Raw genomic sequence first — 54517 nt, 5'->3', positions numbered from 1 at the left:
CAGAAAGCCCGACAGCGCCTGGCCCACGCCCGAGATCACGAAGAACACCGACACCAGCAACCCCAGCTCCGAGTAGTTGAAGCCGAACTCCGCGATCAGGAACGGAAACAGCGGCGGCAGCAGCATGTGAAAGAAATGCGAGGAGCCGTGGGCCAGGCCGATGAGGCCGATGGTGCGGGCGTCCTGGCGCAGCGTGCCGGCGGGCGCTGCGGGGTGGGGGGATGCGGTGGAGGTCATGGCAGCGATCTTAGGCAGCGGCGCGGCGGCAGGTTGACGATAGACTGCCAACTTCTGTCGCGATCATGCCAAGCACTGCCCATTCCACTCCTGCGCCGGCCCCCAGCGCCGCACCGCGCCCGCGCCGCGCGGTTTCGTACGTCAGCTCGCTCACGCCCGACCTGTTCGTGCCCGCCGGCACGCGCCCGGTGCGCGCCAAGGCCCGCTGGCTGCCCGCCGACACGCAGGTGCTGCCCCACCGCCACCCGTGGGCGCAGGTGGCGATCTCGACCACGGGGGTGATCCGCCTCACCGCCGCGCAGGGCACCTACATCGTGCCGCCCTCGCGCGCGCTGTGGATTCCGCCCGGCGTGGAGCATGCCGTGACCATGGTGCAGGACGCCGACCTGCGCACGCTGTACTTCCACCAGCCGCGCGGGCGCTGCGGGCCGGGCGTGCCCATCGGCGCGGCGCGCGCGGACGACGCGGCCTGGCGCCAGTGCCGCGTGCTGGAGGTGTCGCCCCTGCTGCGCGCCCTGGTGTGCGAGATGCCCTCCGAGCCCGACGACAGCGCCACGCCCCCGACGCCCGAGCTGCTGCGGCGCGAGCGCCACCTGAGCGCCCTGATCTGCGAGGAGCTGCGCCGCGCCGCCGCCCTGCGACTGGGCGTGGACCTGCCGCGCGACAAGCGCCTGCTGCACCTGTGCGAGGCCGTGCTGGCCGACCCCACGCGCCACGAGGCCCTGGAGGACTGGGCGCGCGACACCGGGGCCAGCCCGCGCACCGTGGCGCGGCTGTTCCGCGCCGAGCTGGGCAGCACCTTCACGCAGTGGCGCCAGCAGGTGATCCTGGCCAAGGCGGTGGCGCTGGCTGCCGAGCGCCTGCCCGTGGGGCAGATCGCGGCCGAACTGGGCTACAGCGCCAGTGCCTTCAGCGCCATGGTGCGGCGCGCCGTGGGCATGCCCCCGGCCCGCTTTCTCGGCCTGCAGTCGCCCGCGGGCCTGGGCCCGGGGTAGCGCCCCGCGCGCGATCGATCAGCCCACGGGGCCGCGCGAGCGCTGCCCCTCGGCCAGCAGCCACTCGCGGAACGCGGCGAACGCCGGCAGCTTGAGCCGCCCCGGGTGGTAGCACAGGTAGTGGCCCTGGTCGATGGCCACGGGCTCGCCGCAGGGGCTCACCAGCGCGCCCTCAGCCAGTTCCTCCTGCACCAGCACCCGGGGGACCAGGCCGATGCCCAAGCCCGCGAGCGCGGCCTGGATGAGCGGCGCGTACTGCGCAAAGCGCGGCCCCGCTGCCGTGTGCGCCGCGGCCACCCCGTGCTGCGCGGCCCACTGGCGCCAGGCGGTGGGCGCATTTTCGTGGTGCAGCAAGGTGTGCCCCAGCAGGTCCTCGGGCCGGGCGATGCGGTGGTGCGCGTCCACCAGCGTGCGCGCCGCCACCAGCACGAATTCGCGCCCCGCGATGTATTCGGACACCACGCCGGGCCAGCCGTCCGGCCCGTAGCGGATGGCCGCGTCCACGCCGGGCGGCATGCCGTCGGTGGGCTCCAGGTGGCGGCTGAAGCTCAGGGTGACCTGGCGGCTTTGCTGGCGAAAGGCCGGCAGCCGGGGGATCAGCCACTTGGTGAGGAAGGTGGGCACGCTGGCCAGCGTGAGCAGCCCCGCCCCCGCATCGCCCGCCCGGGCCTCGAAGGTGGCCGCCTCGATGGCGCGCAGCCCGCCCGCCACCTTCTGCCAGTACACGTGGCCCTGGGGCGTGAGCTGCACGCCGCGCCCGCTTTTCTGCAGCAGCGGCCGGCCGATGAAGGCCTCCAGCCCAGCCACCTGCTTGCTGACCGCGCTCACCGTGACGCACAGCGCCTGCGCGGCCAGCGTGAGGCTTTCATACCGCGCCACGGCATCGAAGGCCAGCAGCTCCTGGATGGTGGGGCAGGTGCGCTTCATGCGGCCCCCTGGGCAACGCCCCGGCCGGCAATGCAGCCGGCTCGCATGACACGGATGTGAAAAACACTTTCCTTTTGCTCAAGCAACGTCATCCAGGTTTCACCCATCGATGGCACCGCTCTTCCTAGAATTTTGATGAACCTTCCACGCTGCCATTGGCAATGTGGCGTTTCAGGAAAGTATGCCGGGTCGCCCGGTGCCTGCAAAGCCCCTAGCCCGTCCCCTCCACCGGAGTCACCCCTTGGTCCGCGCCGCCGCCCTGCTCTACGCCGCCTACCTGCTGCTGCCCATCGCCCTGCTGCTGCTGGGCAGCGTGGGCGAGCGCTGGACGAACACGCTGCTGCCCACGGGCCTGACCGGCCGCTGGTACGCCGAACTGTGGGCCGACCCCGCGTTCCGCAAAGCCTTCGGCACCAGCCTGCTGGTGGCGCTGTCGGCCTGCGCCATCAACACGGTGCTGGCGCTGCCGCTGGCCCACGCGCTGTACCACGGCGCCCGCCGGGGCCGCGCCGGCATGGCGCGGCTGGTGAGCGCGCTGCCCATCGCCGTGCCGCCGGTCACGCTGGCGTTCGGCTACGTCATCGTGTTCAACACCGACGCCCTGCCCTGGCTGGGCTCGCTGCCGCTGCTGATCGCCGCGCACGCCGTCGCCACCCTGCCCTACCTCACCCAGACGCTGCTGGCCGACCTGCGCCACCAGGACCTGGCCCGGCTGGAGGCCGCCGCCGCCACGCTGGGTGCCTCGGGCTGGCGCCAGTTCACCACCGTGGTGCTGCCCAGCCTGCGCCAGAGCCTGCTCAGCGGCCTGGTGATGGTGGCGGCGCTGTCGGTGGGCGAGTTCAACCTGTCCAACCTGCTGGCGGGCTTCCAGAGCCGCACGTACCCGGTGTTGCTGCTGCAGGCCTTCTACGGCGCCACCGGCTTCGCCTGCGCGGCCACGGTGGTGCTGCTGGTGCTGGCGGGTTCGGCGGCGCTCTTTTCCTCGTCCCTCGTGAAACACCGCCCATGAGCCTCGTTCTCCAAGACGTCCACTACCGCTACCCGGACAGCCCGCACGGGCTGCACGGCGTGTCCCTGGAGGTCGCCACCGGCGAGCTGGTGGCGGTCATCGGCCCGAGCGGATCGGGCAAGTCCACGCTGCTGCAGCTCGTCGCAGGCCTGCAGGGCGCGGGCCATGGCGGGCGCATCCTGCTGGCCGGCGAAGACCTCGCCCACACGCCGGTGCACCGCCGCGGCATCGGCATGGTGTTCCAGAACTACGCGCTGTTCCCGCACTTGCCGGTGATCGACAACGTGGCCTACGGCCTGCACATGCGCGGCGTGCCGGCCCCCGAACGCCGGCGCCGCGCGCTGGCGCTGCTGGAGACGGTGGGCCTGGCCGACCGCGCCGCGCACCCGGTGGCGCGGCTGTCGGGCGGCCAGCAGCAGCGCGTGGCCCTGGCCCGCGCGCTGGCCATCGACCCGCGCGCGCTGCTGCTGGACGAGCCGCTGTCCGCCCTGGACGCCAGCGTGCGCGGCCACCTGCGCGACGAGATCCGCCAGCTGCAGCGGCGCTTCGGCGCGACCACGCTGCTGGTCACGCACGACCAGGAAGAGGCCCTGGCCATGGCCGACCGCGTGGCCCTGCTGCAGGACGGGCGCCTGCTGCAGTTCGCCACGCCGCGCCAGCTCTACGAGGCGCCCGCCAGCCGCGCGGTGGCGCGGTTCGTGGGCCTGTCCACCGTCTGGCCCGCCACCGTGGCGGGGCCGGACCGCATCGACCTGGGCTTTGCGACGCTCTGCACACCCACCGGCCCGCGCACCCCGGGGCAGGCCGTGCACGCCCTGGTGCGCCCCGAGCACGTGCGGCCCGACCCGGCCCTGCGCGCCGCCAACCGCCTGGAAGGGCGGACCGGCGCGCTGCGCTACCTGGGCAGCACCACGCGCTACGACTTCGCGGTGCCCGGCGCGCCCACGCCGCTGCTGGCCGAGTCGCCGCAGCCGGCCCAGGCCGCCGTCGCCATCGCGCCCGAGCACATCCGCCTGCTGGACGACTGACCGCACGGCGCTGCCCGCCCCCATCCGATTACCCCCATTCCCACCGACCCTTTCGGAGATTTCCCCATGCAACGCAGACAACTCATCCAGGCCGCCGGCGCCATGCCGCTGGCCGCCCTCGCGCCCGCCGCCTTCTCGTTCGACGGCCCCGAGCTGTACGCCGGCGAGAAGGCGCTCTACCAGGCCGCGCAGAAGGAAGGCCTGTGCGTGTCGTTCGACACCGGCCCCGAATGGGCGAACTGGAAGGCGCTGTTTCGCGAGTTCAAGAAGCGCTACCCCGAGATCGAGCTGACCTACAACGACATCGGCTCGGCCGCCACCGTGCTGGCGCTGGAGAAGACCCGCCGCCGCCCCCAGGCCGACACCGCCTACTACTTCGCGGCCTCGGCCGTGGACGCCGCCGCCAAGGACGTGGTGGCCCCGTTCAAGCCGGTGAACTTCGAGCACCTGCCACCGGTGTTCCGCGAGGCCGAAGGCCGCTGGTTCACCATCCACACGCTCAACATCGCCTTCCTGGTGAACCGCCAGCTCGTGAAGACCGTGCCCACCGGCTGGGCCGACCTGCTGCGGCCCGAGTACCGCAACGCCGTGGTGTACCTGGACCCGCGCACCGCCGGCGTGGGCCAGGTGGTGGCGTTCGCCGCCGCCTACGCCATGGGCGGCAGCGTGGACGACGTCAAGCCCGGCACCGACTACCTGGGCCGCCTGCATGCGGCCGGCAACGTGCTGCGCGTGGAGGGCACCACGCCGTACGCCAAGTTCCTCAAAGGCGAGATCCCCATCTGGATCGGCTACGAGAACGACGGCCTCAAGGCGAAGCACGTGGACGGCATGGGCGATGCGCTGGAGGTGGTGATCCCCCGCGAGGCCAGCGTGGCCGCGCCCTATGCCATCAGCCTCGTCAAGAACGGACCCAACCCCAACGCCGGCAAGCTGTGGCTGAACTTCACCATGAGCCAGGCCGGCCAGGCGCTGTTCGCCCAGGGCTTCGTGCGCCCCGCCGTGCCGGGCGTGCCGCTGGCCGCCGACATCGCCGCGAAGATGCCCGCCGCGCCGCAGATCCGCCCACTGGACGTGGTGAAGGCCTCCGCGCGCAAGGCCGAGGTGGACCGCCTCTGGGCCGAGGCCACCGTGGGCCGCTGAACGCCATGCGGCGATTCGGTGCCTGGCCCGCCTGGGCCTTCATGGCGCTCTTTCTGGCCGTGCCGCTGGCGGCGCTGCTGCCCGAGGCCCTGGCCGGCCACGGCGCGGCCTTCGGGCGGCTGCTGCACCACCCGCTGTTCGCGGGCGCGCTGCGCAACACGCTGCTGCTGGGGCTGGGCAGCGGCGCGGTGTCGGCCGTGGTGGGCAGCTGCCTGGCTCTCGAACTGGCACGCCAGCCCGAGGGCCGGCGCCGCTGGCTCATGGCGATGCTGGGGCTGCCGCTGGCCTTCTCGGGGCTGGTGATCGCCTACGGCTTCATCCTGGCGTTCGGCCGCGCGGGCCTGGTCACGCAGCTGGCCGCCCGGCTGGGCGCCGACCCCGCCGTGGTGGGCGGCTGGATCTACAGCGTGGGCGGCCTGGGCCTGGCCTATGCCTACTACCTCGTGCCGCGCGTGGCCCTGTCGCTGTACCCCGTGTTCGCGCACCTGGACCTGCGGCCCCTGGCCGCCGCGCGCACGCTGGGCGCCACGCCGCTGCGCGCGTTCTGGGACACCGTGGTGCCCGAGGTGGCGCCCTCCGTGCTCGCCAGCGCCTGCACCGTGGCCGCGCTGGCCATGGGCACCTACGGCACGGCGCTGGCGCTGGTGGGCACGCAGCTGAACATCCTGCCGCTGATGCTGCTCGCGCAGGTCAGCGACGGGGGCAACGACTTTTCCATGGCGGCGGCGCTCTCGCTGGTGCTCATGGTCGTGTGTGTGATCGTGATGGGAGTTGGAGATGTGGCCACCCGCCAACGGGAGCGCGATGCTTCCCGAAACCACCGTTGAGGCGCTGGCGCGGCTGGCCGCCCGCCAGCGCGGCCCGCGCCGCCATGCCCAGCCGGTGGGCGTCATCGGCCCCGGCGACGGCGGCGTGCGCGAATGCCAGGCCGCCTACGCCGTGGGGCGCCACCTGGCCGCCGCCGGCATGGCCATCGTCTGCGGCGGGCGCGGCGGCGTGATGGCCGCGGCCTCGCGCGGCGCGCACGACGCGGGCGGCATCACCATCGGCCTGCTGCCCGAGGACGACGACCGCCACGCCAACGAATGGCTCAGCGTGGCCGTGCCCACCGGCATGGGCGAGATGCGCAACGCCCTCATCGCGCGCAGCAGCCGCTGCCTGGTGGCCGTGGGCGGCGGCATGGGCACGCTGTCGGAGATGGCGCTGGGCCTCAAGTGGGGCAAGCCGGTGTACGTGCTGCACGGCGACATCGCCCTGCCCGGCGCCGTGCCGGTGGCGGACCTGGGCGAACTGCTGGGCGCGGTGGCCGCCTGCCTGCTGGACTGAAGGCGCCCGGGCGGGGGGAGAAGGGGGCGTTCGCAGCCTTTTCGAACCTTTCAGGCCGCACGCCGGGAGATTGATTGCCCTGTTAGCTATAAAAATAGTAGCAAATGCCCCGGCCGGCGAATCCGGAACCGTTTGTGTATCGTGCAGGCATGACGACCGCCACCTCCCCCCACGACGACGCCCCGGCCGCCTCCGGCATCCACAGCTACGAGCCGCGCCAGGGCCACGGCCTGCCGCACGACCCCTTCAACGCCATCGTGGGGCCGCGCCCCATCGGCTGGATCGCCTCGCGCAGCGCGGCCGGCGTGCTCAACCTGGCGCCCTACAGCTTCTTCAACGCCTTCAACTACACGCCGCCCATCATCGGATTCGCCAGCATCGGCGCCAAGGACACGCTCGCCAACATCCAGGCCACGGGCGAGTTCGTCTGGAACCTGGCCACCCGCCCGCTGGCCGAGGCCATGAACCGGACCTGCGCCGCCGTGCCGCCCGAGGTGGACGAGTTCACGCTCGGCGGCCTCACCCCCGCGGCCTCGCGGATCGTGTCCGTGCCCCGCGTCGCCGAAAGCCCGGTGGCCATGGAATGCCGCCGCACGCAGATCGTGCAGCTCGAGGGCGCGGACGGCGAGAAGGTGCCCACCTGGCTGGTGCTGGGCGAGGTGGTGGCGGTGCACATCGACCGCGCGCTACTCAAGGACGGGGTGTACGACACGGCCCATGCCGGGCACATCCTGCGCGCGGGCGGCCCGGCGGACTATTTCACGGTGGGGCCGGAGCAGTTGTTCAAGATGCACCGGCCGCGCTGAGCGGGCCTGGGCGGGGCCGGCCAGCGGCTATGCTCCACCAACCCTTTTCCATTCCACTGCAGAGAACCGACACCATGAACCCCACCCGACTGATCGCCATCGTTTTGATCGTGGCCGGCGCCCTGGGCCTGGCCTACGGCGGCTTCAGCTACACGAAGGACACCACCGTGGTGAAGGTCGGTCCGCTGGAAATCTCGGCCAAGGAGAAGGAGACCGTCAACATCCCGCTGTGGGTGGGCATCGGCGCCATCGCCGTCGGCGGCCTGCTGCTGGTGCTGGGCGCGAAGAAGTGATGCGCAGGCACGGCCCGCAGCCGGCCCCTGCGCGGTGCGGGGTGGCTGCGATGGAACGGGACGGCCCGGCATGAGGGCCGCCGCGCTGCGCCGCTTCGCCGTGCGCTGCTGGTTCGGCCTGCTGTGCATCGTCCTCGGCCTCGCGCCGGTGCTGCTGCTCTTGCTGTCGTGGCCGCTGCTGCGCCTGCTCGGCTGCGAAGGCAACGAGGGCTCGGGCATGCAATGCGCCGCGGCCCCCGGGCTGTCGGACGCGGCGTATTCGGTGCTCATGATCGGTGCGTGGGGGTCGATGTTCACGCTGCCCTCCGCGCTGATGCTGTACCTGGCCGGGGTGGGGGTGCGCTGGCTGGCGCGCCCGCCAGTGCAGCGGTAAGGCCGGCGCAATACACCGCCGAAGACGTTCGCCTCCCGGGCATTCGTGGCCGGGAGCGGTCAGCGCGTGAAGTCGGCCACCACCTTGCCGATGCGGGGGCCGGTGCGACTGCGTTCGATGGCCGCCGGGATGCCATTGAAATCCACGACGTCGCTGAGCCTGGAGATCAGCGAGCCTTGGGCAATTTCCTGCGCGAACTGCGCCAGGAGCACCGCGTCCGCCTGGTTCACGAACCACAGTCCGCGACGGCCGGCAGGGGTGCGTGCGGCGATGTCGGGCGCGGCTGCGCTGACGATGGCGCCGCCTTCGGCCAGCACGGCCCACGAGCGATCGAGCGCCTCGCCGCCAGCGTAGTCCAGCACCAGGCCGATGCCCTGCGCCACTGACTCGAAACGCTCGCTTCGGTGGTCGATGACGTGGTCCGCGCCCAGGCTTCGGACATGGTCAAGGTGCGCTGCGGAGGCCGTGGCGAAGACCTCGGCGCCGGCCCGCTTGGCGTACTGCACGGCATAGCCGCCCAGCCCTCCCGCAGCGCCGTGGATCAGGATGCGCTGGCCTGCCGCGATGGGCCCCGCCTGGTGCAGGCTCTGCCAGGCCGCGACGGCCGCCACAGGAATGCCGGCGGCCTGCACATCGTCCAGCCCCGCGGGCGTGTGCACCAGGTTCGCCTCGGCCACCGGCACGAATTCCGTGTACGCGCCGAGCCGGCCCAGCGGGCCCATGACGCGGTCGCCGACCCGAAAGCGCGAGGCCCCCGGCCCGACAGCCTCGACGGTGCCGGCCAACTCGATGCCGAGCACCGCAGGCAGGGGAATCGGGAAAGCCTTCTGGACCAGGCCTTCGCGGACTTTCCAGTCGATGCCGTTCACGCCGGCCGCGCGAACCCGGACCAGCACCTGGCCGTCGCCAGCGGAGGGTTTCGGGATCTCGCCGATCTCGGCGGCCGACGCGCCGCCGTAGGCGCGGATCAGGACCGCGCGTTGGGTCGTTGTCATGGGAGGTTCTCCTGTCCAGGTGTCGATGGCGGGGCGCGCCGTTTCAGGCGGCTGCGCCGGCCAGGCCCGGGTAGTCCGTGTAGCCCTTGGCACCACCGCCGTAGTAGGTGTTGTGGTCCGGCGCATTCATCGGGGCGTTGGTTTTCAGGCGCTCGACGAAGTCGGGGTTGGCCAGCACCATCTGTCCGTAGGCTTCCAGATCGGCCAGGCCCGACGCCAGGTCGGTGCCGATCTGCTCGCGTGCACGCCCCGGGCGGTTCACGATGAGCGTGCCGCGCCAGAGCTTGCGAATGTCCGCCACCAGGGCTTCGTCGCCCACGTGCATCACATGCGCATAAGCCAGGCCCAGCCGGGAGAGTTCGGCGCTCAGGTAGCGGTACAGGGCCGGCCCTTCGACCCCCTCATCGATGCCCCCCAACTGGACGCCGGGCGACAAGCGAATGGCGGTACGGTCCGCACCGATTTCCTCGGCGATCGCGGTGGCCACTTCGATCGCGAAACGGGCGCGGTTCTCGATCGATCCGCCGTACTGGTCGGTGCGGATGTTGGCGCTCGGGGCGAAGAACTGCTGGACCAGATAGCCATTCGCGCCGTGGATTTCGACGCCGTCGGCACCCGCCTCGATCGCCCGGCGAGCGGCCAGACGAAAGTCCGCCACGGTCTGTTGGATCTCCTCGGTGGTCAGCGCGCGCGGCTCGGGGATGGGCTGCATGCCCGTCATCGTGAACATCGGCGCGCCGGGCGCGATCGCAGAGGGGGCCACGGCCTGCCGGTGGTGGGGCGTGTTATCGGGGTGCGACATGCGGCCCACGTGCATGAGCTGGATGAACAGGCGCGCGCCCTTGGCGTGCACGGCGCCAGTGATGGCCTGCCAGCCGGCCACATGGGCATCGGTGTAGATGCCGGGGGTGGTGAGATAGCCCTGGCCGTCGTCGGAAGGCTGCGTGCCTTCGGAGACGATCAGCCCGACATCGGCGCGCTGCGCGTAGTAGGTGGCCGCGAGGGCCGTGGGCGTGCCGTCGGGCGCGGCGCGGGAACGGGTCATCGGCGCCATCACGAGGCGGTTCGAGAGGGTGTAGCGGCCGACAGTGGCAGGGCTGAAAAGGGCGGTCATGGGTTTCTCCGGTTGCGAAGCTGCATCTTCGATTAACCTACCCGTGAGATAAAGATGGTTTGATGGGAATGATTGATCCAAAAATGACGCAATGGCCCTCGAATACCTGAACGACATGGCGCTTTTCGTGGAGGTGGTGAAAGCCAAGAGCTTTCGCGCGGCCGGCGATGCGACGGGGGTGCCCAACTCGACCTTGTCGCGCCGGATCGGCGCGCTGGAGAAATCGATCGGCCTGCGCCTGCTGCACCGCACGACCCGCAGGATCGAGCTGACCGAGGCGGGGCAGATCTACTACGAGCGCTGCCGGCGCATCGTCGAGGAAGCGCGGATCGCGCACGAGCAGCTGGGCGACCTGCTGGCCCAGCCCAGCGGGGTGCTGCGTGCCTCGCTGCCGGTGGACTTTGCGACCATCTACGTGGCGCCGCTGATCGCGGAGTTCGCCCGCCGCTATCCGGGCATCGCCTTCGATCTGGACCTCAGCCCGCGCCGGGTGGACCTGGTGGCCGAGCCCTTCGATGTGGCCATCCGCATGGGCGAGCAGCCGGACTCGACGCTGGTCGCGCGCCAGCTGGCCCGCCTGACCACCCACCTGTACGCATCGCCCCGCTATCTGCAGGCAGCGGGCGAGCCCACAGATCCTGACGCGCTGTCACAGCATGAGTGCATCGGCTCTCCGAAGCTCGGCCCGTGGGTGCTGAACGCCGACGAGGGAGGGGCCACCGTGGAAGTCGCTATCGGCCAGCGCTTCAAGGTCAACAGCGTGGGGATGTGCCGCAGCCTGGCCGTGCTGGACCAGGGCATCGCGCTGCTGGCGGAAGGCGTCGTCGCGGACCACGTGGCCGAGGGGCGCCTGCGCCGCATCCTGCCGGGCTGGTACGGAACGCCCGTCCCGGTCTACGCCTTGACCGAAACGCGGCTCCTGCCGGCGAAAACGCTGCGTTTCATCGAGTTCCTGCAGGAGCGGCTGGCCACCGGTCCGTGAAGCCGGCCGCAAGGTGCACGGCCCGGTCGCCCCGGCCGCCGCACCCGCGCCGTTCAGCCCCCGGACGGCCCCTGGTGGAACACCAGGTCCTGCACCGGCTGGCCGCCCACCAGGTGGCTTTCGATGATGCGGTCCATGTTGGCGGGCGTGACGTCGTAGTACCAGGTGCCGTCGGGCTGCACGCACATCACCGGCCCGCCCTTGCAGGCGGCGAAGCAGCTCACGCGGCTGCGCTTGACGCGCAGCTCGCCATCGTTCAGGCCCGCGGCCTTGAACTTGTCGCCCAGGCTGTCGAACAGGGCCTGCGCCTGGCCGTCTTCGGCGCAGCGCGGGCCGGTGCAGATGAGGATGTGGCGGCGGTAGGCACCGATCTTCGGCCGGATGGCCACGCGCACCCCTTCGGGCGCTGCGGTCGTGGCGGTGGCGGTGGTGGGGTCTTGCTGGCTCATGCCTCTTCCTCGGTGGTGGCGACGGCCTCGGCCGCCAGGGGCTGGGCCAGGGTGTCGCGAATGTAATCGGCCGGCAGGCGATGGCGCCGGGCCAGGGCCTCGATGCTCTCGCCGGCCGCGTGGTCGAGCTGCAGATTCTCCAGCCAGCCGTTGAGGCCGGTGGAGAGCGACCGGCCCGGCCGCTCTCCGGCCCGCGTGGCGCCGCCGCCCTCCACGTCGTACTTGTTGGCATAGCCACGCGGGGTGACCATGAGGCCGTGCTGCACGATGGTGTTGCTGTTGCCGATCAGCACGGTGCTGAGCATGCCGATGTCGGCATCGCACATGGTGGCCAGCGTGGCGAACTCGATGCGCTCGCGGCGGCGGTAAGCGCTCTTGACGATGGCCACCGGCGTGTCCGGACTGCGGTGGCGCAGAAAGAGGCGCTGCGCCTCCTCGATCTGCCGCGTGCGCCGGCCGCTCTTGGGGTTGTAGAGCGCGACCACGAAGTCGGCCAGTGCGGCGGCGTCGAGCCGGCGCGCGATGGTGGGCCAGGGCGTGAGCAGATCGGACAGCGAGATGGCGCAGAAGTCGTGCGTGAGCGGCGCGCCCACGCGGGCGGCGCAGCTGTTGATGGCCGAGGCGCCGGGCACGATCTCGACCTCGATGCCGCCGGGCTCGACCACGCCGTTCTCGTCGAAGGCGGGCGGCGTCCAGCCGGCCTGGAACAGCACCTCGAACGTGGGGCCGGCCATGCCGTACACGCCCGCATCGCCCGAGGAGATGAGCGCCACCTTCTTGCCCTCGCGGGCGCGGGCCAGCGATTCGATGGCGCGGTCCAGCTCCTCGGTCATGGACTTGCGGATGATCTCCTTGCCCTCGATGAGATCGGCCACCAGCTTGATGTAGGTGACGTAGCCGATGATGGTGTCGGCCTCGGCGATGGCGGCGCGCGCACGCGCCGTCATGTGGTCTGTGCTGCCGGGGCCGATGCCCACGAGCATGATCTTTCCTGCGGACATGGTCTCGGGGCCCCTCACGCAGCGGCCGCCGGGGCGGGAGATGCGACGCGCTGCAGCGTGCGCTCGTCGATGCAGGCGGCCAGCCAGCGGCGGCCGCGCAGGCGGGCGGCGCCCAGCGTGATGCCGATGGTGAGCAGCGGCTCCACCGCCACGAGGCTCAGGTACGACGCGGCGAACAGCGCCCAGTCGGCCACGGGCGCCGCATCGCTGCTGATGGACAGCCAGAAGCCCACCATGAGCGTCACGCCGGCGTAGTACATGGCGTCGAGCTTGAGCACGTTGGCCACGCTGATGCGCTGCATGCGCTTTCCGAGGCCGTGGTGCACGGCCACCAGCGGCACGGCCAGGCTCAGGAAGTTGATGGCCAGGTGCGCCAGGTCCTGCGGTTCGAACACGAGGGCCTGGGCCAGCAGCCCCAGCCCGAAGCCGAACAGCGTGGGAATGAAGCCGAACAGCAGGTAGATGGGCATGGCGCCCACGAAGTGCAGCTCCGACGGCCCCACGGGCATGTGCCAGACCTGCATGAGCACGCTGAAGAAGAAGGCCGCCAGCACCGTGCGCAGCCAGGCGGTGGGGCTTTTGAGCAGGGGCAGCGCGTGCGCGCCCAGCAGCGCCGTGGCGGCGACGGAGGCAAAAGCGATCTTGTCCTGCGAAAGGATGCCGATTTCGATGTGCATGGTGTGAACCTTTTGGGGTGAAGAAGGGGAAAAATCGGAACGAAGGGATCAGCCGGCCGCGTGCGCCATGCGCGCGATCGACACGGTGGCGTTGCGGCCGTCTTCGCCGCGCAGCCGGTGCTTTTCCACCAGCAGGGCGGATGCATCGTGCGCGGCGCCGGCCGCCAGCAGCGCCGCGGCCTCGCTGACCGACGGGGTGCCCATGTAGCGCAGCACCGTGGCCGAAGGATTGGGCACGGGCACCGCCGCCAGTTGCGCGGCGGTGTACCACTGCAGCGGCCAGCCGTGGCGCGCCGCCAATGCGAGAAAGGCGGCCTCGTCGGCCTTGGCGGCGATGCTGGCGGCGGCAGCCACGTGGCGCAGGTCGGCGGGCACCTGCGCCAGGGCTTGCAGCAGGCAGGCCTGAACGGTGGCCTCGGGCGTGCCGCGGTCGCAGCCCAGGCCGATGGCCAGCCGCAGCCCACCGGTGCCGGGTGCCGCCGTCATGCCGCAGCGCCCTCCAGCGGCGGGCGGTAGACCACCAGGCGCTCTTGCAGGGCCTGCCACTGCTCGGGCGGCACCGGCGCATGGGTGACCCACAGCACGGCCCGGTAGTGCGCCAGGTCGACATCGTCCAGGCGGTCGAAGCAGGCGATGTTGGCGGGCAGCGGCGTGGGGCGGTTCCACCAGTCGCGGCGGCCGGCCTCCTGCACCACGGCGATGGGCTCGCCGTTGACGACGTGGGCCGACACGCGCGTGATGTTGATCTTGGGCGCCTCCACGCGCCAGCCCAGGTGGCGCCCGAGGATGTCCACGGGAATGGTCTTGCCCACGTCCGACGCGGTGGTGAGCACGGGCGTGGCGCCGATCAGCGCGGCGATGCGCTCGCTCCAGTCGTTGGCGCCGCCCACATGGCCCGACAGCACGGGGATCACGAACTGGCCCGCGTCGTCCACCACCGTCACGCCGGGGTCCTCGTCCTTGGATTTCAGCACCGGCGCGATGAGCCGCACCACGGCGCCGAGCGAGACGAAGAACACCAGCTGGTCGTAGGCGGCGAAGAGCGGCGCGATCTCGTCGCGCAGCGCGCCTTCGTAGGCCCGCACGGTGTTGGGCAGGCCCTCGAACGCGCTGGCGAACTTGGCCGCGGTGCACACATGGGCCTGCGGCACGTCGCGGGCCAGCTGCGCGGCCTGCGCGGCGCCGTGGCGGGTGATGGCGACGAGGCACACGCGCACGGCCTCCAGCGGCTGCGCGGGCGCGGAGAGCACCACGGCGGGGGTGGCGGTGGGGGAATTCATTCGTCTGCCTCCATTTCGGCAAGTGGAAGGCCCAGGGCGCCGGTGAGCGGCGCAGTGGGCGAAGTTTTCTTGAGGCAGCCCTTGATGCGCTCGCCGCGGATGCGGTGCGGGTTCTTGACCACCATGAGCGAGAGGTAGCTGACCTTGGTGCCGCGCAGGGCCGGCAGGTCTGGGCCGTTCACGCAGCGCTCGTCGGGCGCACCCACGCGCTCGATGAACTGCGTGTGCGGCAGCAGCCCGCGCCGCACGAGCCAGTCGATGAGCTCGTCCATGAGCGGCTTGACCTTCATGAGCACCAGGGTGTCGAAGTCGGGCAGCAGGCGGTCCACCGCGCCCACGCCGTAGGCGGCGGGGACGATGGCGACGGTGTCGTCCTGCTCGGCCAGCGGCATGCCGCGCGCGGCACAGGCGGCGGTGAAGGCATTCACGCCCGCGATCACAGGCACCTCGATGCGCGCATCCAGCGCCCGCACGGTGCGCGCCAGGTGGCCGAAGGTGGCATAGGTGCTGGCATCGCCCTCCACCAGGAACAGCACGTCCTGCCCGGCCTGCAGCCAGGGCAGCACGGCGGCGGCGGCGCGCGCCCAGGCGCGGGCGAGCTTGTCGCCGTCGTGCGTCATGGGGAACAGCAGCGTCTGGTGCGTGGCGGGCGGCGTCAATCCTGCGCGCTGCACGATGTCGAAGGCGTAGCTGGGCGTCTTGGTGCTGCGGGCCGGGTAGGTCCACACGGCATCGCTGCGCTGCAGCTGCGCCCAGGCCGCGCGGGTGATGAGGCCGGGGTCGCCGGGGCCGAGCGACACGCCGATGAGGCGGCCCAGGGCGGCGCTGGACGGGGTCGTATCGGTCATGCGCCCTCCTCCACCACCGCCGCTGCCGGGGCCTCCGTGCCCACGGCCTGCGCGCAGACGATCCACACCGGGTTCTCGGCGGCCATGCGGTGCATGTGCAGGATGGGCTTGCTGCGCGCGGCCTGCAGCTGCAGCACGTCCCACGCGGCACCCGCGGCCTGCAGGGCCTGCGTGGAAGCGGCCAGGTTCTCCAGCGTGACGAAGTTCATCACCAGCCAGCCGCCCGGGCGCAGGCGTTCCAGGCACAGCGCGATCAGCTCGGCCAGCTCGCCGCCCGAGCCGCCGATGAAGACGGCGTCCGGGTCGGGCCACGCATCCAGCCCCTCGGGCGCCTTGCCGTGCACCAGCGTGTGGTTGGACACGCCGAAGGCCTGCACGTTCTGCCGCGCGATGGCCGCATCGGCCTCGTTCTTCTCGATGGCCCACACATGGCCCTGGGGGCACAGGCGCGCGGCCTCCAGCCCCACCGAGCCGCTGCCCGCGCCGATGTCCCACACCCGGCTGTCGGCGCGCAGCTGCAGGCGCGCCAGCGACACGGCACGCACCTCCTGCTTGGTGATGAGGCCCTTGTCCGGTTGGCGCTGGTGGTAGGCCGCATCGGGCAGGCCGAAGCGCACCGGCGCGGGCCGATGGCGCGTGCGCACCAGCAGCACCACGTTGGGGTCGGCGAAGGCCTGCTGCGCCGCGTCGGCCGGCGCCAGGTCGGCGCACACGCGCTCGTCGGCCGTGCACAGGCGCTCGGCCACGCTGAGCTGGAAGTCGTCCTGCAGGCCCTCGGCCACCAGCAGGCGGGCGATGCGCGCAGGCGTGTTGTCGGGGCTGGTGAGCACCGCCAGCCGGTCGTGCGCGCGCACGGCCTGCGCCAGCGCATACAGGCCGTGCGACGGCGCCGCGCCCTGCTGCCACTCGCCCGCATCCCTGGCATGCACCGAGACGATGCGCGCGTCCTGCCAGGCCAGCCCCAGGCGGGCGCAGGCCAGCTGCAGCGTGGAGACGTTGGGAATCACCTCGATGGCCTCGATGCACAGGCGCGAGGCCAGGTAGCTGGCGATGCCGTGGCACAGCGGGTCGCCCGTGGCCAGCACCACGCTGGCCTGCTGCGCCTCGCGCGCGGCGGCGATCCAGCCGGGCACGGCGGAGAGCTGCCCCGTGAGGTCGCGCCGCGTGGCGCCGGGAGCGATGTCGTCCTCGAACAGCGCGAGCGCGCGCGTGCCGCCCACCACCAGGTCGGCGCGGCGCAGCAGGGCCAGTGCGGTGGCGCCCAGGCTGGCCGCGCCGTCGTCGAGCACGCCGATGATGCGGCAGGGTTGGGGGTCGGGCATGGCGGTCGGGGCAGTGGTCAAGGCGGTCACGGTGTCGGGGGCATTCATGCAGAGCAGGCCTCGGCCATCTTGCGGCCGTCGAAGTCGCAGACGAGCACCTGGAGCTGGAAGCGGCCCCCGTAGCGGTCGGGGGCCATGAGGGTGTCCACCACCGCGCGGGCCAGCGCGGCGTGAAAGGGTGCGGCCAGGCCCAGCGCTTCCATGCGCTCGGCGGCGAAGCGCGCGGTCTCGGCGGCGGCGATCTCGGCGCACACGTCGGCCGGCGCGCCGATGCCGGCGGCCAGTTCGGCCAGCAGTTGCGTGTCGACCTCGGCGCGGTTGGCGTGGGTGATGGTCTCGCCCTGGGCGATCTTGGTGAGCTTGCCCACCATGCCGCCGATGACGACCTCGCGCAGCCCCTGGGCCACGGCCTCGTCGAGCGCGTAGCGCAGGAAGTCGCCCATCTGCACGAAGCAGGCGGCGGGCAGCTGCGTGCGCTCCTTCATGGCGAACTGCTCGGTGCGCCCGCCGGTGGTGAGCACCGCCACGCCATGGCCCAGCGTGGCCGCCACCTGCACGCCCTGCACCACGCTCGCGCGGTAGGCCGAGGTGGAGTAGGGCTTGACGATGCCGGTGGTGCCGAGGATGGAGATGCCGCCCAGGATGCCCAGGCGCGCGTTGAGCGTCTTCTTGGCCATGTCCACGCCCTGCGGCACGGAGATGGTGACCTCCAGCCCCGCATGGGCGAGCAGCGCCTCGCCCACGGCGCGCACGTTCTCTTCGATGTTTTGGCGCGGCACCGGGTTGATGGCCGGGCCGCCCACCGCCAGGCCCAGGCCGGCCATGGTGACGGTGCCCACGCCGAAGCCGCCCGCCAGCCGCACCGCGCCGGCATCGCCGGGCAGCACGCGCACGTCGGCGGTCAGGTGGGCCTTGTCGGTGCAGTCGGGGTCGTCGCCCGCGTCCTTGATGACCATGGCGTGCGCGGCCTGGCCGTCGCAGCGGCCGTCGTTCACGGTGAAGCGCACCACATCGCCGTTGGGCAGCAGGCAGTCCACCGCCTCGGGCACGCTGCCGTGCACCAGGCCCAACACGGCGGCGCGCGCGGCGGCGGCCGAGCACGCCCCGGTGGTGAAGCCGGTGCGCGTGCCACGGCGCACGGTCTTTTCCATCATGGCGACGGCGCTCCCGGCGTCGCGGCCTTCTGGCGGGCCTCGGCCAGCGCCAGCAGCGCGTGCAGCGCGGCCACCACCAGCGTGGAGCCGCCCTTGCGGCCGCGGATGACGATCCACGGCACGGCGTCCACGCCGGCCATCAGGTCCTTGGACTCGGCGGCGGAGACGAAGCCCACCGGCATGCCCACCACGAGCGCGGGGCGCACGCCCTCCTCGCGGATCAGCCGCACCAGTTCGATGAGCGCCGTGGGCGCGTTGCCGATGCCGACGACGGCCCCCTGCAGCAGCCCGAGCCGGTGCGCCTTGCGCATGGCCTGCACCGCGCGCGTGGTGTCCTCGGCCTGGGCCTGGGCGATCACGTCGGCGTCGCTGATGAACTGGTGCGTGCGCATGCCGAAGTGCGCCAGGCGCGGCTGCGACAGGCCCGAGCAGATCATCTCCACGTCGGCCACCACGGGCGCGCCGCCGCGCAGCAAGGCGGCGATGCCGGCCTCCACCGCCTTCGGGTGGAAGTCGGTCAGGCCGTTGAACTCGAAGTCGGCGTTGGCGTGGATCATGCGGCGCACGATGGGCCACTGCGCCGCGGTGTAGGGGTGCGGGCCGGCCTCGGCGTCGATGATGGCGAAGCTGTCGTGCTCGATGGCCTGGCCGGCGCGCGTGAGCTGCTCGGTGACGGTGTTGACGGTGCTCATGCCGTGGCGGTCTCGTGCGGGTGCGGGTGCGGGTGCGGGTGCGGGTGCGGGTGCGGGTGCGCCGCGCCATGGGCATGGTCGGCCCCGTGCGGGGCGTGCACGTGCCGGTGCACCGGCGCCCCGGCCGCGGCGAGGGCCACCGCGGCCTCGGGGGTCGGCGCGGGCGCCGCCGCCGGTGCGTGCGTGTGTTCGTGGCTGTGGCCGTGCCCCAGGTCGTGCGCGATCTCGCGGTACTTGCAGCCGTCGCAGGGCAGCAGGCTGCCCGGGGCGCCCTCCAGCAGGTCGGCCACGCGGCCCTCCAGCAACTCGAAGATCTCGCGCTCCAGGCCGAAGTGCAGCGACTGCGCAAAGCGCACCTGCGGGTACTGCGCGCGCAGGTGCGCCACCTGCCGGCCGATGCGCTGCATCAGCGTGCCGGTGTACAGGTAGTACGGCAGCACCACGATCTGCTTCATGCCCAGCAGCACCTGGCGCTGCACCACGCGCTCCAGGCGCGGCCAGGTGATGCCGGTGAAGGCGATCTCGACCAGTTCATGGTGGCCGTCTTCCTGCAGCCAGCGCGCCATCTTGGCGACGTCGCCGTTGGCCTGCCGGTCGGACGATCCCCGGCCCAGCAGCACCACGCCGGTGGTGGTGGGGTCGGGCATGTCCAGCGCGTTCATGCACTGGCGCAGCTGGCGCTGCAGGATGGCCAGGATGGGCTCGCACGCCGTGAGGTGCGGGCCATAGAGAAACGCCACGCCGGGGCAGTGCGCGCGCGCATGCTCGATGGCCTCGGGGATCTCCATCTTCACGTGGCCCGCCGCGTTGAGGATGAGCGGCAGCACCAGCACGCGCTGGCTGCCCTGCGCGGCCTGCAGCAGGCCGTCGTGCAGGCCGGGCGGCGCGAACTCGATGAAGCACACCTCGATGCGCCAGGCCGGCTGGCGCGCGCGCCACTGCGCCACGAAGGCGTGGATCTCGTCGTTGCCCTCGGGCTCGCGCGAGCCATGGCCGATCAGCAGGATGGTGGTGTTCATGGGGCACGCTCCAAGGGGGTTTGGGTGAGGCGGGCGGGCTCGCTCGCCCGGCGGAAGCGGTGCGTGAAGGTGGGGTCGTACAGCTTGGACTTGGCCAGCTCCGTCCACTGTCGGGCGCCCAGCGTGGGGCTGGCGATCACCATGGCCTGGCTCACCACCTGGGCCTCGCGGCAGCGGTCGCGGATGTCGGCGAGCGTGCCGCGCACGATCAGCTCCTCGCCCGGCCAGCTCGCCTTGTGCACCACGAGCAGGGGCGCGTCGTCGGCCCAGCCGGCCTCGCGCAGCCCGGCCTGCACCTTGTGCAACAGCGTGATCGACAGAAAGATGCACAGCGTGCAGTGGTGGCGGCCCAACTCGGCCAGCGACTCGCCCGGCGGCATGGGCGTGCGGCCCTCCACACGGGTGAAGATCACGCTCTGCGTGACCTCGGGCAGGGTGAAGCTCTCCACCGCCGCCGCGGCCGAGGCCATGGCCGAGGACACCCCCGGCACCACGCGCAGCGGCACGCCCGCGGCGTCCAGCGGCTGCACCACCTCGATCAGCGCGCCGTACAGGGCCGGATCGCCCGTCTGCAGGCGGATCACGGTGTCGTGCTTTTGCGCCTGCAGGATGAGCCACGCCGCCATCTGCGGCAGCGTCATGTCCTTGCTGTCGGCGATGGTGCAGCCGGGCGGGGCCCAGCGCGTGGCCGCTTCGTTGACGAGCGAGCCCGCGAACAGGATGGCGCCGGCGCGCTCGATCAGCGCGCGGCCCTTGACGGTGATGAGCTCGGGATCGCCCGGCCCGGCGCCGACGAACCAGACGGTGCCCGGCGTCATGGCCGCGGGGCTGGCGCACGCGCCAGCACAGAGAAGATTTGCATGGGGACCACAGGAATGCATTCGCCCGGACCCCTGCCTCCCCGCAGGTTCCGTGAAATGGGCCGCGCGCTCCAAGGCCTGTGCCTTGGGGCGCGCGGCCCCCTGTCGGCCGGTCTCCGGGCTGGCGAAAACCCGTGGGCCCTTCCCAGATGCCGAGGCATCCAGTGGGCACGATTCCACGGGGTGAAGGCGAGGCCTTCTTTCGCTTACCGTTGCGGGGGCAGCCCAGGTTGGGGCGCGGTCCGTGCCGGACGCGCCCTCCCTGGTTCCCGTTTAACTGCGCGGTCGCAATGACCGCGCGAGCACCAACGGGCGGGAGTATAGATCGATTGCAAGCCTTTCAGGCCTCACGCCCTAGTGAAACATGCCTTGGTAGCTATTTTTTTAATAGCAAACATGGCAGGCCAGGCCAAGGATTCCAAGGAGCTGTGACCGCAGGTAACGCCTTGCACGCGGCACCCTGGGCCGGCACCGCCACCCCAGAACGATTCAGAAGGCTTCAGGCGCTGCGGCGGCCCGGGGCCCGCGCTTTCTCCAAGAATGGAACCGCCCCCCGCCCGGGGGGCGCGACACACCGATCCATCGAACAAGAGAGGGAGATTTCCATGCGACGACCCCCTTCCGCCCGACGCGCCCTGCTGGCGCTGGCGGCCCCTGCCCTGCTGTGCCTGGGCGCCCCGAACATGGCCGCGGCCGCCACGGCACCGGCCTGCGCGAGCGGCACCACCGTCACCATCGCCGGCGCGCCCGCGGCGCCCACGCTGTGCGGGCTGCAGACGCCCGTCACCCCCGCGGGCGCATCGGCCCCGGTGCCGGTGAACGCCTACCTGGGCATCCAGTACGCGACGGCCGCGCGGTTCCAGCCCCCGGCGGCGACGGTCCCGGCCGGCAGCAACGTGGCGCAGACGGCCGCCGGCCCGTTCTGCCCGCAGGCCGCGCGGCCGAACCTTCCCACCAGCGCGCAGAGCGAGAACTGCCTGTACCTGAACGTCTTCACGCCGCAGTCGGCCATCGGCGCGCCGGCCCAGCGGCCGGTGCTGTTCTTCATCCACGGCGGCGCGTTCGTGGAGGGCAGCGGCTACCTGCCGCTGTACGACAGCGCCAAGGGCGCCACGGTGGGCAACCTGTACGACGGCTCGTACCTCGCGGCGGCGGGCGACATGGTGGTCGTCACCATCAACTACCGCCTGGGAGCGCTGGGCTTCCTGGCCCTCGACAACGCAGTGGAAAACCCCACCGTCGGGGGACCGCTGCAGGGCAATTTCGGCATCCTGGACCAGCAGGCAGCGCTGGACTGGGTGCAGAAGTACATCGGCGCCTTCGGGGGCGATGCCACCCGGGTGACGGTCGCGGGCGAGAGCGCCGGGGCCATGTCGGCGGGGCTGCACCTGTTCTCGGCACCGGACAGCGCCACGCGCTTTCAGGCAGCCATCATGGAGAGCAACCCGGTGGGCTCGGTGTACCGCACGCCCGCGCAGGCGCAAGGCATAGGAAGCCTGTTCCGCGATGCCCTGTGCACCCAGGTGGGCGGGTGCCTCGCGGGCAAGCCCATCCTGCTGAAGGCCACGCCGGCGCAGATCGTCGCGGCCCAGGCGGGCCAGCTGTTTGGCACCCGGGGCAAGGCCGGCAACCCCAAGGCCCTCGCCGCCGCCGAACGCGAGGCCGCCACGCGCCCGCTGGTGGGGCTTCTGGCCCAGGCGTCGCCCCAGGTCAACGATGGCCTGCCGTGGTCGCCCACCGTGGACGGCAAGGTCATCGTGGGCCAGCCCCTGGCCGGCTACAACGCGGTGTCCGCCACGGCCTCGATGCCGCCCAAGCCCTTCGTCTTCGGCGTGAACCGCGACGAGGGCGCCGTCTTCGCCAACCTGGCCTTCCTGAAGCTGGGGCTGGTTCTCGATCCCCTGTTCTTCAATGGCAAGCTGGTGTCGATGGTCTGGCCGGACGACGCCAAGACCATTCTGGGCTACAGCACCACGGTGCAGGGCCAGCCGGTCTTCCCGTACCGCGCGCCCACCCGGCCCGCGCCGAGCTACATGAACGGCACGGCGGCGACGCTGTCCGGCGTGATCAACGACTTCGCGTTCCGCTGCGGCAACCTGGCCATGGCGAACCGGGCGGCCGCCCGCAACGCGCAGGCGAGCCCCGCGCTGCCGGCCTTCGGCTACCTGTTCGCCCAGCCGCCGCTGATCGACCTCTACAGCGCCGGCAAGCCGCCCACGGAAGTCGCGGCCTGCGCACCGGGCCAGGACGGCAACGTCTGCCACGGCAACGAACTGCCCTATGTGTTCAACACCCTGGGAACGGCCTACGCGGTGTACACCCGGGGCAGCCAGCCGCCGCCGCCCGCCGACCAGGCCCTGGCCCAGACCATGGCCGCCGCCTGGGCGAGCTTCGTGAACAGCCCCGCCAGCCCGGTGCCATGGACGCCGGTGGCCGCCAGCGGCGCGCAGCTGCCGACGGCCTGGACGCCCTATGCCGGCCTGTCCTCCTCGCTTTCGCAATGGAGCACCGCGGGCAGCCCCAGCAGCCTCCCGGCATCGTCCATCGATTCGGCGGCCCACTGCACCGCGCTGTGGAACACGGTGGCGCCCATCGGGGGGCAGTGACCGGGGTGGCATGGCGGCGCCGGAGCCCGGCGCCGCGCAAAAGGGGACGGGCAGGCGCGGGCCTGCGGTCCCCTTCGCGCTTTTGGCTTCAGCGCGAGAGCGCGTCGGCCGTGGCGGCGTCCACGCGGCCCGTGATCGGCAGGCCCTTCGATTTTTGGAAGTTGCGCAGCGCGGTGGCCGTGCGGGCGCCGGCAGCGCCATCGGGCGTGCCCACGTTGTAGCCCAGGGCGTTCAGGCGCTCCTGCGCCTCGCGCACCGACATGGCAGGGGCGCCGGCCGGGGCCCCTGCGGGCGCGGGAACTCCGGCACGGGTCTGCGACGGTGCGGCACCGCCGTCCACGCCCAGGCGGCCACCGCCGCCCAGGCCCTGGCCCTGCACGCTTTGCGCCTTGTAGTTGCGCAGCGCCACGACCATCTGGTTGTACGCGTCCATGAACGCGGCGGTGAGCACCTTGCCCTGCGCCGTGTTCTGGTAGCCGCCCAGCGAGCCGCCGGCCGAGCCGCCGAACAGGCTGCCGAAGCCGGCGAAATCGCTCTTGGAGGCGCTGCCTTCAGAGGCCGAGATCTGCACGCCCGAGCGGTTGTCCACCAGGGTCAGCATGGCGCTGGCCTCGCGCGTCTTGAGCCCGCCGCCCAGGGCGCCGATGGCCCGGCCGCTGCCGCCGCCGATGAGCCCGCCCAGCACGCCGCCGATGCCGCCGGCATCGCTGTTGGAGAACACGATTTCGGGCGACAGGCCGTAGTCGGAGGCGACCATCTGGCCCTTGCCGAAGTTGCTGCCGCCGCGCATTTCGCCGGACTGCATGAGCGCGCGCTCGCGGTCCATGGCCGTCATGCCCGAAGCGCTGCGCTCCACCACGATGAAGCAGTTCGATTGCTGGATCAGCAGGCGCAGCAGGTTGGCCGTGGGCGGCAGGCGGTATTCGTTGCGCAGGATGGTGTACCAGCCGGCCTGCTGGTTTTCCACCAGCGACACGGTGCCCAGGGGCGAGGCGCACTTTTGCAGGTCGCTGCTTTCGTTGGCCGTGGCACCGCCCGCGGCCGCGCCGGTGGCAACCGTCTTGGACTCGGCGCTGCCCATCTTCATGTTGGTGGTTTCGCAGCCCGTCAGCAGGACGGCGGCACAGGCGGCGGCCAGCAGTGGCAAGGTCTTCTTGGACATTGGAGGGTACCTCTCAGGGAAAAGGGTGGAGACGCCACCTTGCGGCGAAAGGGCGCGAGCAAGGGCGTCGGCCGGAACGCCCGGCCTGCCAGGGGCAGCGACGGATCATAGCGCCGCGGCCGGGCGGCCGGCCACCGGCGCGGCGCCCATGCGGTAGATCCACACCGCATGCCCGCCGTCCGGCGGCAGCCGGGCATGCGGCGTGGCCCCCGGCACCTCGAACGCCAGGCTGACGAGCCAGGTGCCCGGCGCCATTTCCGCCTGCGCCTTGGCCAAGGCGCGGGCCATGCTCTCGGGGCGCTGGAACAAATACACCATCGTGCAGCCGCTCCAATCGGCGCGCCACAGGTCGCCCCGACGCACCTCGGCCCACGGGCAACGCAGCGCGCACAGCAGTCGCAGCGGCCGGCTCCACTCCACGCCCGCCAGCCGCGCCTGCGGGTAGGCGCGGCGCAGGGCGAGCAGGCCGTCGCCCAGGCCGCAGCCGGCGTCCAGCACCCGCGCGCCCGCCGGCAGCGCCACCGCGCGGGCCAGGCCGAGCAGCGCATCGTGTGGCGTGGGAAACAGGGGCGCATCGCGCCAGGCGTTGAGCGGATACACCAGCAGCAGCAGCGCGAGCGGCACCAGCCAGGCCCAGGCCGGCACGCTGGCCGCGCCGGACAGCGCCAGCGACAGCGGAAACCCCGCCGCGATCAGCCCGCGGCGCCACCACCCCGTGCCCAGCACGCTGGCCGCGGTGCCCACGGCGCAGGCCGCGATCAGCGCCGCCACCGGCGCCACCCGGCCCTGCAGGCCCAGGTACGCCAGCCATGCGGCGGCCCAGGCCAGGAGGGCGGGCAGGGGCCAGGGCAGTCGGTGCATGGAGGGTGGGAATCCGGTGGGGAGGGAGCAGCGCCGAGTTTAGTGAGCCGCGCGCGGGGCATTCAACCGCAGGCCCCCATTCCGGTGGCATCCACACGCGACCGGAAACGATAACCAATGGATATCAATCCATCATTTCATTTCAATTTACGGCCCGCAGGCCGCGCCATAGGATGCCCCTCAATGCCCGGTCCATGGGCATGCATACAACAGGAGACAAACCATGTGGTGCCGCATCCCCCTGCCCGGCCTGGCCCTGGCCGCCGCCGTCCTCATCCCCCTGAGCGCCAGCGCCCAGGAATGGCCGACCCGGCCCGTCCGCATCCTGGTGGGCTCGGCCCCCGGCGGCGGCACCGACGCCATGGCCCGCGCCGTGGCCGACCGGCTGGGCCCGTTGCTCAAGCAGCCCACGGTGGTGGAAAACCGCCCGGGAGCCTCCAACACGCTGGCGGCCGATGCCACCGCCAAGTCCACCGATGGCCACACGATGGTGATGGGCGTGGTCACCGCGCACGCCATCGCCCCGCACCTCTTGAAGCTGGCCTACGACAACAACCGCGACCTGGTGCCGGTGGCCTTCGTGGGCGCGGTGCCCAACGTGCTGGTGGTGACCAACGCCCTGCCAGCGCAATCCGTGAAGGAACTGGTGGCCCTGGCGAAGAAAGCGCCCGGCACCATCAACTTCGCCAGCAGCGGCGCGGGCAGCACGCAGCACATCGCGGCCGAGATGTTCAAGGACGCGGCCGGCATCGACCTGATGCACGTGCCGTACAAGGGCAGCGGCACCGCGCTGGTCGATCTGGTGGGTGGCCAGGTGCAGATGAGCTTCGACACCATGCCCTCGGTGCTGGGCCAGATCAAGTCCGCCAAGATGCGCGCCCTGGCCGTGACCACGCCGCAGCGCAACCCGCAGCTGCCGCAGGTGCCCACCATGGCCGAGGCCGGCCTGCCGCAGGTGGACATCAGCGCCTGGTACGGCATCTACATGCCTGCCGCCACGCCCAAGGCGGTGCAGCAGAAGGTGCACGACGCGGTGAACGAGGTGCTGGCCATGCCCGAGACCCAGACCCGCCTGGGCGCCGTCGGGGCCGAACTCAAGCCGATCTCGCAGGCCGAGTTCATCGCCTTCCAGAACGCCGAGTTCAAGCGCTACGGCGACCTCATCCGCAAGAACCACATCCGCATCGACTAGCAGGACAAGCCGCCCATGAACACGCAAGACCGCCCCGTGGTGGCCCTCACGCTCGGTGACCCCGCCGGCATCGGCCCCGAACTCATCGCCCGCCTGCTCGCCAGGCCCGAAACCGCGCAGCGGGCCAACACCGTGCTGGTGGGCGACCCCTGGCTGTGGGAGGACGGCCAGCGCATCGCCGGCGTGCAGGTGGCGACCGATGCCGTGGGTGCGCTGGCCGATGTGCGGGGCCGCGCCGGCACCACCCGGCCCGCCTTCCTGGCCCTGGACACGGTGGCCCCGGCCGACGTGCAGCGCAGCCGCGCCGGGGGGGCCGGGGGCCGCTCGGTGCTGCAGGTGCTGGACCGCTGCATGGACGCGGCGCTGGCCGGCGACATCGACGCCATCTGCTTTGCGCCGCTGAACAAGCAGGCCATGAAGATCGGCGGCATGCAGCACGAGGACGAGCTGCACCACTTCGCCCGGTATCTGGGCGTGACCGGTTACTTCTGCGAGTTCAACACGCTGGGCGACCTGTGGACCTCGCGCATCTCCTCGCACGTGCCGCTCAAGGACGTGGCGAGCTACCTGAGCGTGGAGCGCATCCAGCAGGCGGCAGAGCTGATCTACCGCTCGCTGCTGGCCAGCGGCGTCGCGGCACCGAAGGTGGCCATTGCCGCCTTCAACCCGCACGGCGGCGATGGCGGCGTGTGCGGGCGCGAGGAGATCGACACCATCGCGCCCGCCGTGCAGGCGCTGCAGGCGCGCGACTGGCCCACGCCAGCGCCCTTCCATGGCCCGTTCCCGGCCGACACCATCTTCCTGAAGGCGCAGGCGGGCGAGTACCAGGCCATCGTGACCATGTACCACGACCAGGGCCAGATCGCGATCAAGCTGCTGGGCTTCTCGCGCGGGGTCACGGTGCAGGGCGGCCTGCCGATCCCGATCACCACGCCCGCGCACGGCACGGCCTACGACATCGCCGGCCAGGGCCGGGCCAGCGTGGAGGCGACCTGGCAGGCCTTCCAGATCGCCTGCCGCATGGGCAGCACGCAGCGCGCCAAGGCGCTGGCCGCGGCCTGAATCCCACTCCCTCCGTTCAGAGACTCCACCATGAAAATCCAATCCGTCCGCGCCCGCGTGTTCCAGTGGAAGGGCCAGACCGTGCCGCCGCAGGGCCACTTCTGCTCCAACGCCATGGACCTGCTGTATTCGCCATCCGAGAGCATGAGCACCTTCCGTTTCCATGCGTGGACGGTGGTCGAGATCGAGACCGACGACGGGATCGTGGGCCTCGGCAACGTGGCGCTGGCGCCGAAGATCGCCAAGGCCATCATCGACGAATATCTTGCGCCCCTGGTCATCGGGCACGACCCGTGGGACTACGAGTACCTGTGGCAGCGCATGTACCGCAGCACGCACGCCTGGGGCCGCAAGGGCGTGGCCATGGCGGCGATCTCGGCGGTGGACCTGGCGATCTGGGACATCCTGGGCAAGAGCGTGGACAAGCCCGTGTTCAAGCTGCTGGGCGGCCGCACCAAGGAGAAGATCCCCTGCTACTACAGCAAGCTCTACCGCACCGACCTGAAGGCGATGCAGGACGAGGCGCAAACCTTCCTCGACCAGGGCTTCAAGGCCTTCAAGATGCGTTTCGGCTACGGCCCCGCGCACCTGCAGCACGGCGTGCAAGAGAACCTGAAATCGGTCGAAGCCATCCGCGAAGTCATCGGCTACGACACCGACCTGATGCTCGAGTGCTACATGGGCTGGAACCTCGAATACGCCAAGCGCATGCTGCCCAAGCTCGCGAAGTTCGAGCCGCGCTGGCTGGAAGAACCCGTGATCGCAGACGACATCGACGGCTATGCCGAACTGAACGCGATGAACATCATCCCCATCTCGGGCGGCGAGCACGAGTTCGGCCTGTACGGCTTCAAGCAGCTGCTCGACAAAAAAGCCGTGAGCGTCGTGCAGTACGACACCAACCGGGTGGGCGGCATCACCGCCGCGCACAAGATCAACGCGCTGTGCGAAGCGCATTCCGTGCCGGTGATTCCGCACGCGGGCCAGATGCACAACTACCACCTGACCATGAGCACGCTGGCCTCGCCCATGGCGGAGTACTTTCCCATCTTCGACGTGGAGGTGGGCAACGAGCTGTTCTGGTACCTCTTCGACGGCGAGCCCATCGCGGAGAACGGCTTCCTGCAGCTCCAGGACGACGTGCCGGGCCTGGGCCTTTCGCTCAAGACCGAATACCTCGACCAGTTCGACATCATCGAGTAAGGCGGCGTCCCATGGCCAGTCTCTCCCACCCCCGCTACCGCGGTATCTTCCCCGTCGCGCCCACCCCGTTCCACGAAGACGGCACGCTGGACCTGGCCAGCCAGAGGCGCTGCCTGGACTTCATGATCGACTCGGGCGTGGACGGCCTGTGCATCCTGGCCAATTTCTCCGAGCAGTTCCTGCTGTCGGACGACGAACGCGAGGTGCTGACGCGCACCGCGCTGGAGCACGTCGCCGGCCGCGTGCCGGTGATCGTCACCACCACGCACACCAGCACCGCCGTCTGCGCCGCCCGCAGCCGTCGCGCGCAGGACATGGGTGCGGCGATGGTCATGGTCATGCCGCCCTACCACGGCGCCACCTTCCGCTTCGGCGAGGCGCCGGTGCGCGCCTTCTACCAGGGCGTGTCGGACGCCATCGGCATTCCCATCATGGTCCAGGACGCACCGGCGGCCGGCACGCCGCTGTCGCCCGCCTTCCTGGCCGACATGGCGACGACGATCGAGCAGGTGTGCTACTTCAAGATGGAGACGGCCGGCGCCGCCACGAAGCTGCGCGAGCTGATCGCCCTGGGCGGCGAGGCCATCGAAGGCCCGTGGGACGGCGAGGAAGCCATCACCCTGCTGGCCGACCTGGAGGCCGGCGCCACCGGCGCCATGACCGGCGCGGGCTTTGCCGACGGCATCCGCCCCATCCTGGAGGCGCATCGGCAGGGCGATGCGGACGCGGCCTTCGCCCACTACCAGCGCTGGCTGCCGCTCATCAACCACGAGAACCGCCAGGCGGGCTTCCTGGCCGCCAAGGCGCTCATGAAGGAAGGCGGCGTGATCGCCTGCGAGGCGCCGCGCGCGCCCTGGCCGCCGATGCACCCCGAGGTGCGCCGCCAGCTCATCGGCATCGCGCGGCGGCTCGATCCGCTGGTGCTGCGCTGGGGGCGCTGAAGCGCGCAAGAAAAGCGGCGATGCGCCCGCCGCGCGACCGCCAGGGCGCTGTTCGATCCACACCAAGGGAGACCACCACCATGCAACGTCGGGAGCTTCTGAAGACCGCCGGCCTTTCGCTGGCCGCATCCACCCTGGGGCCGGCCACGGTCCTCGCCCAGGCCCCGGCGGGGCGCGCGCCGCGCGAGGTGCTGCTGCTGATCGAGAAATCGAGCCACTGCATCAGCCACTACGACATCGCCAGCGGCGAGCGGCTGCACACCATCGCCCTGCCCCCGTTCCCGCACGAATTCGTGGTGGACGCCGCGCAGCGCTACGCCTACGTGGGCCATTACGGCGTGGAGACCTCGGGCCACCCGGGCCCGGGCGGCACCAGCGTGCTGCAGATCGACCTGGCCACGCGCACGCTGGCGCGCACCATCGACCTGGCGCCGTTCAACCGCCTGCACGGCATCCAGATGGACCAGTCGGGCCGCCTCTACGTGCTGAGCGAGGACCGCGCGCAGCTGGCCGTGCTGGACCGGCCCGAGACCGACACCGCCGTGCGGCGCGCGGTGCCGGTGGGCGGCATCAAGAGCCACCTGTTCGCGCTCACCCGGGACGGCCAGACGGCCTACGCGATGAACCTGCTCACGCACTCGGTGACGCAGTTCAAGCCGCACGACGCCGCGTTCGCGCCCGTGGCCTGCGTGCCCGGCGACAAGCCCGAGGGCAATGCGCTCAGCGCCGACGAGCGCACGCTGTACGTCACCTGCCGCTGGAGCAACACGCTGTGCGCCATCGACACGGCCACCATGAAGGTCGTGCGCAGCGCGCCCGCGCGCAACGACCCCACGCGCATCTACCGCTGCCGCGACGGCCGGCTGCTGGTGTCCCACTATGGCGACCGCAGCCTGTCCATCGTGGACCCGGCGACGCTCGCCGAGCAGGCCCACATTCCCATGGACGCGCGCCCCATCGCGATCAGCCTGCATCCCACCCGGCCCTGGGCCTTCGTGAGCCAGGACAACAACCGGGTCGGGGTCTTCCACCTGGAATCGCGCCGGTTCGAGCGCTTCATCGCCACGCAGCGCGAACCGGACGTGTCGTACACGCTGCAGGGCTGAGCGCGGCGGGGGGGTGGCGGGCGCGGGCTGCGGCATCTTCGCCACACCCGAGCGGGCAGGTGTAACGCCGGGACGCCGGTGCCGGCGGCGTGGATGGCGGCTTCTACAATGTCCTGTTGCCATTGCGCACAGAGCGTTACACATGCGCCGCGCCTCCCCATCACGCCATCCCAACAAAGGTTCCTTTTGCGCCCGCCCCTCGATTCGTCCCTGCCCACCCCGGGCCCGTCCTCGGAACCGCCCCTGGTGGTGGACCTGGACGGCACGCTCATCCTGACGGACATGCTGCACGAATCGTCGCTGCAGCTGCTGCGGGACGGGCCGTGGCGCGTGCTGGCCCTGCCCGTGTGGCTGGCGCGGGGCAAGGCGGCGCTCAAGCAGGCGATCGGCCAGCGGGTGCAGATGGACGTGGCCACGCTGCCCTACAACGTGCCGTTCGTGCAGTGGCTGCGCAACCAGCACGCGGCCGGGCGGCGCACCGTGCTGTGCACGGCCTCCGACCGCTCGGTGGCGCAGGCCATCGCCGCCCACCTGGGGTGCTTCGACCAGGTGATGGCCAGCGATGGCGCCACCAACCTCGCCGGGCGGGCCAAGGCCGCCGCGCTGGTGCAGGCCTTTGGCGAGCGCGGCTTCGACTACGCCGGCAACTCGCAGGCGGACGTGCCGGTGTGGCAGGCCGCGCGCTCGGCCATCGTGGTCAATGCCTCGGGCGCCGTCACCCGGCGGGCCGAGGCGCACGGCAACGTGGCCGAACGCTTTCCCCGCGAGCCCGCGGGCCTCAAGCCCTGGCGCAAGGCCCTGCGGCTGCACCAGTGGCTCAAGAACCTGCTGCTGTTCGTGCCGCTGGTGGCCGCCCACCGCGTGGCCGACGGCGAGGCCTGGGGCCTGCTGCTGGTGGCCTTCCTGGCCTTCAGCCTGTGCGCCTCGTCGGTCTACGTGGCCAACGACCTGCTCGATCTGGAGAGCGACCGCCGGCACCCGCGCAAGCGCCTGCGGCCCTTCGCCTCGGGCGCGCTGGCCGCCTGGCAGGGCGTGGCCCTGGTGCCGGTGCTCACGGCGGCGAGCTTCGCGCTGGCCTGGCAGGTGGGCCAGGGGTTCTTCGGCTGGCTGCTGGGGTACTTCGCCATCACCTGGGCGTATTCGCTGGCGCTCAAGCGCTGGGTGCTGGTCGATTGCATCGCGCTGGCCGTGCTCTACACGCTGCGCATCGTTGCGGGCGCCTACGCCATCACGCAGCCGCTGTCGTTCTGGCTGCTGGCGTTCTCGGGCTTTCTCTTCCTGTCGCTGGCCTTCGTCAAGCGCTATGCCGAGCTGATGGTGCAGCAGGCCGCAGGCAAGACGCAGGCGCACGGGCGCGGCTACCTCACCTCGGACGCACCCATCGTGCAGAACCTGGGCATCGCCGCCGGCTACACGGCCGTGGTGGTGCTGGCGCTGTACCTCAACAGCGAATCGGTGCTGCTGATGTACCGCGCGCCGGAGATGATCTGGGCCGCCGTGCCCGTGATGGTGTTCTGGGTGAGCTGGATGTGGCTGCGCGCGGTGCGCGGGCAGATGCACGACGACCCGCTGGTCTTCGCCTTCAAGGACCGCGCCAGCCTGGCCGCGGGCGCGCTGTTCAGCCTGGCGATGGTCGCCGCCGCCCTGGGACTGCCGTGGTAGCCGTGCGCTCCTGGGGCCGCCTGAGCGCCGACGACCACGATCTGCGCATCCTGGCCGAACGGCCGCTGGCGCACCTGCCGCGCGAGCCCGGCCAGCACGGGCTGGCGTTCGGCATGGGCCGCAGCTACGGCGACGTGTGCCTGAACCCCGGCGGCGCGCTGTGGTCGCTGCGCGGGCTGGACCGCTTCATCGCCTGGGACGAAGCCACCGGCGACCTGACCTGCGAGGCAGGCATGCTGCTGCGCGACATCCAGCGCACCTTCGTGCCGCGCGGCTGGATGCTGCCCGTGACCCCGGGCACCCAATTGGCCACCGTGGGCGGTGCCATCGCCAACGACGTGCACGGCAAGAACCACCATGTGCAGGGCTCCTTCGGCGACCATGTGCAGGAACTGCGGCTGCTGCGCACCGACGGGCTGTCGATCCGCTGCGGCCCCCAGCTGCACCCCGACTGGTTCGCCGCCACGGTGGGCGGCCTGGGCCTGACCGGCGTGGTCACTCAGGCCACGCTGCGGCTGCGGCGGGTGCCCGGCGCGTGGCTGGACACCGAGACCCTGCCCTACGGCTCGCTGGGCGAGTTCTTCGCCCTGGCCGATGCCTCCGAGGCGGGCTGGGAACACACCGTCTCGTGGATCGACTGCCTCTCGGGCGCCCGGGCCGGCGGCACGCGAGGCATCTTCCTGCGCGCCAATGCCGCCGCGCCCGAATCCCAGCACGGCCCCGCCCCGAAGGACCGCCAGCGCACCGTGCCGTTCGCGCCGCCCGTCTCGCTCGTCAACCGCCTGAGCCTGCGCCCTTTCAACGCGGCGTACTACCACCTGAACCGTCGCCGCGCCGGCCGCGCGCTGCAGCACTACGAACCGTTCTCCTACCCGCTGGACAACCTGCAGGAATGGAACCGCATCTACGGCCGCCGGGGCTTCTACCAGTACCAGTGCGTGGTGCCCCGCCCGCACGGCCCCGATGCCGTGGGCGCCCTGCTGCGCGAGATCACCGCGTCGGGCCAGGGCAGCTTTCTGGGCGTGCTCAAGACCTTCGGCGACCGCGAATCGGTGGGCCTGCTGAGCTTTCCGCAGCCGGGCGTCACGCTGGCGCTCGACTTTCCCAACCTCGGCGAGCGCACGCTGCGGCTGTTCGAGCGGCTCGATGCCGTCGTGGCCGAGGCCGGCGGGCGCCTGTACCCCGCCAAGGACGCGCGCATGCCGCGCGCCCTGTTCGAGGCCGGCTACCCGAAGCTCGCCCAATTCCTTCCGTACCGCGACCCGAACATCCGGTCCGCGATGTCGCGGCGCCTGATGGGCGACTGACCTGCGGCTTTTTCCCCAAGACCACACAAGAACGAACGAAATCACCGCCAACATGCAAAACAACCACAACGACCGCGGCGCACCGCAGACCCTCGTGATCGTCGGCGCCACGTCGCTGATCGCGCAGCACTGCGCGCGCCAATGGCTGCAGGCCGGCGGCATCGGCCGCGTGGTGCTCGTGGGACGCGACGCGGTCCGGCTGCAGGGCGTGGCCGACGATCTGCAGGTGCGCCAGCCCCAGGCCCGCATCGACGTGATGGCCGGCGACGTGACGCAGGCGGCCTCCATCGCCGCGCTGGTGCAGCACCTGGTGGCGCAGGGTGTGCCGGACACCGTGCTCATCGCCCATGGCAGCCTGCCCGACCAGGCCCGGTGCCAGGGCGATCTGGCCAGCGCCGAGCAGGCCATGGCCGTCAACGGCCTGTCGCCCGCGCTGTGCGCGGAGGCGTTCGCCGGCGCGATGCAGGTGGCGGGGCGGGGCACGATCGGCATCATCGGTTCGGTGGCCGGCGACCGCGGCCGCAAATCCAACTACGTATACGGCGCCGCCAAGGGCCTGGTGGAGCGCTACGCCGAAGGCCTGCAGCACCGCCTGGCGGGCTCGGGCGTGAAGGTGGTGCTCATCAAGCCGGGCCCCACCGACACGCCGATGACGGCGCACCTCAAGGCGCGCGGCGCCAAGCTCGCCAGCGTGGAGCAGGTGGCCCAGGCGGTGGTGCGCGGCATGGCCCGCGGCACGCCCGTGGTCTATGCCCCGGCGAAATGGGCGCTCATCATGGCCGTGATCCGCAACCTGCCGCGCGCGGTCTTCCACAAGATGGACATCTGACCCATGCCATGGACCCCTGAACGCCGCCGCCTCTGGGCGGCGGTGGCCCTTGCGGGCTATGCCACGCTCTTTGCCCTGGTGACGGCCGTGGCGGCCTGGCGCACCTTCACGTCCGTGCCGATCTGGGACATGTGGGGCGCACTGGAGTTCTATGCCGACGTGCGCGATGGCGCCGGCTGGCAGGCCTGGTGGCGGCTCTTCAACGAGCACCGCATCGTGCTGTCCAAGGCCTTGTTCTGGATGGAATACCGCTGGTTCGGCGGCACCCAGGCCTTCCTGATCGCGGTCAACTACCTGCTGGTGGCGGGCAGCATCGCCACCTTCTGGGCCTTCCTGAAGGCGCGCCTGGGGCCGATGACCCGCACGGCGTCGGTGGCGGCGCTGGCGCTGCTGTCCGTCTGGCTGCTGTCGTGGGTGCAGCAGGAAAACCTCACCTGGGCGTTCCAGAGCCAGTTCTTCCTGGCCCAGTGGCTGCCGCTGGCCGGACTGTACTGCCTGTACCGCGCCACGCAGGCGCCGCAGGACGTGGGCTGGTTCGCCGGCGGCTGCGCCCTGGGCGTGCTCAGCATCGGCAGCATGGCCAACGGCATCATGGCACTGCCCATGATGGCGCTCTACGCCGCCGTGGCGCGCATGGGCTGGCGCCGCGTGGCACTGCTGGCACTGCTGGGCGCCGCGGGCATCGGCGTGTACATGGCGGACTTCGCCGCGCCGACGCCCCGCCCCGGCTTGCTGGCCATGCTGCAGAGCCGGCCGCTGGGCCTGCTGCAGTACACACTGCAATACCTGGGCAGCCCGTTCCAGCACCTGGCGCGCAAGATGGAGCCGATGTGGATCAGCCAGGCCTTCGGCGTGCTGTTCACCGTGCTGGCGCTGGCCCGCCTGGTGCCCGCGCTGCGCGCCCCGCGCACGCACGCGCTGGAGCTGTCGCTGCTCACCTTCGTGGCGTTCGTGGCGGGCATCGCCTTCGCCACCGCCAGCGGACGGCTGCAGTTCAGCATGGAGGGCTCGCTGGCCAGCCGCTACACCACGCCCACGATGATGGCCTGGGCCGCCCTGGGCGTGCTGTACGCCCCGCGCGTGCTGGCCCTGCGCGGCCTCGCGCGCGCCGGTGCCGCCGTGCTGCTGGTGGCGGTGCTGGCGCAGATGCTGTCGGTGCAGGTGCGCGACACCAAACGCAGCGATGTCGCGCACCTGCGCATGACCGGCGCGCTGGCGCTGGCGATGGGCGTGCACGACGAACGGCGCATCGGCATGCTGATCTGGGACCGGGCCCTGGGCGAGCGCATCGTCGCCAAGGCCCGCCAGCAGGGCCACTCGATCTTCGGCCAGCCGCCGCTCGCCGACGCCGCCGCGGCCCTGGGCTCGCACGCGGACGTGCCGCCCGCCCGCTGCACGGCCTTCGTGGACTGGGTGCAGCGCGTGCCCGGCGACCCGCGCTTCGTCTCGGTGAGTGGCGCGCTGCTGCCCTCCGAAGGCGATGCGCCGCCGCCCTCGATGCGCCTTGTCGCGCCCGATGGCACCGTGGTGGGCCTGGGCGTGCCCCACCGCTGGCGCAAGCTGAGCGCGCCGGGTGGCCCCCATGCGCCCGCACGCTACCTGACCTTCACCGCCTACCTGCAGGCCGCGCCCGAGGCGCTGCCCACCGCCGTGACCCTGACCGCGCCCGACACCGACTGCTCGGTGGCCCTGCAGATACCGGCGCCGCAATGAGCGCCCCGAACCCGCCGAGAAAAACCAACACCATGAAGAACGCCAAAATCATCCTGCCGGGAGGCGCCGGCCTCGTGGGCCAGAACCTCGTGGCCCACCTGAAGCTGCACGGCTATCACAACCTCGTCGTGCTGGACAAGCACGCGAGCAACCTCGCCATCCTGCGCCAGGTGCACCCCGACATCGTGGCCGAGGACGCCGACCTGGCCGAGCCCGGCGCGTGGGAGCGCCACTTCGAAGGCGCGGACGTGGTGGTCATGCTGCAGGCGCAGATCGGCGCGCCGCAGGCCGACCCGTTCGTGCGCAACAACCTCACCTCCACCGGCCGCATCCTCGATCTGATCCAGCGCCACCGCATCCCGCAGACCGTGCACATCAGCTCCTCGGTGGTCGAGTCGGTCGCCCAGGACCACTACACCGAGACCAAGCGCGCGCAGGAAAAAATGGTGCTGGACAGCGGCATTCCCTGCGTGGTGCTGCGGCCCACGCTGATGTTCGGCTGGTTCGACCGCAAGCACCTGGGCTGGCTGTCGCGCTTCATGCGCAAGGTGCCGGTGTTCCCCATTCCGGGCAGCGGCCGCTACATGCGCCAGCCGCTGTACGCGGCGGACTTCTGCCGCATCATCGTGCGCTGCATCGAGGAGCGCCGCGTGGGCGGCGTGTTCAACATCACGGGGCTGGAGAAGGTGGACTACATCGACATCATTCGCCAGATCAAGGCCGCCACGGGCGCGGGCGCCTGGATCGTGAAGATCCCCTACGGCCTTTTCTACCTGCTGCTCAAGGTGTGGGCGCTGTTCGACAAGGACCCGCCGTTCACCGCCGACCAGCTCAAGGCGCTGGTGGCCCATGACGAGTTCGAGGTGATCGACTGGCCCGGCATCTTCGGCGTGCGCGCCACGCCCTTCGCCGAGGCCATCCACGAAACCTTCAACCACCCGCAATACAGCCGCGTGGTGCTGGAGTTCTGATGAGTGCGCACCCCCCCTCTCCTTCCGCATCCACGGCCGCCGCGCCGGGCCAGCGCATCGCCGTGCTGGGCGCCGGCCCCATGGGCCTGGCGGTGGCCTACCAGCTCGCGCGCGACGGCCACCGGCCCGTGGTCTTCGAGGCCGACGACCGCGTGGGCGGCATGACCGCGATGTTCGACTTCGACGGCCTGCCCATCGAGCGCTACTACCACTTCCACTGCACCTCCGACCACGCCTTCCTGCAGATGCTCGACGAGCTGGGGCTCTCGGACAAGATGCGCTGGCGCGCCACGCGCATGGGCTACTGGTTCCAAAAGCGCCTGCAGCCCTGGGGCAACCCGGTGGCGCTGCTGCGCTTTCAGGGTCTGGGGCTGGTCGCCAAGTTCCGCTACGGCCTGCACGCGTTCCTGTCCACGAAGCGCACCGACTGGAAGCCGCTCGACGGCGAAGAGGCCACGGGCTGGATCCGCCGCTGGGTGGGCAAGGAGGCCTACGAGGTACTGTGGCGGCGCCTGTTCGACTACAAGTTCTACGACCATGCCGGCAACCTGTCCGCCGCGTGGATCTGGAGCCGCATCCGCCGCATCGGCCGCTCGCGCTACAGCCTGATGCGCGAAAAGCTCGGCCACCTCGATGGCGGCTCGGCCACGCTGCTGGACGGCATGGTGGCCGACATCCAGCGCCACGGCGGCGAGATCCGCCTGTCCACCCCCGTCACCCGCGTGCGCATGGACGGCATCCGCGTGCAGGGCGTGGAAACCGCGCACGGCTTCGAGGCCTTCGACAAGGTGGTGAGCACCATCCCCCTGCCCTACGTACCGCGCACCATGCCCGACCTGCCGCCCGCGCTGCTGGCGCAGTACGGCGCACTGCAGAACATCGCCGTGGTCTGCGTGATCGCCAAGCTGCGCCAGCCGCTGACCGAGAACTTCTGGCTCAACGTGAACGATCCGGACATGGACATTCCCGGCCTGGTCGAATACAGCAACCTGCGCCCGCTGGCGGAGTCGGTGGTGTACGTGCCGTTCTACATGCCCGGCGAGCACCCCAAGTTCGCCGAGCCCGACGCGGCCTTCCTCGACAAGGTGCGCCGCTACCTGAAGGCCATCAACCCGAAGCTGCAGGACAGCGACTTCCTGGCCCTGCGCGCCAGCCGCTACCGCTACGCCCAGCCCATCTGCCCGCCCAACTACCTGGACAGCCTGCCGCCCGTGCAGCTGCCCGTGCGCGGCCTGTGGGTGGCCGACACGTCCTACTACTACCCTGAGGACCGCGGCATCTCCGAGAGCATCGGCTTCGGGCGCCAGATGGCCGCGCAGGCCGCTGCGGCACCGGTCTAGGCCCCGCATGCTCGCGCAGTTCCGCTCCCGGCAGTTCGTGGCCTTCCTGGTGACGGGCGGCTTGGCCGCGCTCGCCAACTTCATCGCGCGCATCGTGCTCAACCAGTGGATGCCGTTTTCCGACGCCGTGGTGCTGGCCTACGGCGTGGGCATGGTCACGGCCTTCCTGCTGGCGCGCGCCTTCGTGTTCCAGGGTAGCCAGCAGTCGGTGCGCAAGTCCGCCGCGTTCTTCGTGCTGGTCAACCTCGTGGCGGTGGCGCAGACCTGGGCCGTGAGCCTGCTGCTGGCGCGCCAGGTGCTGCCGGCGCTGGGCGTGACCGCCTTCGTGCCCGAGATCGCCCATGCCGTGGGCGTGGCCGTGCCGGTGTTCACGAGCTACCTGGGCCACAAGCGCTGGTCCTTCGCCGACCGCGCATGAAGCCCGGCCACGCCGTCGCTGCGGCCGGGGCCTGCACGGCGGCCTACGTGGCCGCCCTGGTGTGGGCCGACGCGCGCAACCAGGTCTTCGCGCAGTTGCCGCAGGTGCTCGCGTGGATGCCCTCGATGGCGGCGATCGCCTTCGCTTCGTACCTGCTGCGCTACCTGCGCTGGCGCTGGCTGCTGGCCCGCGCGGGGCACGCCGTGCCCTGGGGTGCGGGCTTTCTGGCCTACCTCTCGGGCTTCGCCTTCACCGCCACCCCCGGCAAGGTGGGCGAGCTGGTGCGCGTGCGCTACTTCGCGCGCGCCGGCGTGCCGGCGGCGCGCACCGTCTCGGCTTTCGTGTACGAGCGCGCGTTCGACCTGCTGTGCGTGGTGCTGCTGGCGGCGCTGGCCATCCCCGCCCTGCCGCTGTTCGCGGTGCTGGTGGCGTTCGTGGCGGGCACGATCGGCGCCGTCGTGCTGGTGGCGGCACGGCCCGCATGGCTGCTGCGCGGTGCCGCCCGGCTGCGCCGCCGCGGCTGGCCGCGACTGTCGCGTGCGGTGCGGGCCCTGGCGCTGGGATTGGCCGGCTGCAGGGCGTGGCTGCACCCGCTGGATTGGGGGCTTTCGCTGGGCCTGGGCCTGGCCGCATGGGGCCTGGTGGCGCTGTCGTTCGCCTGGCTGCTGCACGGGCTGGGCATCGGCCTGCCCTGGCGCGATGCCGCCTCCCTGTACCCCACCGCCATGCTGGCCGGCGCAGCGTCCATGCTGCCAGCCGGCATCGGCACCACCGAGGCCACCCTGGTCGCCCTGCTGGCGCTGCACGCCGTGCCGCTGGGCCTGGCCACGCTGGCGGCCGTGGGCATCCGCGTGGCCACGCTGTGGTTCGCCGTGCTGTGCGGCTTCGTGGCCATCGGGGTGCTGGAGCGCCGGCGCGCGCCGGGCGAAGCCGGCAGGTGAGCGCGCTGGCGCAGCGCGTCAGCCAATGGCCGGCTCCACTGCCGGCTCCACGGGCCGCAGCTTCGCACGCCCCTCCGCCAGCGCCTCGGCCGTGATGGCGGCCTTGTGGCGGTGCGCGGTCGCCGCGTCCGACAGGATCTTCCACAGCGCATCGTTGCCAGGCGACATGTGGTCCAGGATGCCGCTGGCGATCAGGTCGGCCGGGTTCTGCAAGCCCGACGTCTGCGCTCCAGGCCGCGTATAGCCCGCCCCCAGTTGCTCCAGTTCCGTGTTGGACAACGGCCGGGCCTCGCCGCCCCGGGCCGTCGATCCGTCGAAGAACTCGGGGTGGAACTGCAAGCCGATCAGCGGCGCGCGCGGCTGGGACGATTCGACCGCCATGATGGCCCGCCAGGCGGTCTCGCCCCCTTCCGAGGGAATGGTCCGGCGCAGCGAGGTGCTCAGGTGCGGCCGGCCCTCCGGTGGGTCGATCACGGCCTGGTGGTGATAGACGGCCGCGCGGATGCCTTGCAGCGCTGTGCCGAAGACGCCAACGCCGTTCTCCGCGACCTCGGTGGCCCGCGCCTGCCCGGCTTCTTCGCCCTGGTCGTTGCCGAGCGTGCGGACGCCGACCTGGTGCCCCACGTGCTGCTGCAGCGCCGCGCCGAAAAATACATTGGTCATCTGAAAGCCCCGGCAGATCGCCATCAAGGGCACGCCGCGGTGAAAGCACTGGTGCAGCAGACCCATTTCGAGCACGGACCGGCGGTAGTCGCCCTTCCAGTCCGTCTGCGGCTCGGCCTGCTGGTTGTACAGGCGGGGCGAAATATCTTCGCCGCCAGGCAGCACGACGGAGTCCACGTGCCGGGCCAGGATCTCGGCCTTGGCCAGGATCTGCGCGATCTTCGGCAGGGCTTCGGGATTCGCCAGGGCATCGATCACGAGGCGCTGCGGCAAGGATTGGTCGCTGCCCGGCTGCGAGGCCAGATGTTCGAGGTGCGCCTCGACCTCCGCATCCACCGCCTTCGCCTGCAGCGAGGCGGCCCGCATCTCGACCCGCAGAGGCAAGGTGCCCGCCACCGCCTCGAGCTTGGCAACCACGCGCGGGACGGTGATGCCCCGCGAGTCATGGGAGACCAGCGTGGCCGTGGTGGGCCGGGTGAGGCCGACGGTCGCGTCGGACACCGCGTCGATGGTGAAGCGCCCCTTCGTGCCCAGGAACAAGGTGTCGGTCAGGACGGACGGTCCTTGGGTGGCGGACGCTTCGATCCGCGTCCCCTCGGCCACCGAGGTGCTGAGGAAGTGCGTGCCGGGCATCTTCACGCCCGCGAACACGCAATCGCCCGTCAGTTGCGCATCCTCGAAACTGCAGAGGTGCAGCTCGCTGTCTTCGAAGCGAACGCCGCTCAGTTCCGCGTGCAGGAACATCGTCTCCTCGAATTCGCAGCGCTTGAAAGCGGTGTTGCGCAGCGAGGCGTCCGCCAATGACACGCTTTCGAACCGGCAGCTTTCGAACCGGCTGCCTTCGATGTGCGTGTCGGCCAGGGAGCTGGCATCAAACTGGCAGCGCTTGAAATCCACGCCCGAGAGATCCCACCCCCGCAGGGCCGGATCACCCTCGGCCCACTGCACGCCTTCCAACACGTGGGAATGGCCCGCGGCGGCCAATGCGGCCGCGAGCGACGGCTTGCTGCGGCCGGCCGCATCCGAGGCGCCCGCCGGGGCATCGGCCACGGCCTGCAGGAGCCGGTGCAGCAAGGCGGTGTCCGCAGCGCCCACGGCGAGCGGGGCCTTTGGCGGTACGGACGGGCCCGCGCCGGTCGGCAGCGCCGACAGCGGCACGCGCGATCGCACGGCCTCGGGGCCGGCGGAACGGGGCTGTCTGGCCGCCAGGTTCGGATGGCCCGAGGGCCCCGCCGCAGCGGGCCCGCTTTTGCCGATGGCCGGGGCGCCATCGGCCCCGGTGGATTCGGGCTGCCGGTGTTTCACCTCGGCAGCGTTCACTGTCACTTTCATTGGTATGCACCTCCCTGTCCGCCGGCCTCCCTGCGCGGCCCAACGCCACCAGTGGAGCCATGCCGACGGGGCGCCGATTCTGAACAGGGATCGCGCCCGCGCAAAGCGCGGATTTCGCATATCGACCAACGCAATGCGCTGGTGCCGTGCGGCAGGGAGAGCGTCAGCCCCGCAGGCGCTCGATCAGGCCGTTGAGCGCCTCGATCGAGCCGAACTGGATCGCCAGCTCGCCCATCTCCTCGGTGCGGCTGCCACGCTTGACGCGCTTTTTGACCCGCACCTCGACCTCGGCCATGAGCAGGTCGGACAGTTCCTCCTCCACCCGCTTGAGGTCGCGCGACTTGGCGTCCTTCTTGGGCTTTTGGGGCACCAGGCTGAACTCGGCGCCGATCTTCTTGACCAGGGCCTCGGCCTCGCGCACCGACAGCTTCTTGGCCGCGATCTGGTTGCCCGCCGTGATCTGCGCCGCCCGGTCCAGCGACAGCAGTGCGCGCGCATGGCCCATGTCGATGTCGCCGGCCATCAGCATCGTCTGCACCGGGTCGGCCAGGTTCAGCAGGCGCAGCAGGTTGCTGGCGGCGCTGCGCGAGCGGCCCACGGCCTGCGCGGCCTGCTCGTGCGTGAGACCGAATTCCTTGACCAGGCGCGACAGGCCCTGCGCCTCTTCGAGCGGGTTCAGGTCCTCGCGCTGGATGTTCTCGATGAGGGCCATGGCGGCGGCCGACTCGTCGGGCACGTCGCGCACCAGCACCGGCACCTCGGCCAGGCCCGCCAGCCGCGCGGCCCGAAAGCGCCGCTCGCCGGCGATGATTTCGTAGCGGCCCGCATGATCGCCCTGCGCCAGCCGGCGCACCAGGATCGGCTGCATGATGCCCTGCGCCTTGATCGACTCGGCCAGCTCGTACAGCGCGCCCTCGTCCATGCGCGTGCGGGGTTGGTACATGCCGGGCACCATGTCGGCCAGGGCCAGCGTGGTGGGGGTGCCTTCGGGCGGCGGCGGGGCGGCATCGCCCTTTTCCGCGACCTTGGGGCCCAGCAGTGCTTCCAGGCCGCGGCCGAGGCCCTTGGGTTTCTTGGTGACCATGGTGGGTGTGCTTTCTGTGTCGGTTCTCGAAGGAAGGGGGCCGGCGCGGGCAAGGGCCCTTCGGGCCGCCGGAAGAGATAAGGGGAATGCAGTCAGCGGTCGAGGATGACCAGGGTGCCGTGGCTGCCGGGCGCCACGGCGTGCGGCATGCCCGCGGGAACGATGAAGACCTCGCCGGCCTGCACCACGTGGCGGGCCCCGCCGATCTCCAGGTTCATCTGCCCTTGCAGCACCAGCAGGGCTTCGTCGAAATCGTGGACCTCGTCGGGGTAGGCCTGCGCATCCATGCGCAGCACCTTCACCTGTGCGCCCGCGGCCACGCCGCACACCTGCGACCGCCAGGCCTGGGGGGCCGAGCGCGCCAGCGCCAGCAGATCGATGGGGGCGGCCGGCGTCATGCTGCGGGCCCCGGTGCCTGCAGCAGCAGCGACTGCAGCCATGCCAGGCCCTCGGACCAGTCCCCCAGGCCCGACTCGGCATTGATGTGGCCGAGCGCGCCCGCATCGACGAAACGCGCGCCCCAGTCGCGGCCCAGCCCCTGCACGCGCTCGAAGCTGCAATAGGGGTCGTTGCGGCTGCCCACCAGCACGGCGGGGAACGGCAACGGCTGGCGCGCGATGGGGGCCCAGCCGGGCAGCAGGGGCGCGATGTCGGGGTGCTCCACGTCGCCGGGGGCCACCAGCAGCGCGCCGCGCACCCGGTGGGCGTTCTTCGAATGCGCCGCCCACCAGGCGGTGAGGATGCAGCCCAGGCTGTGCGCCACCAGCACCACGGGGCCGCCGGCGTCCACCACCACCTCTTCCAGGCGGGCAGACCAGTCGCCGCGCAGCGGGTGCATCCAGTCGTGCTGCTCCACGCGCCGGTAGCCGTGCAGGCGCTCCCAGCGGCTTTGCCAGTGGTCTTCCCCGGAGTTCTGCCAACCGGGCAGCAGCAGCACGTTGTCTGGTTTCATACTATATTTTTGATAGCAAAGAGGGCAATGAATCCGCCGGCATGAGGGCGATCTGGCACTCAAACCCGCTGCGGCCTACATGCGCTTGACGCGCTTGACCATCTCGCGGGCGAAGTCCACGAACGCCTGGCTGCCCTTGGCGGACGGATCGAACACCACGCCGGGCAGGCCGTAGCTCGGTGCCTCGGCCAGGCGCACGTTGCGCGGGATCACCGTGTTGAACACCTTGTCGCCGAAGTGGTCCTTGAGCTGCTCGCTCACCTGGCTTTGCAGCGTGATGCGCGGGTCGAACATCACGCGCAGCAGGCCGATGATCTGCAGGTCCTTGTTCAGGTTGGCGTGCACCTGCTTGATGGTGTTGACCAGGTCGGTCAGCCCCTCCAGCGCGAAATACTCGCACTGCATGGGCACGATGACGCCGTGGGCGCAGCACAGGCCGTTCAGGGTCAGCATGCTCAAGGACGGCGGGCAGTCGATGAGGATGAAGTCGTAGTCCTTGTCCACCTCGGCGAGGGCGGCCTTCAGGCGGCGCTCGCGGTGCTCCAGGGCCACCAGTTCGACCTCGGCACCGGCCAGTTCGCGGTTGGCGCCCAGCACGTGGTAGCCGCACTTTTCCGACAGCACCGCCGCCTCCTTGACCGAGGACGACTCCAGCAGCACGTCGTACACCGTCAGCTCCAGCGCGCGCTTGTCCACGCCCGAGCCCATGGTGGCATTGCCCTGCGGGTCCAGGTCGACCATCAGCACCCGCTGGCCGATCTTGGCCAGCCCCGCGGCCAGGTTGACGGAAGTGGTGGTCTTGCCCACCCCACCCTTCTGATTGGCAATGCAAAAAATCTTGGCCATGACTGCTTTCGTTTCGCGGAAATTATTTGGAGAGGGCCAGCTTGATGCCGAAGCCGATGAGGAAAACGCCGGCGATCTTCTCCAGCCCGCGCGCGACCTTCGGGTTGGCGCGCATGCGCTCGGCCAGGCGGTGGGTCAGCAGCACGACGACGAGGCCGTACAGGAAGGTGAGCACCGCGATGGTGGCCGCCATGGCGCCGAAGGTCAGCAGGCCCTGGTGGCGCGCCGGGTCCACGAACAACGGGAAGAACGCCATGTAGAACACGATGGCCTTGGGATTGAGCAGCGTGATCCACGCCGCCTGCTGGAAGTAGTGCCGGGGCTCGATGTGGAGCACCGCCTGGCCGCCGGGCCGGGCGGTCAGCATCTTGAAGCCCAGCCACGCCAGGTAGGCCGCGCCCAGCCACTGCACGGCATGGAAGGCCGCCGGGTACGAGGCCAGCAGCGCGGCGACGCCCGCCACCGCCATCCACATCAGCACCTGGTCGCCGGCCATCACGCCCAGCGTGGCGGCTAGGCCGGCGCGCACGCCGCCCTTGCTGGTGGAGGTGATGAGCGCCAGGTTGCCGGGGCCGGGAATGGCGAGGAACAACACGATGGCTGCGACGAACGCGCCGTAATCTGCTACGCCAAACATGAAAGCCCCCCGAAAACTGGAGGAGCGAGTTTAAGCGACGGCCGGCGGCGCACCCGCCGGGCGCCGCATCCAGACGATGCAGCGCTCGGCATCCAGGCCGGGCACGGCGAGAGGTTCCACGTGAAACACCTGCACGCCCGCCGGCAGCGCGGCGATCTCGTCATCGGGCCGCTTGCCCTTCATGGCCAGCCATACGGCGTGCCGTGCCATGGCGCCGCTCGACCAGGTGGTGAAGTCCGGCAGCGAGGCGAAGGCGCGGCAGCTCACCAGATCGTACGGCCCGGCCAGGGTCTCGACCCGGGCGTGGATGCCGTGCAGGTTGGGCAGGCGCAGCGTTACGGCGGCCTGCTGGATGAACGCCGCCTTCTTGGCCACGGTGTCCACGCAACTCACGTCCAGGCCAGGGCAGCAGATGGCGAACACCACGCCAGGCAACCCGCCGCCCGAGCCCACGTCCAGCAGCCGGGGCGGCAGCGCGGGGTTGGCATCCAGGTCCGCCGGCACCTGCGCCAGCTGGCGGCGCAGCGGCGGCACCGCCGCCAGGCTGTCCAGCAGGTGGTGGGTGAGCATATCCTGCGGGTCGCGCACGGCCGTCAGGTTGTAGACCTTGTTCCACTTCTGCAGCAGCGCCAGGAAATCCATCAACTGGCCGATCTGGGCGCTGCCGAGCCCCAGCCCCAGGGCCTGCGCGCCTTCGGCCAGCGTGTCCTGCAACGCCTGCGCGGTCATGCGGGCACCTCCACTGCCGCATGCGCGGTGCTGAAGCCCTTGAAACCGCCCTTCTTCAAATGCACCAGCAGCAGCGAGATCGCGGCGGGCGTCACGCCCGAGATGCGCGAGGCCTGGCCCAGGGTTTCCGGACGGTGCTTCTGCAGCTTTTGGCGCACCTCGATGGACAGGGCCGGCACCTGGAGATAGTCCAACTCGGCGGGCAGGCGCAGGGTTTCGAAATGGGCGGCGCGCTGCACTTCGTCCTTTTGTCGGTCGATGTAGCCGGAGTATTTGGCGGCGATCTCCACCTGCTCCACCACCGGGTCGGCCAGCTCACCGAGTGTTTCACGTGAAACGTCCGGCGACGCCAGCCGGCCACCGTCCATGCCCATGAGCGTGGCGTAGTCCACTTCCGGACGGCGCAACAGGTCGAACAGGTTGTATTCGTGCTCGATGGACTTGCCCAGCACCCGCGCCGATTCCTCGGCCGGCAGGCTGCGGGGGTTCACCCAGGTGGCCTTGAGACGCTCTGTTTCACGTGAAACCGCATCGCGCTTGCGGCTGAAGGCATCCCACCGCGCATCGTCCACCAGGCCCAGCTGACGACCGGCCTCGGTCAAGCGCATGTCCGCGTTGTCCTCGCGCAGCTGCAGGCGGAACTCGGCCCGGCTGGTGAACATGCGGTAGGGCTCGGTCACCCCCTTGGTGATGAGGTCGTCCACCATCACGCCCAGGTAGGCCTCGTCCCGCCGCGGCAGCCAGGTGCCGCCGAAATCGTTGGCCTCGCCCTTGATCTGGCGGCACTGCAGCGCGGCATTGATGCCGGCGAACAACCCCTGCGCCGCGGCCTCTTCATAGCCCGTGGTGCCGTTGATCTGACCGGCAAAGAACAGGCCCTGTACCTGGCGCGTCTCGAACGTGCTCTTGAGCGAGCGCGGGTCGAAGTAGTCGTACTCGATGGCGTAGCCGGGGCGCAGGATGTGCGCATTCTGCAGCCCCGCCATGCTGCGCACCAGGTCGTACTGGATGTCGAATGGCAGGCTGGTGCTGATGCCGTTGGGGTAGAACTCGTGCGTGGTCAGGCCTTCGGGCTCCAGGAAGATCTGGTGGCTGTCCTTGTCGGCGAACCGGTTGATCTTGTCTTCCACGCTCGGGCAGTAGCGCGGGCCAACGCCCTCGATCTTGCCGGTGAACATCGGGCTGCGGTCGAAGCCGCTGCGGATGATGTCGTGTGTGCGCTCGTTGGTGTGGGTCATCCAGCACGGCACCTGGCGCGGGTGCATCGCCGCACCGCCGTGCGCATGCGCCATGAAGCTGAACACCGGCACCGTGCCCTCGTTCACGCCGCCGGGCATGCCGTCCCCGGGCTGCTCCTCGCATTGGGAAAAGTCGATGCTGCGGCCGTCGATGCGCGGCGGCGTGCCGGTCTTCAGGCGCCCCTGCGGCAGCTTCAGTTCCTTCAAGCGGGCCGACAGGCTCGCGGCCGGCGGGTCGCCCGCCCGGCCGGCGGCGTAGTTGTTCAGGCCCACATGGATCTTGCCGTCCAGGAAGGTGCCGGCCGTGAGCACCACGGTGCGGCTGCGAAACCGCAGGCCCACCTGCGTGACGGCGCCCACCACGCGGTCGCCCTCGACCATCAGGTCGTCCACCGCCTGCTGGAACAGCCACAGGTTGGGCTGGTTCTCCAGCATGCGGCGGATGGCGGCCTTGTACAGGATGCGGTCGGCCTGCGCGCGCGTGGCCCGCACGGCCGGGCCCTTGGAACTGTTGAGGATGCGGAACTGGATGCCACCCTCGTCCGTGGCCAGTGCCATGGCACCGCCCAGCGCATCCACTTCCTTGACCAGATGGCCCTTGCCGATGCCGCCGATGGAGGGGTTGCAGCTCATCTGCCCCAGCGTCTCGATGTTGTGCGTGAGCAGCAGCGTGCGCTGGCCCATGCGCGCGGCGGCCAGCGCGGCCTCGGTGCCGGCATGGCCGCCACCGACGACGATGACATCAAATTCCTGGGGGTACAACATGGGACTGCTCCGGGGCCTCGCGGGGCCGTTCATCGATTCGATCGCCGCCGCAGGGCGCGGGGCGTGCCCGGCAGGAACGGCGCCGAAGGCCGGCCCTGGCAGGCTGGAAAACCCGTGATTTTCCCACTTCGGGCCCGCCCCTGCCACCGGTGCTGTTTCACGTGGAACAGGTGCCTTGCAACAACGGGTTTCTTGCAGGTTTCCTGCCCCGCCGGTGTGCTTCAATCGCGGCCATGCAAAAACTCCTCGTCTTCGCGGGCAGTACCCGCCAGCAATCGTTCAACCGCCGTCTCGCCCGCGCCACCGCCGACATCGCGCGCGATGCCGGGGCCGATGTGACGCTGCTCGAACTGTCGGACTTCGACATCCCCATGTACAACGCCGACCTGGAAGCCGCCGGCACCCCGCCCGACGTGCTGCGCCTGAAGGCCGCGCTGGATGCCCACCAGGGCTGGATCATCTGCTCGCCCGAGTACAACGGCAGCTACACCGCCCTGCTCAAGAACACCATCGACTGGGCCTCCAGCCCCGTGGCCGGCCACCCGGTGTGGAGCGACGGCACCCGCCCCTTCCGCGGCAAGGTGGTGGGCATGCTGAGCGCTTCCAACGGCGGCCTGGGCGGCCTGCGCTCGCAGAGCCACTTGGCACCCCTGCTCATCAACCTGGAGTGCTGGGTGGCCCCGCAGGCCTTCGCCCTGGGCCTGGCGGCCAGCGCCCTGGACGACCAGGGCGCCCTGGCACACGAGCCGCACCGCCAGCGCGTGCGCGCCGTGGTGGACCAGGTGCTGTGGGCGGCCGACCGGCTGGCCATGCCGGGCCTGCCCGCTTGAGGCAGGCCACCCAGGGATATGGCCCGAACGGTGCCGCACCGCAATATCCACTAGGGCATTTAGCTATTATTTCGATAGCAAATCAATGGCAGATGCAGTCGTGACGGTTTGCCGGCCCGGCTGCGGCGCCTGCTGCACGGCCCCCTCGATCACCAGCCCGATCCCCGGCATGCCCCATGGCAAGCCGGCCGGCGTACGCTGCATCCAGCTGGACGATGCGCAGCGCTGCCGCATCTTCGGCCACCCGGAGCGCCCGGCCGTGTGCGGCTCGCTGCAGCCCGAGCCGGCCATGTGCGGGCCGGACCGGGCCCACGCCCTGCACTACCTGGGCCAGCTGGAGGCGGTCACGCGCCCGGCGCCCCGGCCTTCAGCGGCCCCGGCCGCTTCCAGCTAGCATGCAGAGCTTGTCCAACACCACACCTTCGGGTCATCCATGAAGCTCTACTACAGCCCCGGCGCCTGCTCGCTCTCCCCCCACATCGCCCTGCACGAAGCGGGCCTGGCCTTCACCCCCGTGCTGGCCAGCACCAAGAGCCACAAGCTGCAGGACGGCACGGACTACTACACGATCAACCCGCTGGGCTACGTGCCCCTGCTGGAGCTGGACGACGGCACCCGCCTGCGCGAAGGCCCGGCCATCGTGCAATACATCGCCGACCAAGCCCCCCTCAAGAACCTGGCCCCCGCCAATGGCACCCTGGCCCGCTACCGCCTGCAGGAATGGCTGACTTTCATCGGCACCGAACTGCACAAGGGCTTCAGCCCCCTGTTCGGCACGTCCACGCCCGAGGAATACAAGACCACCGTGCGCGAAAAGCTCCTGTCGCGCCTGCAGTGGGTGGACAGCCAGCTCGACGGCAAGGAATGGCTCATGGGCGAGCATTTCTCGGTGGCCGACGGCTACCTGTTCACCGTCGTCGGCTGGGGCAAGGTGGTGGGCCTGGACACGTCCCACCTGACCCACCTGTCGGCCCACCACGCCCGCGTGGGCGCCCGCCCTGCGGTGCAGGCGGCCCTCAAGGCCGAAGGCCTGCTCAAGTAAGCCAGACCAACGGCGGGGGTCGGGCGTGCCTTCGGTGCCTGGATTCAGGCACGCCCCTTCCACGGCACCAGCCGCGCCTCGGCCCAGCGCACGGCCAGATCGAAGGACCAGGCCACCAGGCCGATCACCAGAATGCCCATCACCACCAGGTCGGTGCGCAGGAAGTTCGAGGCGTTGAGCACCATCTGCCCCACGCCCACGGTGGCGGCCACCATCTCCGCCGCCACCAGCGTCGTCCAGCCGAAGCCCAGGGCGATGCGCAGGCCCACCAGGATCTCCGGCAGCGCCGCCGGCACCACCACATGCCACACCACCTGCAGGCGGCTCGCGCCCAGCGAGGCCGCGGCATTGAGCTGCTCGGTGCTGGCGCTGCGCACGCCGGCCTTGGCGGCCAGGGCGATGGGCGCAAAGCACGCCAGGTAGATCAGCAGCACCTTCGACGCCTCGTCGATGCCCAGCCAGATCACGATGAGCGGCAGGTAGGCCAGGGGCGGCAGGGGCCGGTAGAACTCGATCGGCGGGTCGAACACCCCGCGCGCGATGCGGCTCACCCCCATGGCGATGCCCACGGGCACGGCCGTCACCGCGGCCAGCGCGAACGCGCCGAATACGCGCAGGGCGCTCCACTGCAGGTGCACCCACAGCGGCTCGCCACCCTGGATCCGCCCGTGCCAGGCATCGGAGAACGCCCGCGCCACGGCGCTCGGCGCCGGCAGGAACAGCGGCGGCACCCAGCGCCAGTGCGTGGCGGCCCACCACAGGGCCAGCAGCGCCACGACGCACAGGGCGCTCAAGGCCCGGCTGCTGCCCGCACCGGGCCGCAGGAAGGGCGACACGGGGCGCACCGTGGCCGGATCAGGCTCCGGGACGGGGGGCCGCAGCGCCGCGTCCTGCGGAGCCGCCGGCTGACCCATCCCCCCACCCATTCCCCCGCTCATGCCCCCGCCCCCACCGGCCCGGGCACCCCGGCCTGCGGTCCCACCCAATCCAGCACCCGCTCGCGCCAGGCGATGAAGTCCGGGCTGGATTTCACCGCGCGCGCCGCCTGGCCGCCCAAATGGGCGCGGTTGAAAGCCAGGGCCTGCTCGCGCACGATGCGGCCCGGGCGGGGCGACATCACCACCAGGCGCGAGGCGAGGAACAGCGCCTCCTCCACGTCGTGGGTGATGAAGAAAATGGTCTTGCCCGTGCGCTGCCACAGCCGCAGCACCAGTTCCTGCAGCGATTCGCGCGTGAAGGCGTCGAGCGCGCCCAACGGCTCGTCCATCAGCATCACGTCCGGGTCGCTGGCCAGCACGCGGGCAATGCCCACGCGCTGCTGCATGCCGCCCGACAGCTGCCACACGGGCGCCTGGGCGAACGCCTCCAGCCCCACCAGGGCCAGCGTCTCGGCCGCCACCGTCCGGCGCGTTCCACGTGGAACACCGCGCAGCCGCAGGCCCAGCGCCACGTTGTCGATCACGTTGAGCCAGGGCATCAGCGCATGCTTTTGGAACACCACGCCGCGCTCGGCCCCCGGCCCGCGCACCACGCGCCCGCCCAGCGCGATGTGTCCCGCCGAGGCCGGCGTGAATCCGGCAATGCAGTTGAGCAGCGTGGTCTTGCCGCAGCCCGATGCGCCCAGGGCGACGACGAGTTCGCCCGCGGCGATGTCCAGGTCCACGCCGGCGAGCGCCAGCACCGGCGCGGCCCCGCGCGCGCCGGCGTAGCGCACGCTCAGGCCGCGGATGACCAGATCGCCCGCGCCATGGGCCACGGGCGGCAAGGCCGCAGGGTCTTCGCCCGCGGCCAGCAGGCTACTTCGCACGCTGCACCCAGGTGGGGTTCACGCCCACCGAATAGTCGGGCAGCACGGCCTGGATGGTGCCCTGCTCTTTCAGGAAGACGGCCGTGGCGGCCAGCGACTGGGCCGCCACCGACTGCGCGCCGCCGCCCAGCCATTTCGGCGAGGCCTGCTCGGCCGGCGGCACGAAGGCATACAACGCCAGGCTGGCAGGCACCGTGGGCGCCTCGGCGCCGGTCCACTTGGCCACCGCCTTGACCTGGGGCGAATCGGCCGTCCAGGCGGCCTTCTGGGCCGTGTACGCGCGGTCGGCATCGGCCAGCATCTGCACGAACTGGGTCAGGAAAGCATCGTGCTCGCGCGCGAACGGCCTGGACACGGCCAGCGCGTCGAACGTGGCCTTGCCGGTCTGCGCGGCGATCTGGCCCGAGGTGGCGATCACCGTGCCGCTTTGCTTGGCCTTGGCCAGCACCGGGTCCCACACGAACGTGGCGTCGATGTCACCGCGCTCCCACGCCGCCAGGATCTCGGGCGGGCGCAGGTTCACGATCTTCACGCCCTTGGGGTCCACGCCCGCCGCCTGCAGCGCCACCAGCGTGTGGAAGTGCGTGGTCGAGACGAACGGCAGGCCGATCTTCTTGCCCTGCAAGTCCGCCAGCTGCTTCACGCCCGAGCCGTTGCGGGCCACCAGGGCCTCGGCCTCGTGGATGTCGTCCAGGATCCAGAACACCTCGATGGGCACGCCCTGCGACAGCGCCGAGGCGAACGGCGAAGACCCCGCCTCGCCGATGTGGATCGCACCGGAGGCCAGTGCGCGCACCACCTCGGCCCCGCTGCCCAGCTTGCGGTAGGTGACCTGGTAGCCCGTGCGCTTTTCGACCTCCCGGGTCTCCTGCGCATAGCGCCACGGCACGACCATGTCCTGATAGCCGATCACCACCTCCTTCTTGCCCTGCGCCCCGGCCGCCGCGCAGAACAAGGTGGCGCCCAGCAGGACGGAAAGGCCGCGCACGGCGGCCCTGCGGGTGGCGGAGAACGGGGATTGCATGAGGGGTTCCTTGGAGCAAAAGAGAGGGGCACCCGCAACGGGCAGCCCCTGGGGCGCAGAGTGCGCGGGCCGGGCCGTCGATGGGCCCTTGCACAAATTCTAGGAACCGGCCCTCGCGCCGCATGCGCCCGTTTCGCGCATCGATATCCGGAAAACGCATCAGCGCGCCGCAGCACGCCTGCGGCGCGCGGGGGCGCCACTGCCGCTAGCACAGTCGGCAAATCCTTGGGGTCGCCAGTGCACTGCAGCCTTCGGGAAATGGCGGTAAGTTCGTGTCCCTGGCTTGGAACGGGCCCGGCCCCGTGCCACCCCGGAGCCCAGGCCCCGTTTTTTCCCTGTCCCTCCAAAGAAAGCACCCTTGTCATGACGACTCTCTTCGATCCGGTCCAGGCCGGCGATCTGCACCTGGCCAACCGCATTGCCATGGCGCCGCTCACGCGCAACCGCTCGCCCGAGGCCATCCCGAAGGACATCACGGCCACCTACTACGCCCAGCGCGCCACCGCCGGCCTGCTCATCACCGAAGCCACCGCCATCAGCCACCAGGGCCAGGGCTATGCCGACGTGCCGGGCCTGTACGGCACCGAGCAACTCGATGGCTGGAAGCGCGTGACCGAGGCCGTGCACGCGCGCGGCGGCAAGATCGTGACCCAGCTGTGGCACGTGGGCCGCATCTCGCACAACGACCTGCAGCCGGACGGCGGCAAGCCCGTGGCCCCATCGGCCATCACCGCCAAGTCGAAGACCTACCTGGTGGACCGCGCGACTGGCAAGGGCCAGTTCGTGCCCACGTCCGAGCCCCGCGCGCTCGATGCGGGCGAGCTGCCCGGCATCGTGCACGACTACGCCGCCGCCGCGCGCAACGCGGTCGAGACGGCGGGCTTCGACGGCGTGGAGATCCACGGGGCCAACGGCTACCTGCTGGACCAGTTCCTCAAGACCGGCGCCAACCAGCGCACGGACGACTACGGCGGCAGCATCGAAAACCGCGCCCGCCTGCTGCTGGAGGCCACGCGCGCCGCGGTCGATGCCATCGGCGGCGGCAAGGTGGGCATCCGCCTGTCGCCCGTGACGCCGGCCAACGACATCGCCGATGCCGACCCGCAGCCCCTGTTCGACTACGTGATCCGCCAGCTCGCACCACTGGGCCTGGCCTACATCCATGTGATCGAAGGCGCCACCGGCGGCCCGCGCGAAGTGGAAGGCCGCCCCTTCGACTACGCCGCGCTCAAGGCCGCCTACCGCGCGGCCGGCGGCAAGGGCGCGTGGATGGTGAACAACGCCTACGACGGCGCCCTCGCCACCCAGGCGGTGGCCAGCGGCGATGCCGACATCGTCGCCTTCGGCAAGCCCTTCATCTCCAACCCGGACCTGGTCGAGCGCCTGCGCCAGAACGCACCGCTCAACGCATGGGACCAAAGCACGTTCTACGGCGGCGGCGAGAAGGGCTACACCGACTACCCCACGCTGGCGGAAAAGGCCGCCTGACGCGCGCCGCAGCGTAAAGTGCCCGCTGGCACGGCCCGCCACGGCTCCGAAGGCCCGGCGGGCTTTTTTTCGTCTCCCCCTTTTTTCCACGGCACTTTTCCCATGGTCATGACCCGTCCTGAATGAGGTTGACACCTTTCTGTTCATCAGAAAGGAAAGTCAAGTGGATCAATGGGTTAAGAGAACGCAGAAGGACTACACACTGGCCTTTAAGCTGGCGGTGGTGGATCAGGTAG

General features: G+C 71.0%; 56 protein-coding genes and 1 riboswitch (1 of these 57 cut by a window edge). Of the genes, 28 read left to right on the top strand and 28 right to left on the bottom strand.

The genetic code is table 11. From position 1 onward, the window contains the following. On the bottom strand, window positions 1-237 hold the 5' portion of the coding sequence (locus tag AVKW3434_RS09230; RefSeq protein WP_284405600.1) for an MFS transporter. Its footprint begins 1050 nt before the window's first position; the window shows 237 of its 1287 coding nt (coding positions 1-237); its start codon is at window positions 235-237; the stop codon falls past the left edge of the window. Window positions 238-302: 65 nt separating this feature from the next. Between AVKW3434_RS09230 and AVKW3434_RS09225 the strand changes: the two genes are divergently transcribed. Further along, window positions 303-1232, top strand: a complete 930-nt coding sequence (locus tag AVKW3434_RS09225; protein WP_284405599.1) for an AraC family transcriptional regulator — start codon at window positions 303-305, stop codon at window positions 1230-1232. 18 nt (window positions 1233-1250) lie between these two features. Here the strand turns inward: AVKW3434_RS09225 and AVKW3434_RS09220 are convergent, their stop codons facing one another. Further along, complete coding sequence (locus AVKW3434_RS09220) at window positions 1251-2159, bottom strand: LysR substrate-binding domain-containing protein (RefSeq protein ID WP_284397141.1); 909 nt, start codon at window positions 2157-2159, stop codon at window positions 1251-1253. Between the two features lie 181 nt (window positions 2160-2340). Here AVKW3434_RS09220 and AVKW3434_RS09215 point away from each other — a divergent pair, with 181 nt between their 5' ends. The 8 genes from AVKW3434_RS09215 (at window position 2341) to AVKW3434_RS09180 (ending at window position 8137) form a co-directional block, all read left to right on the top strand. Further along, on the top strand, window positions 2341-3168 hold the full coding sequence (locus AVKW3434_RS09215) for an ABC transporter permease (RefSeq protein WP_284405598.1): 828 nt from the start codon (window positions 2341-2343) through the stop codon (window positions 3166-3168). Then, a complete protein-coding gene (locus AVKW3434_RS09210; protein WP_284405597.1) occupies window positions 3165-4196 on the top strand; it encodes an ABC transporter ATP-binding protein in 1032 nt (343 codons plus the stop codon). The genes AVKW3434_RS09215 and AVKW3434_RS09210 overlap by 4 nt, the downstream gene beginning before the upstream one ends. A gap of 102 nt (window positions 4197-4298) precedes the next feature. Beyond that, window positions 4299-5339 (top strand): extracellular solute-binding protein, encoded by a 1041-nt coding sequence (locus AVKW3434_RS09205; RefSeq protein WP_284405777.1) that lies wholly within the window; start codon window positions 4299-4301, stop codon window positions 5337-5339. A 5-nt stretch (window positions 5340-5344) separates the two neighbouring features. Beyond that, window positions 5345-6166, top strand: a complete 822-nt coding sequence (locus AVKW3434_RS09200) for an ABC transporter permease (RefSeq protein ID WP_284405596.1) — start codon at window positions 5345-5347, stop codon at window positions 6164-6166. Then, complete coding sequence (locus AVKW3434_RS09195) at window positions 6144-6665, top strand: TIGR00725 family protein (RefSeq protein WP_284405595.1); 522 nt, start codon at window positions 6144-6146, stop codon at window positions 6663-6665. The genes AVKW3434_RS09200 and AVKW3434_RS09195 overlap by 23 nt, the downstream gene beginning before the upstream one ends. 149 nt (window positions 6666-6814) lie before the next feature. Next, window positions 6815-7471 carry a flavin reductase family protein gene (locus AVKW3434_RS09190; protein WP_284405594.1) on the top strand — a complete coding sequence of 219 codons (657 nt, stop codon included), beginning with the start codon at window positions 6815-6817 and terminating at the stop codon, window positions 7469-7471. Window positions 7472-7545: 74 nt separating this feature from the next. Beyond that, window positions 7546-7764, top strand: a complete 219-nt coding sequence (locus tag AVKW3434_RS09185; protein WP_272566235.1) for a hypothetical protein — start codon at window positions 7546-7548, stop codon at window positions 7762-7764. A 70-nt stretch (window positions 7765-7834) separates the two neighbouring features. Next, the gene (locus AVKW3434_RS09180; protein WP_284405593.1) at window positions 7835-8137 is read left to right on the top strand and encodes a hypothetical protein; all 303 of its coding nucleotides are present in this window, start codon (window positions 7835-7837) and stop codon (window positions 8135-8137) included. Between the two features lie 59 nt (window positions 8138-8196). On the opposite strand, the gene AVKW3434_RS09175 is transcribed toward AVKW3434_RS09180, so the two are convergent. Both AVKW3434_RS09175 and AVKW3434_RS09170 read right to left on the bottom strand, forming a co-directional pair. Then, complete coding sequence (locus AVKW3434_RS09175) at window positions 8197-9132, bottom strand: NADP-dependent oxidoreductase (RefSeq protein ID WP_284405592.1); 936 nt, start codon at window positions 9130-9132, stop codon at window positions 8197-8199. A gap of 43 nt (window positions 9133-9175) precedes the next feature. Next, complete coding sequence (locus tag AVKW3434_RS09170; RefSeq protein WP_284405591.1) at window positions 9176-10246, bottom strand: alkene reductase; 1071 nt, start codon at window positions 10244-10246, stop codon at window positions 9176-9178. A 91-nt stretch (window positions 10247-10337) separates the two neighbouring features. Here AVKW3434_RS09170 and AVKW3434_RS09165 point away from each other — a divergent pair, with 91 nt between their 5' ends. Further along, window positions 10338-11228, top strand: coding sequence for a LysR family transcriptional regulator (locus AVKW3434_RS09165; RefSeq protein WP_284405590.1), 891 nt, complete (start codon window positions 10338-10340; stop codon window positions 11226-11228). A 53-nt stretch (window positions 11229-11281) separates the two neighbouring features. On the opposite strand, the gene AVKW3434_RS09160 is transcribed toward AVKW3434_RS09165, so the two are convergent. The 11 genes from AVKW3434_RS09160 to cobM are packed head-to-tail and all read right to left on the bottom strand — an operon-like array spanning window position 11282 to window position 20488. Further along, complete coding sequence (locus tag AVKW3434_RS09160) at window positions 11282-11677, bottom strand: (2Fe-2S) ferredoxin domain-containing protein (RefSeq protein ID WP_272566243.1); 396 nt, start codon at window positions 11675-11677, stop codon at window positions 11282-11284. Then, entirely contained in the window at window positions 11674-12678 is a 1005-nt protein-coding gene (gene cobJ, locus AVKW3434_RS09155; RefSeq protein ID WP_272566244.1) for a precorrin-3B C(17)-methyltransferase, read from the bottom strand. The genes AVKW3434_RS09160 and cobJ overlap by 4 nt, the downstream gene beginning before the upstream one ends. 14 nt (window positions 12679-12692) lie before the next feature. Continuing rightward, window positions 12693-13355, bottom strand: coding sequence for an energy-coupling factor ABC transporter permease (locus AVKW3434_RS09150; protein ID WP_272566245.1), 663 nt, complete (start codon window positions 13353-13355; stop codon window positions 12693-12695). Window positions 13356-13403: 48 nt separating this feature from the next. Continuing rightward, the gene (locus tag AVKW3434_RS09145) at window positions 13404-13841 is read right to left on the bottom strand and encodes a cobalamin biosynthesis protein (protein WP_284405589.1); all 438 of its coding nucleotides are present in this window, start codon (window positions 13839-13841) and stop codon (window positions 13404-13406) included. Continuing rightward, entirely contained in the window at window positions 13838-14635 is a 798-nt protein-coding gene (locus tag AVKW3434_RS09140; protein WP_284405588.1) for a cobalamin biosynthesis central domain-containing protein, read from the bottom strand. Before AVKW3434_RS09140 ends, AVKW3434_RS09145 begins: the two co-directional genes overlap by 4 nt. After that, entirely contained in the window at window positions 14632-15483 is an 852-nt protein-coding gene (gene cobI, locus AVKW3434_RS09135; RefSeq protein WP_284405587.1) for a precorrin-2 C(20)-methyltransferase, read from the bottom strand. Before cobI ends, AVKW3434_RS09140 begins: the two co-directional genes overlap by 4 nt. Continuing rightward, window positions 15480-16805 carry a precorrin-6y C5,15-methyltransferase (decarboxylating) subunit CbiE gene (cbiE, locus tag AVKW3434_RS09130; protein ID WP_284405586.1) on the bottom strand — a complete coding sequence of 442 codons (1326 nt, stop codon included), beginning with the start codon at window positions 16803-16805 and terminating at the stop codon, window positions 15480-15482. The genes cobI and cbiE overlap by 4 nt, the downstream gene beginning before the upstream one ends. Window positions 16806-16849: 44 nt before the next feature. Beyond that, window positions 16850-17959 (bottom strand): cobalt-precorrin-5B (C(1))-methyltransferase, encoded by a 1110-nt coding sequence (locus tag AVKW3434_RS09125; RefSeq protein ID WP_284405585.1) that lies wholly within the window; start codon window positions 17957-17959, stop codon window positions 16850-16852. Then, entirely contained in the window at window positions 17956-18651 is a 696-nt protein-coding gene (locus AVKW3434_RS09120) for a precorrin-8X methylmutase (RefSeq protein WP_284405584.1), read from the bottom strand. Before AVKW3434_RS09120 ends, AVKW3434_RS09125 begins: the two co-directional genes overlap by 4 nt. Then, on the bottom strand, window positions 18648-19670 hold the full coding sequence (locus tag AVKW3434_RS09115; protein WP_284405583.1) for a sirohydrochlorin chelatase: 1023 nt from the start codon (window positions 19668-19670) through the stop codon (window positions 18648-18650). The genes AVKW3434_RS09120 and AVKW3434_RS09115 overlap by 4 nt, the downstream gene beginning before the upstream one ends. Continuing rightward, window positions 19667-20488: a precorrin-4 C(11)-methyltransferase gene (gene cobM / locus AVKW3434_RS09110; protein WP_284405582.1), complete on the bottom strand. Its 822-nt coding sequence runs from the start codon at window positions 20486-20488 to the stop codon at window positions 19667-19669. The genes AVKW3434_RS09115 and cobM overlap by 4 nt, the downstream gene beginning before the upstream one ends. Before the next feature lie 132 nt (window positions 20489-20620). Continuing rightward, a riboswitch (cobalamin riboswitch) is annotated at window positions 20621-20855 on the bottom strand. Window positions 20856-21135: 280 nt separating this feature from the next. On the opposite strand from cobM, the gene AVKW3434_RS09105 reads away from it, so the two are divergent. Beyond that, window positions 21136-23136 carry a carboxylesterase family protein gene (locus AVKW3434_RS09105; RefSeq protein WP_284405581.1) on the top strand — a complete coding sequence of 667 codons (2001 nt, stop codon included), beginning with the start codon at window positions 21136-21138 and terminating at the stop codon, window positions 23134-23136. Window positions 23137-23224: 88 nt separating this feature from the next. Here AVKW3434_RS09105 and AVKW3434_RS09100 read toward each other — a convergent pair whose 3' ends face one another. Continuing rightward, window positions 23225-24298, bottom strand: coding sequence for a peptidoglycan-binding domain-containing protein (locus AVKW3434_RS09100; protein WP_284397188.1), 1074 nt, complete (start codon window positions 24296-24298; stop codon window positions 23225-23227). Window positions 24299-24403: 105 nt separating this feature from the next. Then, the gene (locus AVKW3434_RS09095) at window positions 24404-25159 is read right to left on the bottom strand and encodes a class I SAM-dependent methyltransferase (protein ID WP_284405580.1); all 756 of its coding nucleotides are present in this window, start codon (window positions 25157-25159) and stop codon (window positions 24404-24406) included. 223 nt (window positions 25160-25382) lie between these two features. Between AVKW3434_RS09095 and AVKW3434_RS09090 the strand changes: the two genes are divergently transcribed. The 13 genes from AVKW3434_RS09090 to AVKW3434_RS09030 all read left to right on the top strand — a co-directional run bounded on the left by AVKW3434_RS09090 (window position 25383) and on the right by AVKW3434_RS09030 (window position 39844). Beyond that, on the top strand, window positions 25383-26351 hold the full coding sequence (locus AVKW3434_RS09090; RefSeq protein ID WP_284405579.1) for a Bug family tripartite tricarboxylate transporter substrate binding protein: 969 nt from the start codon (window positions 25383-25385) through the stop codon (window positions 26349-26351). A 15-nt stretch (window positions 26352-26366) separates the two neighbouring features. After that, entirely contained in the window at window positions 26367-27413 is a 1047-nt protein-coding gene (locus AVKW3434_RS09085) for a 4-hydroxythreonine-4-phosphate dehydrogenase PdxA (protein ID WP_284405578.1), read from the top strand. Window positions 27414-27443: 30 nt separating this feature from the next. Further along, on the top strand, window positions 27444-28616 hold the full coding sequence (locus tag AVKW3434_RS09080; RefSeq protein WP_284405577.1) for an L-rhamnonate dehydratase: 1173 nt from the start codon (window positions 27444-27446) through the stop codon (window positions 28614-28616). 11 nt (window positions 28617-28627) lie between these two features. Continuing rightward, entirely contained in the window at window positions 28628-29557 is a 930-nt protein-coding gene (locus tag AVKW3434_RS09075; RefSeq protein WP_284405576.1) for a dihydrodipicolinate synthase family protein, read from the top strand. Between the two features lie 80 nt (window positions 29558-29637). Then, window positions 29638-30663: a YncE family protein gene (locus tag AVKW3434_RS09070; RefSeq protein WP_284405575.1), complete on the top strand. Its 1026-nt coding sequence runs from the start codon at window positions 29638-29640 to the stop codon at window positions 30661-30663. Window positions 30664-30849: 186 nt separating this feature from the next. Further along, the gene (locus AVKW3434_RS09065; protein WP_284405574.1) at window positions 30850-32325 is read left to right on the top strand and encodes a UbiA family prenyltransferase; all 1476 of its coding nucleotides are present in this window, start codon (window positions 30850-30852) and stop codon (window positions 32323-32325) included. Beyond that, window positions 32319-33632, top strand: coding sequence for an FAD-binding oxidoreductase (locus tag AVKW3434_RS09060; protein ID WP_284405573.1), 1314 nt, complete (start codon window positions 32319-32321; stop codon window positions 33630-33632). The genes AVKW3434_RS09065 and AVKW3434_RS09060 overlap by 7 nt, the downstream gene beginning before the upstream one ends. A 52-nt stretch (window positions 33633-33684) precedes the next feature. After that, window positions 33685-34461, top strand: coding sequence for an SDR family NAD(P)-dependent oxidoreductase (locus AVKW3434_RS09055; protein ID WP_284405572.1), 777 nt, complete (start codon window positions 33685-33687; stop codon window positions 34459-34461). A gap of 3 nt (window positions 34462-34464) precedes the next feature. Beyond that, window positions 34465-36174 carry a hypothetical protein gene (locus AVKW3434_RS09050; protein WP_284405571.1) on the top strand — a complete coding sequence of 570 codons (1710 nt, stop codon included), beginning with the start codon at window positions 34465-34467 and terminating at the stop codon, window positions 36172-36174. Between the two features lie 32 nt (window positions 36175-36206). Beyond that, window positions 36207-37145 carry an NAD-dependent epimerase/dehydratase family protein gene (locus AVKW3434_RS09045; protein WP_284405570.1) on the top strand — a complete coding sequence of 313 codons (939 nt, stop codon included), beginning with the start codon at window positions 36207-36209 and terminating at the stop codon, window positions 37143-37145. Next, a complete protein-coding gene (locus AVKW3434_RS09040; RefSeq protein WP_284405569.1) occupies window positions 37145-38485 on the top strand; it encodes an NAD(P)/FAD-dependent oxidoreductase in 1341 nt (446 codons plus the stop codon). The genes AVKW3434_RS09045 and AVKW3434_RS09040 overlap by 1 nt, the downstream gene beginning before the upstream one ends. A gap of 7 nt (window positions 38486-38492) precedes the next feature. Then, entirely contained in the window at window positions 38493-38903 is a 411-nt protein-coding gene (locus AVKW3434_RS09035; protein ID WP_284405568.1) for a GtrA family protein, read from the top strand. Beyond that, on the top strand, window positions 38900-39844 hold the full coding sequence (locus AVKW3434_RS09030; protein WP_284405567.1) for a lysylphosphatidylglycerol synthase transmembrane domain-containing protein: 945 nt from the start codon (window positions 38900-38902) through the stop codon (window positions 39842-39844). Before AVKW3434_RS09035 ends, AVKW3434_RS09030 begins: the two co-directional genes overlap by 4 nt. A gap of 18 nt (window positions 39845-39862) precedes the next feature. On the opposite strand, the gene AVKW3434_RS09025 is transcribed toward AVKW3434_RS09030, so the two are convergent. The 8 genes from AVKW3434_RS09025 to mnmG form a co-directional block, all read right to left on the bottom strand. Then, window positions 39863-41839 (bottom strand): gamma-glutamyl-gamma-aminobutyrate hydrolase family protein, encoded by a 1977-nt coding sequence (locus AVKW3434_RS09025; protein ID WP_284405566.1) that lies wholly within the window; start codon window positions 41837-41839, stop codon window positions 39863-39865. Between the two features lie 163 nt (window positions 41840-42002). Further along, the gene (locus AVKW3434_RS09020) at window positions 42003-42923 is read right to left on the bottom strand and encodes a ParB/RepB/Spo0J family partition protein (protein WP_284397235.1); all 921 of its coding nucleotides are present in this window, start codon (window positions 42921-42923) and stop codon (window positions 42003-42005) included. 92 nt (window positions 42924-43015) lie between these two features. Continuing rightward, complete coding sequence (locus AVKW3434_RS09015; RefSeq protein WP_284405565.1) at window positions 43016-43363, bottom strand: cupin domain-containing protein; 348 nt, start codon at window positions 43361-43363, stop codon at window positions 43016-43018. Beyond that, entirely contained in the window at window positions 43318-43875 is a 558-nt protein-coding gene (locus AVKW3434_RS09010) for an RBBP9/YdeN family alpha/beta hydrolase (RefSeq protein ID WP_284405564.1), read from the bottom strand. The genes AVKW3434_RS09015 and AVKW3434_RS09010 overlap by 46 nt, the downstream gene beginning before the upstream one ends. Window positions 43876-43950: 75 nt before the next feature. Continuing rightward, window positions 43951-44721: a ParA family protein gene (locus AVKW3434_RS09005; protein WP_284405563.1), complete on the bottom strand. Its 771-nt coding sequence runs from the start codon at window positions 44719-44721 to the stop codon at window positions 43951-43953. 22 nt (window positions 44722-44743) lie between these two features. After that, window positions 44744-45358, bottom strand: a complete 615-nt coding sequence (locus AVKW3434_RS09000; RefSeq protein ID WP_284405562.1) for a LysE family transporter — start codon at window positions 45356-45358, stop codon at window positions 44744-44746. A 30-nt stretch (window positions 45359-45388) separates the two neighbouring features. Further along, the gene (gene rsmG / locus AVKW3434_RS08995) at window positions 45389-46087 is read right to left on the bottom strand and encodes a 16S rRNA (guanine(527)-N(7))-methyltransferase RsmG (protein WP_284405561.1); all 699 of its coding nucleotides are present in this window, start codon (window positions 46085-46087) and stop codon (window positions 45389-45391) included. Further along, window positions 46084-48090 carry a tRNA uridine-5-carboxymethylaminomethyl(34) synthesis enzyme MnmG gene (gene mnmG / locus AVKW3434_RS08990; RefSeq protein ID WP_284405560.1) on the bottom strand — a complete coding sequence of 669 codons (2007 nt, stop codon included), beginning with the start codon at window positions 48088-48090 and terminating at the stop codon, window positions 46084-46086. The genes rsmG and mnmG overlap by 4 nt, the downstream gene beginning before the upstream one ends. A gap of 233 nt (window positions 48091-48323) precedes the next feature. Between mnmG and AVKW3434_RS08985 the strand changes: the two genes are divergently transcribed. From AVKW3434_RS08985 to gstA, 3 genes are all read left to right on the top strand, one after another. Continuing rightward, window positions 48324-48920, top strand: coding sequence for an NADPH-dependent FMN reductase (locus AVKW3434_RS08985; protein WP_284405559.1), 597 nt, complete (start codon window positions 48324-48326; stop codon window positions 48918-48920). 85 nt (window positions 48921-49005) lie between these two features. Next, window positions 49006-49314, top strand: a complete 309-nt coding sequence (locus tag AVKW3434_RS08980; protein WP_284405558.1) for a YkgJ family cysteine cluster protein — start codon at window positions 49006-49008, stop codon at window positions 49312-49314. A 39-nt stretch (window positions 49315-49353) separates the two neighbouring features. Next, window positions 49354-49962: a glutathione transferase GstA gene (gene gstA / locus AVKW3434_RS08975; RefSeq protein WP_272566286.1), complete on the top strand. Its 609-nt coding sequence runs from the start codon at window positions 49354-49356 to the stop codon at window positions 49960-49962. A gap of 44 nt (window positions 49963-50006) precedes the next feature. Here the strand turns inward: gstA and AVKW3434_RS08970 are convergent, their stop codons facing one another. From AVKW3434_RS08970 to tauA, 3 genes are read right to left on the bottom strand one after another with little or no spacing between them, the layout of a single operon-like run. Continuing rightward, window positions 50007-50876 (bottom strand): ABC transporter permease subunit, encoded by an 870-nt coding sequence (locus tag AVKW3434_RS08970; RefSeq protein WP_284405557.1) that lies wholly within the window; start codon window positions 50874-50876, stop codon window positions 50007-50009. A gap of 20 nt (window positions 50877-50896) precedes the next feature. Next, a complete protein-coding gene (locus tag AVKW3434_RS08965) occupies window positions 50897-51718 on the bottom strand; it encodes a taurine ABC transporter ATP-binding protein (RefSeq protein WP_502869047.1) in 822 nt (273 codons plus the stop codon). A 40-nt stretch (window positions 51719-51758) separates the two neighbouring features. Then, a complete protein-coding gene (gene tauA, locus AVKW3434_RS08960; RefSeq protein WP_284405556.1) occupies window positions 51759-52793 on the bottom strand; it encodes a taurine ABC transporter substrate-binding protein in 1035 nt (344 codons plus the stop codon). Between the two features lie 363 nt (window positions 52794-53156). Between tauA and AVKW3434_RS08955 the strand changes: the two genes are divergently transcribed. Further along, window positions 53157-54281 (top strand): alkene reductase, encoded by a 1125-nt coding sequence (locus AVKW3434_RS08955; protein WP_284397273.1) that lies wholly within the window; start codon window positions 53157-53159, stop codon window positions 54279-54281. Window positions 54282-54517: the final 236 nt, after the last annotated feature.

It is taken from the genome of Acidovorax sp. SUPP3434, from assembly GCF_030159015.1.
GTDB lineage: Bacteria > Pseudomonadota > Gammaproteobacteria > Burkholderiales > Burkholderiaceae_C > Paracidovorax.
This window is presented reverse-complemented; position numbering and strand designations above follow the sequence as displayed.

Coding starts and splice junctions, on each gene's coding strand:
- AVKW3434_RS09040 (WP_284405569.1), top strand. CDS start 37,145: ATGAGTGCGCACCCCCCCTCTCCTTCCGCATCCACGGCCGCCGCGCCG.
- AVKW3434_RS09150 (WP_272566245.1), bottom strand. CDS start 13,355: ATGCACATCGAAATCGGCATCCTTTCGCAGGACAAGATCGCTTTTGCC.
- mnmG (WP_284405560.1), bottom strand. CDS start 48,090: ATGTTGTACCCCCAGGAATTTGATGTCATCGTCGTCGGTGGCGGCCAT.
- AVKW3434_RS09140 (WP_284405588.1), bottom strand. CDS start 14,635: ATGAATTCCCCCACCGCCACCCCCGCCGTGGTGCTCTCCGCGCCCGCG.
- AVKW3434_RS09045 (WP_284405570.1), top strand. CDS start 36,207: ATGAAGAACGCCAAAATCATCCTGCCGGGAGGCGCCGGCCTCGTGGGC.
- cbiE (WP_284405586.1), bottom strand. CDS start 16,805: ATGCCCGACCCCCAACCCTGCCGCATCATCGGCGTGCTCGACGACGGC.
- AVKW3434_RS09115 (WP_284405583.1), bottom strand. CDS start 19,670: ATGAACACCACCATCCTGCTGATCGGCCATGGCTCGCGCGAGCCCGAG.
- AVKW3434_RS09015 (WP_284405565.1), bottom strand. CDS start 43,363: ATGGCTGCAGTCGCTGCTGCTGCAGGCACCGGGGCCCGCAGCATGACG.
- AVKW3434_RS09050 (WP_284405571.1), top strand. CDS start 34,465: ATGCCATGGACCCCTGAACGCCGCCGCCTCTGGGCGGCGGTGGCCCTT.
- AVKW3434_RS09180 (WP_284405593.1), top strand. CDS start 7,835: ATGAGGGCCGCCGCGCTGCGCCGCTTCGCCGTGCGCTGCTGGTTCGGC.
- cobM (WP_284405582.1), bottom strand. CDS start 20,488: ATGACGCCGGGCACCGTCTGGTTCGTCGGCGCCGGGCCGGGCGATCCC.
- AVKW3434_RS08980 (WP_284405558.1), top strand. CDS start 49,006: ATGGCAGATGCAGTCGTGACGGTTTGCCGGCCCGGCTGCGGCGCCTGC.
- AVKW3434_RS09185 (WP_272566235.1), top strand. CDS start 7,546: ATGAACCCCACCCGACTGATCGCCATCGTTTTGATCGTGGCCGGCGCC.
- AVKW3434_RS09005 (WP_284405563.1), bottom strand. CDS start 44,721: ATGGCCAAGATTTTTTGCATTGCCAATCAGAAGGGTGGGGTGGGCAAG.
- AVKW3434_RS09055 (WP_284405572.1), top strand. CDS start 33,685: ATGCAAAACAACCACAACGACCGCGGCGCACCGCAGACCCTCGTGATC.
- AVKW3434_RS09000 (WP_284405562.1), bottom strand. CDS start 45,358: ATGTTTGGCGTAGCAGATTACGGCGCGTTCGTCGCAGCCATCGTGTTG.
- gstA (WP_272566286.1), top strand. CDS start 49,354: ATGAAGCTCTACTACAGCCCCGGCGCCTGCTCGCTCTCCCCCCACATC.
- AVKW3434_RS09125 (WP_284405585.1), bottom strand. CDS start 17,959: ATGATGGAAAAGACCGTGCGCCGTGGCACGCGCACCGGCTTCACCACC.
- AVKW3434_RS09075 (WP_284405576.1), top strand. CDS start 28,628: ATGGCCAGTCTCTCCCACCCCCGCTACCGCGGTATCTTCCCCGTCGCG.
- AVKW3434_RS08970 (WP_284405557.1), bottom strand. CDS start 50,876: ATGGGTCAGCCGGCGGCTCCGCAGGACGCGGCGCTGCGGCCCCCCGTC.
- rsmG (WP_284405561.1), bottom strand. CDS start 46,087: ATGACCGCGCAGGCGTTGCAGGACACGCTGGCCGAAGGCGCGCAGGCC.
- AVKW3434_RS09025 (WP_284405566.1), bottom strand. CDS start 41,839: ATGAAAGTGACAGTGAACGCTGCCGAGGTGAAACACCGGCAGCCCGAA.
- AVKW3434_RS08985 (WP_284405559.1), top strand. CDS start 48,324: ATGCAAAAACTCCTCGTCTTCGCGGGCAGTACCCGCCAGCAATCGTTC.
- AVKW3434_RS09210 (WP_284405597.1), top strand. CDS start 3,165: ATGAGCCTCGTTCTCCAAGACGTCCACTACCGCTACCCGGACAGCCCG.
- AVKW3434_RS09160 (WP_272566243.1), bottom strand. CDS start 11,677: ATGAGCCAGCAAGACCCCACCACCGCCACCGCCACGACCGCAGCGCCC.
- AVKW3434_RS09085 (WP_284405578.1), top strand. CDS start 26,367: ATGAACACGCAAGACCGCCCCGTGGTGGCCCTCACGCTCGGTGACCCC.
- AVKW3434_RS09090 (WP_284405579.1), top strand. CDS start 25,383: ATGTGGTGCCGCATCCCCCTGCCCGGCCTGGCCCTGGCCGCCGCCGTC.
- AVKW3434_RS09195 (WP_284405595.1), top strand. CDS start 6,144: ATGCTTCCCGAAACCACCGTTGAGGCGCTGGCGCGGCTGGCCGCCCGC.
- AVKW3434_RS09145 (WP_284405589.1), bottom strand. CDS start 13,841: ATGACGGCGGCACCCGGCACCGGTGGGCTGCGGCTGGCCATCGGCCTG.
- AVKW3434_RS09100 (WP_284397188.1), bottom strand. CDS start 24,298: ATGTCCAAGAAGACCTTGCCACTGCTGGCCGCCGCCTGTGCCGCCGTC.
- AVKW3434_RS09120 (WP_284405584.1), bottom strand. CDS start 18,651: ATGAGCACCGTCAACACCGTCACCGAGCAGCTCACGCGCGCCGGCCAG.
- AVKW3434_RS09205 (WP_284405777.1), top strand. CDS start 4,299: ATGCCGCTGGCCGCCCTCGCGCCCGCCGCCTTCTCGTTCGACGGCCCC.
- AVKW3434_RS09030 (WP_284405567.1), top strand. CDS start 38,900: ATGAAGCCCGGCCACGCCGTCGCTGCGGCCGGGGCCTGCACGGCGGCC.
- cobJ (WP_272566244.1), bottom strand. CDS start 12,678: ATGTCCGCAGGAAAGATCATGCTCGTGGGCATCGGCCCCGGCAGCACA.
- cobI (WP_284405587.1), bottom strand. CDS start 15,483: ATGACCGATACGACCCCGTCCAGCGCCGCCCTGGGCCGCCTCATCGGC.
- AVKW3434_RS09095 (WP_284405580.1), bottom strand. CDS start 25,159: ATGCACCGACTGCCCTGGCCCCTGCCCGCCCTCCTGGCCTGGGCCGCC.
- AVKW3434_RS09165 (WP_284405590.1), top strand. CDS start 10,338: ATGGCCCTCGAATACCTGAACGACATGGCGCTTTTCGTGGAGGTGGTG.
- AVKW3434_RS08955 (WP_284397273.1), top strand. CDS start 53,157: ATGACGACTCTCTTCGATCCGGTCCAGGCCGGCGATCTGCACCTGGCC.
- AVKW3434_RS09035 (WP_284405568.1), top strand. CDS start 38,493: ATGCTCGCGCAGTTCCGCTCCCGGCAGTTCGTGGCCTTCCTGGTGACG.
- AVKW3434_RS09220 (WP_284397141.1), bottom strand. CDS start 2,159: ATGAAGCGCACCTGCCCCACCATCCAGGAGCTGCTGGCCTTCGATGCC.
- AVKW3434_RS09010 (WP_284405564.1), bottom strand. CDS start 43,875: ATGAAACCAGACAACGTGCTGCTGCTGCCCGGTTGGCAGAACTCCGGG.
- AVKW3434_RS09225 (WP_284405599.1), top strand. CDS start 303: ATGCCAAGCACTGCCCATTCCACTCCTGCGCCGGCCCCCAGCGCCGCA.
- tauA (WP_284405556.1), bottom strand. CDS start 52,793: ATGCAATCCCCGTTCTCCGCCACCCGCAGGGCCGCCGTGCGCGGCCTT.
- AVKW3434_RS09190 (WP_284405594.1), top strand. CDS start 6,815: ATGACGACCGCCACCTCCCCCCACGACGACGCCCCGGCCGCCTCCGGC.
- AVKW3434_RS09070 (WP_284405575.1), top strand. CDS start 29,638: ATGCAACGTCGGGAGCTTCTGAAGACCGCCGGCCTTTCGCTGGCCGCA.
- AVKW3434_RS09170 (WP_284405591.1), bottom strand. CDS start 10,246: ATGACCGCCCTTTTCAGCCCTGCCACTGTCGGCCGCTACACCCTCTCG.
- AVKW3434_RS09080 (WP_284405577.1), top strand. CDS start 27,444: ATGAAAATCCAATCCGTCCGCGCCCGCGTGTTCCAGTGGAAGGGCCAG.
- AVKW3434_RS09200 (WP_284405596.1), top strand. CDS start 5,345: ATGCGGCGATTCGGTGCCTGGCCCGCCTGGGCCTTCATGGCGCTCTTT.
- AVKW3434_RS09215 (WP_284405598.1), top strand. CDS start 2,341: ATGCCGGGTCGCCCGGTGCCTGCAAAGCCCCTAGCCCGTCCCCTCCAC.
- AVKW3434_RS09020 (WP_284397235.1), bottom strand. CDS start 42,923: ATGGTCACCAAGAAACCCAAGGGCCTCGGCCGCGGCCTGGAAGCACTG.
- AVKW3434_RS09175 (WP_284405592.1), bottom strand. CDS start 9,132: ATGACAACGACCCAACGCGCGGTCCTGATCCGCGCCTACGGCGGCGCG.
- AVKW3434_RS09105 (WP_284405581.1), top strand. CDS start 21,136: ATGCGACGACCCCCTTCCGCCCGACGCGCCCTGCTGGCGCTGGCGGCC.